A 56,828-nucleotide genomic window follows, 5' to 3' on the forward strand; every position below is an offset into this window, starting at 1 on the left:
CTGGCGGGCGCTGTGCGAGGAGTACACCGCCCGGGACGGTCACGACCGGCTCCTGGTGGGCGAGGTTTCGGTGCGCACCCCGATGGAACAGGCCGCGTACGTCCGCCCCGATGAGCTGCACCAGGCGTTCTTCTTCCATCTGTTGACCGCACGGTGGGACGTCGACCTCTTCCGGAAGGTCATCGACGAGGCGTTGACCGACATCGCCGACACCGGGTCGACCGTCACCTGGGTGCTCAACAACCACGACCAGGTGCGCACCGTCACCCGTTACGCGGGCGAACCGGGCACTCCAGAGGCCGCGTTGGGCCCGGCCCGGGCCCGGGCCGCGGCACTGCTGATGCTGGCCCTCCCGGGGGCCGCATACGTCTACCAGGGCGAGGAGTTGGGCCTGCCGGAGGTCGACGACCTGCCGGACGAGGTGCTCACCGACCCGATCTTCCACCGTACGGGCAGCCGGCAGCACATCCGGGACGGCTGTCGGGTGCCGCTGCCCTGGTCTGGAGGGGCGGCTCCGTACGGCTTCAGCCCGACCGAGGGGGCGCGGAGCTGGCTGCCGCAGCCCGCGTCGTTCGCGGCGCACACCGCGGACCGGGCGGTGGCCGACACGAGGTCGTTCTGGCATCTGTACCGCGAGGCGCTCCAGTTGCGCCGGGGCCTGCCGCAGCTCGGTGACGGCACGCTGCGCTGGTTGGAGTCGGAGCCGCAGGTGTTGGCGTTCGTCCGGGGCGAGGGGCTGGTCTGTGCGATCAACTTCGGGACGGAGTCGGTGCCGGCCCCGGTGGCCGGCGCGCCGCTGCTGGCCAGTGGTGACTGCCCGGCGGGGACGCTCCCGGGCGCCACGGCGGCCTGGTGGATGGACCCGGCCCAGCCGTTGCTCCCGTAGGCGGGCGACGGCGCGGAGCAGTAACGGGAAGGGGGACGGGGGCCGGCGGTGAGGTGCCAGCCCCCGTTCCGCTCTGCCGGGACCTGCCCGCGATGTCCGTTTGGCGAATGTCACACGCGGTCGCCCTTCTCAAGGTGGACCGCCGGCCCGCACGCTTGCCAAGTGCCCGCTTCCAGGGCACCGGCGTCGCTTCCTCGCCACTGCTGGTGGGATACCGGGCGGGCTCCCCATGGGGATGCCAGGCGGGCGGCGCACACAGTGGGACAGGACCTACGCCCATGCACGGATCACGCATCACACATCGCTCGCATCGCTCGCGCCGGACACGTTGGGTGCTCAAAGGGCCCTGGTCGCGCCTGACGTGTCGCGCACGTCGCGGACTGGCCACCCTGGTCGCCGCCGTGGCGACGCTCACCGTGCTGGGCACGGCGGGGCCCGCCTCGGCGAGCACCGGCAGCGACACCGTGGGCGGCGCCAAGGTCGTCTGCACCTCCGACCGGCCGGGCCTGGCCGACGCCCTCTCCCGGGACATCGCCGGCGCGCTCCACGGGCGCGGGGGCACCTCGGCGCTGGCCCTCTACGACCGTCCCTCCGGGACCGACTGCGAGTTCCAGGCCGGCACCCACTTCGACTCCGCGAGCGTCATCAAGATCACGATCCTGGGCGCGCTGTTGCGGCAGGCGACGGAGGCGCACCGCGCGTTGACGCCGCATGAGGTCGAGCTGACCACCGCCATGATCACCAAGTCGGACAACGCCTCGACCAACGCCCTGTGGCACCAGATCGGCCGGGCCGGCGTCCAGCACTTCCTGGACCTGGCCGGCATGCGCCACACCGTGCCCGGTGCGGGTGGCGCCTGGGGCCTCACCCAGATCACCGCGAACGATCAACTCGCCCTGATGCGGCTGCTGTCGACGGAGAACGCGGTGCTCGGCCCGGCGTCCCGGGACTACGCCCTCGACCTCATGCACAAGGTCGCTCCGGACCAGCGCTGGGGCGTTCCCGCCGGGGCGCCCACCTCAACGACCACCCATCTCAAGAACGGCTGGCTGCCGCGCCCCCAGGACGGCTGGCGGGTGCACAGCGTCGGCTCGTTCAACGGCAACGGCAGCGACTACGCCATGGCCGTGCTCTCCAGCGGCAACGACACCATGCGTGACGGGGTGGCCACCGTGGAGGCGGCCGCCAAGGTCATCCACCGGGACCTGGCCGGCGGCGGCCGGCAACCGGGGCACGGGACCACACCCCCATCCGTCAACCAACGGTTGACGGGTGCCTGATCGTCAACCTATGGTTGACGCATGACGGAACCCGTACGCATGACGCATCCCGTTCGCCTCGACGATCTGATCGAGGCCATCAAGAAGAACCGCTCGGACGTACTGGAGCAGCTCTCCGACGCCGTGCTCACGGCGGACCACCTCGGCGAGGTGGCGGACCACCTCATCGGGCACTTCGTGGACCAGGCCCGCCGCTCGGGCGCTTCCTGGACCGACATCGGCCAGAGCATGGGCGTCAGCAAGCAGGCCGCGCAGAAGCGCTTCGTCCCCAAGGGGCCGGCCGGCAGCTCGGACTTCGATGTCAGCCAGGGCTTCAACCGGTACACCGCACGGGCCCGGAACGTGGTGGTGGCCGCGCAGAACGAGGCCCACGAGGCCGGCAACGTCGAGATCCGCCCCGAACACCTGGTGTTGGGGCTGCTCCGCGAGCCCGAGGCGCTGGCGTTCCGGGCCCTGATCGCACAGGGCGTGACCGCCGAGACCCTGCGCGAGGCCGCGACCGCGACGCTGCCGCCCGCGGTCGACGAACTGCCCGCCCTCACCCCGTTCGACGCCCAGTCCAAGAAGGCGCTGGAACTCACCTTCCGCGAGGCCCTGCGCCTGGGCCACAACTACGTCGGCACCGAGCATCTGCTGCTGGCACTGCTGGAGTTGGAGAACGGCACCGGTCCGCTGACCGGCCTCGGCGTCGACAAGGCGGCCGCCGAGGCGTTCATCGGCAAGGACCTGGCCGCGATCCTCGCCACCCGGCAGCAGCAGTAGCCGAACCGGGGGCGGGAAAGGCCCAGAAGGGGCACGGGACGGCCCGAGAGGCATGTGGGCCGTCCCGGTAGGCCCTGGGACATCCCTGGGACATGTCCTAGCCCCCTGGGGCCTCGCTCGCCCCCGCCACCGCCCACTGCGAGGGCAGCTCGATCAGGGACCCGTCCGCCCCGTATTCCGTGGTGGTCAGCGGCAATTGGCCGGAGGCGGCGATCCGCAGGCCGTGCGCGCGCAGCAGCGCGGGCAGTTCGGAGTCCGGCATCTCGCCGGGGGCGATGCCGTGCGCGAGGACGGCGCGCACCTTCGCGGGCGGCCCGTCCGGGCCCTGTGCGAGGGTCTGCAGGGCCTCCTTGGCGGCCGCGACCGGTTCGACGGCGAAGAGCCGGCCGCGACGGCCCAGCAGCGCCGCGGTGTTCGCCGCGATCCGGGCCCGTTCGCCGGCGGTGCACTGGTGCAGCAGGCCGCGCATGTAGACGTTGCTGTCGCCGAGTTCGGCGTGGAGTGCGCGGACGGCGGCCTCGTCGGCGGCGTCGAGTCGGCGGAACTCGACCACCGCGTCGGGGCCCTCAGAACGGGCCCGGTCGATGGCCGCGGCGGCGCCGTCGACGCCCAGGACGCGGCCGAAGTGGCCGGCCAGATAGCGGGTCTGGGTGCCGTTGCCACAGCCCAGATCGACCAACGGGAGCGCGGCGTCGGCGTGTCCGGCCAGTATCGGGAGGTGCACCCGGGCGGTCAGTGACGGGTCGGAATCCCAGAAGACCTGGCCCGCGCCGGGCGGTGCGTCGCGCCAGAAGCCCTCCCAGGCCAGCAGGGTGCGGCGGGAATCGCTCATACCCCTTGCTACGCCCGCCGGTGATCACCCCGCAAGGGGCCTGGCGCCACCTTCACGGATTCACCAGAGGGTCTCCCTGGCCACCCGTTCAGCGCGGTGCGCGTCGCGTCGCCCGGGGCAGCGGCTGTTCGAACCAGACCGTCTTGCCGGTCGTGGTGCGGCTCGTTCCCCATTCCCGGGCCAGGTGGCTCACCACCCGTAGGCCGCGCCCGAATGCGCCGTCGGCGTCCGCGTTCAGTAGTTGCGGCAGGGCGTGGTCGTCGTCCGAGACCTCGCACAGCAGGGCGTCGGTGTGTACCAGGCGCAGCACCACCCGCTCGGTGTGCGCGTGTTGGACGGCGTTGGTGACGACCTCGCTGACCAGGAGTTGGGCGGTCTCGACAGCCGACGACAGGCCCCAGGCGGTGAGTTGTTCGGCGACCAGCCGGCGGGCCCGGCCGACCTCCCGCGGATCGAGCCGCAGCCGCCATGCGGCGACCGACTCCGGCGGGATGCCGTTGAGGCGGGCCATCAGCAGTGCCACGTCGTCCTTGCGGTCGTCGGTGACGTTCAGCGCCCGGATGATGGCGTCACACGCGTCGTCCATCGAGGCGGCGGGGTGGGCCGCGGACTCCGCCAGCGCGGCCAGCCCCACCCCGATGTCCTCGCCGCGCACCTCCACCAGCCCGTCGGTGCACAGCACCAGGCGGTCGCCGGGCGCCACCGGGACCGTCACCGCCTCGAAGGGCACCCCGCCGACGCCGATCGGCGCGCCCGTGGGCAGTCGGAGGAGTTCGCTGCGGCCGTCCGCGGCGCGGACCAGGACCGGCGGGACGTGCCCGGCGTTGGCGAGGGTCAGCCGCTGGCCGATCGGGTCGTAGACCGCGTAGAGGCAGGTGGCCAGGTAGGTGTCGCCGAGCCGCTGGGCGAGGTCGTCGAGGCCGCGCAGGAGCTGGGCGGGCGTCATGTCGATGGCGGCCATGGTCTGTACCGCTGTCCTCAACTGGCCCATCATCGCGGCGGAGTTCAGGCCGTGGCCCATGACGTCGCCGACGACCAGTGCGGTGCGGGAGCCGGGCAGCTTGATGGTGTCGAACCAGTCCCCGCCGACCCGGCCGAGGTGGGTGCCGGGCAGGTAACGGGTGGCGGTGTCACAGCCCGGCATACGGGGCGCGATCTGCGGCAGCATGCTGTCCTGGAGCGTCTCGGCGACGTTCTCCTGGAGGGTGTACATCCGGGCGTTGTCCAGTACGAGGCCGGCGCGGGCGGCGAGTTCGGCTCCCGTCACCCGGTCCATGTCGTTGAACTCCGTGCGCGCCGGGTGCCTCAGCAGGATCATGAAGCCGAGCACCACGGTGCGCGCCTTGAGGGGGACCACCAGCAGCGAGCGGCCGTTGATCAGCGGGCTGATGTCGCGCTTCTCGAACTGCGCGGCGATGGCGTTGCCCAACTCCTCCGTGATCCGCGGGATCAGCACCGGCTGCCCGGTGGTCATGCACTGGAAGAACGGGGTGTGGACGGGGAACGGCATCGACTCGCCGACCGGGACGACGTCGTCCCAGCGGCCCGGTTCGTCGTTGTGCTCGACGGCGACGCGGTGCCACAGGGTGGTGGCGTCGGGCGGGCCGTCGGGGAACCCCTCGCCGGCCACGACCTGTTCGCGCAGGTAGGTGCCGGCGACGTCGGTGAAGCGGGGCACGACGGCGCGGCTGACCTCCTCGATGGTGCGGGCCAGGTCGAGCGAGGAGCCGATCCGGCCGCTGACCTCGTTGAGGAATTCCAGGCGTTCGCGGACCGCCGCGTGTTCGAGGTCCGGCTCCAGTTCGGCGGCGGTCGCCGCGGCGGCCCCCGGGTTCCGCTCGGCCTCAGCCGCCGCCCGTTGCAGCCGGGCGCGCCGCTCGTCCCGACGGGGCACGCCCCAGTCCGGCGTCACCGGGACGCGCTCCTGCTGGCTGATCTCCAGTACGGGATAGCCGAGTTCGAGTACCTGGGCCACGATCCGGGCGCTGTCCCGGGGGTTCATGCTCGGCAGGATGTCGGGCAGCCGCCGGGCCAGTTCCCCGGCCCCGGGGAAGTCGGTGTGCAGCGCGAAGCCGGGCGCATGGCGGCGCCGGTCGGGCCCGTCGGCGCCGGACAGCCGGGCGGCGTCCGCGGCGAGGACGAGCAGCCGCTCGGGCCCTGGGCCGGCCAAAGGGTAGGCCCACCACAGCAGGTCCACCGGGCCGGCCGCGGCGGTCATCCGGGCCCGGCCCGCCGTGGGGTACGAGGCGTCGCCCCCGAGGTACGCCGCGAGCCCGTGCGCCTCGGGCAACTCCCCCAACGGGTCGCCGAGTTCGTCCGGATCGGCTCCGGGGCCGTCCCACTCCTTGGTGCCGAGGGCGCCGCTGACCGGGAGCAGATCGACGGCGGGGGCGCCCACCGCGTCCTCCCGGGTGGCGCCGAACAGCCGGCGTGCGCCGCTGCTCCAGTGGGAGATCAGCCCATCGGCGCCCACCACCACGACGGCGAGCGGGATCCGGCCCGGGACCGCCGCCCGTGGCGCGGGCACCCCGGCTACCGGGCCGGAGTGGTCGTCTCGCGCCGGGCCACGCTCCATGGGCGGTTGCTCCTTCGTATGCACCGATCTTGCACCACCTACACCAAGGTACGACCGCGGGCGGATGCGGCGGGTGGCATTCCGCGAAGAGGGCGTGCGCGGGCGCATGCGCGGATGAGGGCGTCGCGTCAGTCCTCGTGCCCCAGTTGGAGGTCCCGTTCCGTCCGACCGCCCCCCGCTACCCGCAGCACGGTGGCGACCGGCGGGTACCCGGCGGCGATCACGGTGTACTCGCCGGCCGAGAGGTCGACGAAGCGGAACAGCCCGTCGGCGCCGGTGGTCGCGGTGTCCACGACGTTGCCGGCGGCGTCGAGGAGGGTGACCCGGGCGTCCTCCACCGGGCGCCCGTCGCCGGCCCGTACGGTGCCGCGCAGCACGGCGCCGCCGGCGAGTTCGACGTCCTGACGGGTTTCGCGGGACGCCTGGACGGTGACCGGGAGCGCGGCCGGCCGGAACGCCGGGGCGCTGGAGGCCAGGGTGTACTCCCCGGCCACCAACTCCCCGATGACATAGCCGCCTTCGCGCCCGCTGCGGGTGGTGGCCACCACCTCACCGCGGACGTCGGTGAGGGTCACCATGGCGTCGCGGACCGGCGTTCCGTCGGCGGTGGTGATGGTGCCGGCGAGCCGCCCGGCGCCGCCGAGCACCACGTCCAGCTCCACCGGGCGCTCGCCGACGGTCACGGTGACGGCCTGCGGCTGGTGCCCGCCGGCGGCCGCGATCAGCACGTAGGCGCCGGCCCCCGGGGTGCTCAGGGCGTACCGGCCGTCCTCCCCGGTGGCGCCGCGGCCGACCTGCCGGCCGGCGACGTCGATGAGGGTGAGCGCGGCGCGCGGCACGATGCTGCCGTCGTGGTGCTGGACGGTGCCGCATACCGGGACGCCGGCCGCGGCGGGCGCGGGCGCCCCGGCGTACGCCGGGCGGCCGGTCGGGTAACCGTCCCCGTTTGCCGCGGGGTTGACCGGGGAGTCGGCCGCGGAGCGGGCCGGTGGGACGGCGGCGGGGTCCGCGGGGTCGCCGTACGGCGGGTATGTGGTCGGTGAGGTCTGTGGGGCGTGCGACACCAGGGGGTTCTCTTTCCGGAAGAGGGCGAGCAGGATGCCCAGGACGAGGGCCGGGGCGAGGAAGAGGAGGCTGCCGGGCACGGCCGCGGCGTAGGCGGTGAGGGCGCCGTAGCCGTCCCGCAGCGCGGCGGGCAGGGCGTCCGGCAAGTGCGGGTCCACGAGCGGGCCGGGGAGCGGCAGTCGGGCGGCCAGGCGGTCGACGAGCAGCGCGACGGCGAGGGCCGCACCGATGCCGCCGCCGAGCCGCCGGAGGCAGGCGATGGGGCCGGCCGGGTCGGGGGCGGGCACGCGGGCGCGGACGGCGCGCACCAACACCGGCAGCACCAGCCCGAGACCGAGCCCCAGGATGCCGGCCCACAGGCCGAGGACCATACGGGAGGCGCCCGGGCGCGGGTGGCTCAGGAGCCAACTGCCCGCCGCGGCCACCGCGCAGCCCAGGATCGGGAAGGCCATGACATGGCCGGTGCGGCGGATGATCCGGTCGGCGGTGAACCAGGCCAGCAGCAGCGCGCCCGGCAGCGGCAGCATCGCCAGCGCGGACGCCGTGGCGGCAGGGCCGCCGGCCGGCGGCAGCACGGCCGGGAGGTGGCGAAGCGCCCCGTAGAGGGCGATGCCGAGGGCCGCGGCAACCAGGCCGGTGCGCCCGAAGAACACCTCCCGAAGCAGCCGGGGCGGGATGAGCGGTGCGGTGACGAGGCGTTCGACGACGGGGAAGAGTGCCGCGGCGGCCAGTGCGCCGCCCCCCAGGCCGAGGGTCAGCGGCGCGTCCCAGGGGTAGCGGGTGCCGCCCCAACTGGCCAGCAGGGCCAGGCAGATGACGAGGGCGACGAGCAGCAGTGCGCCGACGAGGTCGGGGCGGGGGCGGCGGCCGGCCGGCCGAGGCAGCCGCAGCGCGGCCGCGGCAACGGGGAGGAGCAGCAGGCCGAGCGGCACGTTGAGGGTCAGGCTCCAGCGCCAGGCACCGTGGTCGGCGCAGTATCCGCCGACCAACGGGCCGGCGAGCAGCGCCACGGCGTAGCTGACGGCGGTGGCCGTGCGGCGGCGCCGGCCGCGCCCCGGGTGCGGCGTGGTCTCGGCGAGGATGGCGTGCACCCCGCTCAGCAGGCCGCCGGTGCCGAGGCCCTGGAGCGCCCGGAACGCGAGCAGTTGGGGCGGCGCGTGTGTCGCCCCGGCCAGCCCCGCACCGGCGGTGAGGATCAGCAGCGCGAGGAGGAGGGCGGCCTTCTTGCCGAGGAGGTCGCCCAGCTTGCCTCCCAAGGGCAGGCCGACGGCCGTGGCCAGGAGGTGGGTGGTGACCACCCAGAACGCCGTTGGGTGGCCGGGCAGTTCGGCGGTGAGGGCCGGGAGCGCGGGGACGACGGCGGTCTGGCCGAGGGCCGCGGGCAGCACCAGCGCCAGTAGCACCAAAAGGGGTGCCCTTGGTGGCCGGGGACCGGAAAGGGCCTCCGGTGCCTCGGCGTTCGCCGGTTCGGCCGGTTGCGGAGCCGGGTCCGCGGTCGCCTCGTCGGCGGTCGGCCCGGCCTCGCTCAGGGTGGTCCCGCCCACGTCCTGCTCCCCTCGTCGCGCTGCTGCGGGCGCCCATTTCTCGCACCGGCGACAACAACGATCAAGCGAGGAGAATCGGAACAGGAGGGGCGGGAACGGACGTCAAGTGCCGCCCATGGGACGCCTCTTGGGCTCCCATCTGGGGTTTCCGCCGGCGGGCCGACCGAAAGTACGGACGACACCGCCCGGGGGAAACCACCCGAACCGGTGAGCATGACCGCTCCCCGAACGGGTTACGACGGGACGCGCCCTCACTTCTCCATGTGGGCCGCGAGGTTGGCGAGGATCGCGTCGTAGATCCGGCCAAGTCCCTTGGGGGCGAAGGTCCGCTCGAAGAAGCCGCCGATGCCGGTGGCCCCCTGCCAGGTGGTGGTGACGACGACCTTGGCGCGGTTCTCGCCGGCCGGGGTGACGACCCAGGTGGTCACCATCGAGGAGTTGCGGTCCTTCTCCACCAACTGACCGTCGGTCGGCTCGTCGACCTCCAGCAGGCAGTCGCGCACCCGCTTGCTGGTGGCCTGGAGCTTCCAGTGGACGAGGGTGCCCTTGCCGTCGCCGCCCTCACGGACCTCGTACTCGCTGAACTGCTCGGGCAGCAGCTGCCGGCGCGTGCCGCTGTAGTCGGCGAGCGCGTCGAACACATCCTCCGGATCCGCCGCGATCTCGCGCTGCGTGGTGGCCTCTACCTGCCCCATGTGTGCCTTCCTCCAGTAGTCGGCTGCCGGACCTGCGTGCGCCGCCAACCTGCGGTGCGCGGCCAAGCCAACCACCACTGGGCACCGGGCCCAAATCCGGGTTGACACCCCGGAAGCGAACGTGTGTTCTATTATCGACTCGGGGGCTCGGCAGGATCGCAACAGGAGGCCCGATGCGCTGGGACAATCTGGGCGAAAGCCCATCCGCGCTGTTCGGCACGGATGTCGTCACCCGAACGGTGGACACCCCCGAATTCCGCGGCATCACCTTCCACGAGGTGCGTGCCCGCTCCCTGGTGAACCGCGTCCCGGGCGCCTCCCGGATGCCGTTCGAATGGACCGTCAACCCGTACCGCGGGTGCAGCCACGCCTGCGTCTACTGCTTCGCCCGCAGCACCCACGGCTACCTCGACCTGGACACCGGCCTCGGCTTCGACTCCCAGATCGTGGTCAAGGTCAACGCCCCCGAACTGCTGCGCCGGGAGTTGGCCGCGCCCCGTTGGCGCGGCGACCACATCGCGATGGGCACCAACGTCGACTGCTACCAACGGGCCGAGGGCCGCTACGCCCTGATGCCCGGCATCATCGCGGCGCTACGGGACCGCGCCAACCCGTTCTCGATCCTCACCAAGGGCACCCTGATCCTGCGCGATCTGGAACTGTTGCGGCAGGCCGCCGACGTCACCGACGTGGGCATCTCGGTCTCCGTCGGCTTCCTCGACGGCGAGTTGTGGCGCACCGTCGAACCGGGCACGCCCGCCCCCGGGCGCCGCCTGGACGTGGTGCGCACCCTCACCGCCCACGGCATCCCCTGTGGGGTGCTGATGGCCCCGGTGATCCCGTTCCTGTCCGACACCCCTGAGCAACTGCGGGCCACGGTCCGGGCCATCGCCGAGGCGGGCGCCGACTCGGTCACGCCGCTGGTGCTGCATCTGCGGCCGGGCGCCCGCGAATGGTTCCTGTCCTGGTTGGGCCGCCACCATCCACACCTGGTGCGCCGCTACGAGGCGCTCTACGCCGGCGGCGCGTACGCGCCCACCTGGTACCAGCGCCGGATCACCCGGCAGGTGCACGAGTTGGCGGCCGAGTGCGGCCTGGGTCCGTTCCGGCCGGGCCAGGCGCGACGGATCCCGCCCGAGCCCGCCCGGCCGGCCGAGACGGCTGAGACGGCCGAACCGACGCCGGGGGCCACGCAGTTGACGCTGCTGTGAGGCGCTCGGCGGGCCCCTGCGCGCCCGGGCGGGCCCGGCACGGCTCAGGGGCCGGCGGCGTCCAGGGCGCGCGCCAGGCGGTCCCTGGCGGCGGTCTGGGAGGCGATCCGCCGGTCGATGACGGCCAGCCGCGCGCGAGCGATCCGCAGGCCCTCCGGCGACGGCGGTGCGGCGGACAGGTCGCCGTCCAGGCAGTCCCGGAAGCAGGCGACGTCGGCGAGGGTGAGGCCGGCTTCGAGGAGGTGGCGGATGTTGCGGACCCGGGTAGCGGCGCGGTCGTCGTAGACCCGGTAGCCGTTCGCCGCCCGCTGCGAGTCGATCAGGCCCGCGTCCTCGTACTTGCGCAGCGCCCGCGGCGACGCCCCGGTGGCGTCCGCCAGTTCACCGATCCGCACCGGATCGCCTCCCCTCGTGCGGGCCGACCCGGCGCGGGGGTCCGGCCGCTCTGTCCCGGCCCGCCCCCACGCTATCGGCCCCGTTCAGCCGACCACCGCGCCGCCGTCCACCGGGAGCACCACCCCGGTCACGAACGCCGCGGCCGGGGCGGCGAGTCGGGTGACGGCCCAGGCGACCTCTTCCGGGCGGCCGATGCGGCCCATCGGGGTGTGGTCGATCTGCCAGTCGCGCAGTGCCTCACGGCGTTCCGGGGGCAGGCCCTGGTGGTCCGCGATGGGGGTGTCGATCGCCCCGGGCGCCACGGCCACCACCCGGACGCCGCGCGGCGCCAGCTCCACCGCCCAGCTACGGGTGAGGAGTTCGAGGCCGGTCTTGGTGGCGGCGTAGACGGCGTTGCCCGGCCAGCCCCGTTGGCCGACCGAGGTACTGATGTTCACCACCACTCCACCGGTGCGCTCCAGTTGGGGCACCGCTTCCTGGGTGAGCAGGACCGGTGCGACCAGGTTGGTGGCCAACTGCGGTGCCATGGACGCCTTGGTGTGGCTGCCGAGGGACCCGCTGCCGACCACCGCGGCGTTGTTGACCAGGACGTCCAGCCGACCGTGGGTCTCGACGGCGTGCCGCACGACGGCGGCCGGGACGCCGTCCGCGGTGATGTCGGCGGGGTAGGGGGAGATCGCGCCGTCGGTGCCGGCGGCCAGGGCGGCGGTCTCCGCCAGCGGCCCGGGGCGGCGGCCGACGGCCACCACGTCCGCGCCCTCCGCCGCGAACGCCACCGCGGTGGCCCGGCCGATGCCGGTGCCGGCCCCGGTGATGACGACGACCCGGCGCCCGGTACGCGGCGCCCCGGCGGTCTCCAGAAGTGTGAGTGCCATGCCGGAAGCCTCGGACCCTGACCCCAGGGACAGGGTCAAGTGCGGTGTCCAGGAGGCGTTCCCCGGGCGTGGCCGGGCGGACCGAAATCGGATGGACCGGTGTCCATGACGGACCGGACCCTCGATGGAATGTGCCGGACGGTTGGGCGGACGTCGGGGAGGCCGCGATGCGGGGGACGGATGGGGCTGGTGAGGGGATGACGGTGCGGCCGTCGCAGGGGTTGTGGGTACGTGAGATGACGGAGGCCGATGTCGACGCGGTCGCGGAAGTACGGGTCCGCGGTTGGCAGTCGGCGTACCGGGGGCTGATGCCGCCGGCGTACCTGGAGGCGCTGAGCGTGGCCCAGGACGCCGACCGGCGGCGGGAGGGGTTCGCGCGCCGCCGGCCCAAGGCGTGGGAGCTGGTGGCCGAGCGGTCCGGCGAGGTCGTCGGCTGGCTGGCCGCCGGCCCGGCCCGGGACGCCGATCTCGCGCCGGGCGGCGGGGAGTTGCCGTCCGGTCGCTCGCCGGCGGCCGAGCTGCTGGCCCTCTACGTGGCGCCGCCGCTCGTCGGGACGGGCGTCGGCCGGGCGCTGCTGGACGCCGGGGCGGCCCGGGCGCGGGCCCGCGGCTTCGGCACGCTGTCGCTGTGGGTGGTGCGCGGCAACGCCCGTGCCCAACGCTTCTACGAGCGGGCCGGGTTCGCGCCGGACGGGGCGGAGCGGTCCGATGACGTGGCCGGTTGGCGCGTCCCTGAGCTGCGCTACCGGCGCCCGCTCCCATGAGGCGGCGCCCCCTTCCGGCCCCGCCCCACCGGAGTGGCCCTAGGCGACCGGGCCGGCCCGTCCGGCCTCTCCTGCCGCCTCCTCGGCGGCCCGTCCGCTGGCCACCCCCGGTGGGTCCTCGTGGACGCCGAGGCGGGCCAGGGACGCCGAGGCGGCCGCGGCCAGCCGGGCATGCGCGGCGGCCGCCCGCAGCGCCGGTACGGCCCGTTTGTCGCCGAGCGCGCCCAGCCCCTCCACACAGGCCAACGCCACCCGCCAGTACGGGTTGTGCGGGGTCAACAGCCGTTCCAGGGTGGCGATCAGCGCCGGGACGGACTGCGGGGCGCGGAGCTCGGCGAGCAGGCGGACGGGGTGCAGGGCGTAGGCGGTGCGCAGCGGGTTGGTGGCCAGGGCGGCCGCGGCCCGGGCGGTGCGCGGGTCGCCCAGCTTGCCCAGGGCGTGGGCGGCGGTGGCGCAGCGGACCGGTTCGCGGTAGTTGAGCAGCAGGACCAGGGTCTCGAAGGCGCGCTTGTCGCCGGCGCAGCCCAGGATGAAGGCGGCGATCTCCCGCGCCCACAGGGGGCGTTCCACCGAGGTCAGTATCCGGGCGAGTTCCTCGCGGCCGGCCGGGGTGTTCTTGCGGGCCAGTCCGAGCAGCCGCTCGTAGGCGACCAGATCCTGCGGGGAGCGGAGTTCGGCTCGCACCCGGTCCGTCAACTCGTGGAATTCGTCTTCCATTTGCCGCTCCCCTCCCGCTGGCCGGGCCGGTTCTCCCGGCGTGGCCCGCACCACAACCTCATGCCCCGCATTACCCCTGGCGCTTCGGTTACCCACCGGTTAACCTGCTTCAACGAGCAGCACCCCTGCTCGGGCGGCCTGGTGACGCAGCCGCCGGAGTGTGACGTCGGTTCGGCACACCACAACAGCACCACGCGTGCGCGGGCACGACAGCCCCGCGCGCGGCATCCACACAGCACGCCCCTCAGGGGGAAGCGACGCGGCCTCGGGACAGGGCCCGCCGCGCTCCTCCACAGTAGGCGCCGCCCGCGGTGTCGTGGCTTCCGCGGCCCAACCGCCGCCGGTAGACCACGCGTTGCCGCAGTATTCCGCGCCGTGCGCCAGCCCCTTCAGTCGTCACGTCCTCCCCTTGCCCTTACAAGGGGAACACCCTCAGGAGTCTCGTGATGGGCCCTCAGTCCACCCCTGATCTCTCCACCGTCCCCTCCGCGCTGTCCCTCTCCACCGTCGCCGTCGTGGGCCTGGGCACCATGGGCACCGGCATCGCCCAGGTGTTGACCCGCGCCGGCCGCACGGTCATCGGCATCGACACCGACGAGTCCGCGATCCGGCGAGCCCGGGTCGCCCTCGAAACCGCCACCGCCCGCGCCGTGCAGCGGGAGCGGATCACCGAACGCGAGCGGCAGGACGCGCTGTCCCGCTTCCGCGCCTCCGGCGATCTGCGGGCCGCCGCCGACGCCGATCTCGTCATCGAGGTGGTGCCGGAGGACTACGAACTCAAGCGGGAGGTCTTCGCCGCGCTGGACGGCATCGTCCGCCCGGACACCATCCTGGCCACCGGCACCAACGCGCTGTCGGTGACCCGGCTCGCCGCCGATTCCCAGCGCCCCGAGCGGGTGCTCGGCGTCCACTTCTTCAACCCGGCGCCGGCCATGAAGCTGGTCGAGGTGGTCTCCTCGGTGCTGACCGCGCCGACCGCGGTCGCCGCCGTCACCGACCTCGCCCGCGCGTTGGGCAAGGACCCGATCGCGGTCGGCGACCGCCCCGGATTCGTCGCCGACGGGCTGCTGTTCGGCTACCTCAACCAGGCCGCCGCGATGTACGAGTCGCGGTACGCCACCCGCGAAGACATCGACGCCGCGATGCGGCTCGGGTGCGGCCTGCCGATGGGGCCGCTGGCCCTGCTCGACCTGATCGGCGTGGACACCGCCCGGACGGTCCTGGAGGCGATGTACGCCGAGTCCCACGACCGACTCCACGCGCCCGCGCCGATCCTCGGCCAGCTCGCGGACGCCGGGCTGACCGGCCGCAAGGCGGGCCGCGGCTTCTACACCTATGAGGCGCCCGGTTCCGCCACCGTCGTGCCGGACGACCTCACGCCGGCGGCCGCCAACGGCGGGCAGGCGGCCGGCCGCCCGGTCCGCAGCGTCGGCGTCGCCGGCTCCGGCACCATGGCCAGCGGCATCGCCGAGGTCTTCGCCAAGGCGGGCTTCGCGGTGGTGTTGGCCGCCCGCAGCCAGGAGAAGGCGGAGCGGGCCAAGGCCCGGATCGCCACGTCGCTGGGCCGCTCGGTGGACAAGGGCCGGCTGACCGCCGAGGCGCGCGACGCGGCGCTGGCGGCGATCACCCCGTCCGGGTCGCTGGACGCGTTCGCCGACGTCGACCTGGCGGTGGAGGCGGTGGCCGAGGAACTGGCCGTCAAACAGCAGCTGTTCCGCACCCTGGACAAGGTCTGCAAGCCGGGCGCCGTACTGGCCACCACCACCTCCTCGCTGCCGGTCGTCGCCTGCGCCCGCGCCACCTCGCGCCCCCAGGACGTCATCGGGATGCACTTCTTCAACCCGGCGCCGGCCATGAAGCTGGTCGAGGTGGTCCGCACCGTCCTCACCGCCGACGACGTGCACGCCACGGTGCGCGCGGTCTGCGCGAAGGTCCGCAAGCACCCGGTGGACTGCGGCGACCGGGCCGGATTCATCGTCAACGCGCTGCTGTTCCCGTACTTGAACAACGCGGTCAAGATGGTCCAGGAGCACTACGCGTCGCCGGACGACATCGACGCGGCGATGAAGCTGGGCGGCGGCTACCCGATGGGCCCGTTCGAGCTGTTGGACGTGGTCGGTCTGGATGTCTCCCTCGCCATCGAGAAGGTGCTGCACGCCGCGTTCCGCGATCCGGGACTGGCGCCGGCACCGCTGCTGGAGCACCTGGTCGCGGCGGGCTGCCTCGGCCGGAAGACCGGCCGCGGCTTCCGTGAGTACGCCCGGCGCTGACCCGCGGCGGCGCCCCCGGAGCGGGGGCGGGTGGGGCGGACTGCTGGAGCCCTCGGCCGGCGGTCCGCCCCAGGTCACGGGGGTCGGCGCGGCACCTCGTGCCGCAGGTCGCAGGAATATGCAGTACCTTCCCCACATGTCCCAGCCCGCTCGCCCGCAGTCCGTAGGCGCCTCCGACTCCCCCACCCCCGGCACCCGCCGGGCGGCCGCCCAACGCCTGAAAATGCGCCGGGAGCTCTCGACCGCCGCCATGGAGCTGTTCGCGACGAAGGGCTACGAGGCGACCACGGTCGACGAGATCGCGGCCGCCGCGGGCGTCGCCCGGCGCACCTTCTTCCGCCACTTCCGTTCCAAGGAAGAGGCGATCTTCCCCGACCACGACGACACCCTGGTGCGCGCCGAGGCCGTCCTGGACGCCGCCCCGCCGCACGAGAACCCCCTCGACACGGTCTGCCGCGGCATCAAGGAGGTCATGCGGATGTACGCGTCCGCGCCGGCGGTGTCGGTGGCCCGTTACCGCCTCACCCGCGAGGTACCCACTCTCCGGGAGGCCGAGATCGCCTCGGTGGCCCGCTACGAGCGGCTGTTCACCCGTTATCTCCTGGGCCACTTCGACGAGGGCGCGCACCGCGAGGGCGACGACGACCCGTTGCTCGCCGAGGTCGCCGCCTCCGCCGTGGTCACCGCGCACAACCACGTGCTGCGCCGCTGGCTGCGGGCGGGCGCGCAGGGCGACGTGGAGGCCCAGTTGGACCACGCCTTCGAGATCGTCCGGGAGACGTTCGGCGCGGGCATCGGCGCGGGCCGGGCCACCTCCACGGAGGCGCCGCCGGCCACCGTCTCCCGGGAGGGCGAGGTGCTGGTCACGGTCGCCCGCACCGACGCCCCTCTGGACGAGGTCATGCGCACCATCCGCAAGGCCCTCAAGGAACGGCACTGACCCGAGCCGGCAGCTCCGGGCACGCTCCGTCACGCATCCCACCACCCGCCCCGTTCGCGTCCGCCACCTTCCCGTGGCGGACGCGGGCGGGGCGGTCCGCGTTCCGGCCGCGGGCGCTCCCATCTGCGCTGCCGCGGGCGGCAGTTGAACGATCATCGCTCATCTGAAGCCCAACCCACTCAACCGAGAAAATCATGGCACTCAGTGTCTTGCGACCTGGCACGCGGTGTCATACGTTGTGGGTGTCCGGGCGGCCGGCACACCGATCAACCCCGGTGCGCCGACTGTCCCCGCAAGCACTTCGCGCGCCCGGACGCCTGCGTCACAGGCACCCCAGTCACCGCTGGAACCGCGCCACCCGCGCCATGCCGAGCACCACCGGCCGAACCGACGGCACCGCCCCGCACCACCCCCGACGTTCCCTCAAGCCGTTCCACACGCTTCCCCAAGCTCTCAGCTGCGTTCGAGCAGGGGAGGCCCCAGCGCCGGAGGCATACCGTGAACCAGATACTTGACGCGATCCTCGCGCCGGACAGTACCCGCGAGGACTTCGCCGCCCTTCCCCTCCCCGAGTCGTACCGCGCGGTCACCGTGCACAAGGACGAGGCCGAGATGTTCGCCGGCCTCTCCACCCGCGAGAAGGACCCCCGCAAGTCCCTGCACGTCGAGGACGTGCCGGTGCCCGAACTCGGCCCGGGCGAGGCGCTGGTGGCCGTGATGGCCTCCTCGGTGAACTACAACTCGGTGTGGACCTCGATCTTCGAGCCGCTGTCGACGTTCGGGTTCCTGGAGCGCTACGGGCGACTCTCGCCGCTGGCCAAGCGGCACGACCTGCCCTACCACGTCATCGGGTCGGACCTGGCCGGCGTGGTGCTACGCACCGGCCCCGGCGTCAACTCCTGGCACCCCGGCGACGAGGTCGTCGCGCACTGCCTGTCCGTGGAGTTGGAGTCCTCCGACGGCCACAACGACACCATGCTCGACCCCGAGCAGCGGATCTGGGGCTTCGAGACCAACTTCGGCGGCCTGGCGGAGATCGCGCTGGTCAAGTCCAACCAGTTGATGCCCAAGCCGCAGCACCTGAGCTGGGAGGAGGCGGCCGCGCCGGGGCTGGTCAACTCCACCGCCTACCGGCAGTTGGTCTCGCAGAACGGCGCGGCGATGAAGCAGGGCGACAACGTCCTGATCTGGGGCGCCAGCGGCGGCCTCGGCTCGTATGCCACGCAGTTCGCGCTGGCCGGCGGCGCCAACCCGATCTGCGTGGTCTCCAGCGACCAAAAGGCGGAGGTCTGCCGGAAGATGGGCGCCGAGGCGATCATCGACCGGAACGCCGAGGGGTACAAGTTCTGGAAGGACGAGCAGAACCAGGACCCCAGGGAGTGGAAGCGGTTCGGCAAGCGGATCCGCGAACTGACCGGTGGCGAGGACGTGGACATCGTCTTCGAGCACCCGGGCCGGGAGACCTTCGGCGCCTCGGTCTACGTCACCCGCAAGGGCGGCACCATCGTCACCTGCGCCTCGACCTCCGGCTACCAACACGAGTACGACAACCGCTACTTGTGGATGTCGCTGAAGCGGATCGTCGGCTCGCACTTCGCCAACTACCGTGAGGCGTGGGAGGCCAACCGCCTGATCGCCAAGGGCAAGATCCACCCCACGCTCTCCAAGACCTACCGCCTGGACGAGACCGGCCAGGCAGCGCACGATGTCCACCGCAACGTCCACCAGGGCAAGGTCGGCGTTCTCTGCCTGGCCCCCGAGGAGGGCATGGGCGTGCGCGACCCCGAGATGCGCGCCAAGCACATCGACGCCATCAACCGCTTCCGGAACGTCTGAGAGAGACGGGCGCATGACTGAGCGTCAGAAGGATCGTCCGTGGCTGATGCGGACGTACGCCGGGCACTCCACCGCCGAGGCGTCCAACGAGCTGTACCGGCGTAACCTCGCCAAGGGCCAGACCGGCCTGTCGGTCGCGTTCGACCTCCCGACGCAGACCGGATACGACCCCGACCACGTGCTGGCCCGCGGCGAGGTCGGCCGGGTCGGGGTCCCGGTGTCCCATCTGGGCGACATGCGGCGGCTGTTCCAGGACATCCCGCTGGAGCAGATGAACACCTCCATGACCATCAACGCCACCGCCATGTGGCTGCTGGCGCTCTACGAAGTGGTCGCCGAGGAACAGGGCGCCGACACCGGCAAGTTGGCGGGCACCACGCAGAACGACATCGTCAAGGAGTACCTCTCGCGCGGGACGCACGTCTTCCCGCCGGGCCCGTCGCTGCGGCTGACCACCGACATGATCGCGTACACGGTCAACAACATCCCGAAGTGGAACCCGATCAACATCTGCAGCTACCACCTGCAGGAGGCGGGGGCCACTCCGGTCCAGGAGATCTCGTACGCGATGTCCACCGCGATCGCCGTGCTGGACGCGGTGTTCGCGTCCGGGCAGGTCCCCGAGGACCGCAAGGGCGATGTGGTCGCGCGTATCTCGTTCTTCGTCAACGCGGGCGTCCGGTTCGTCGAAGAGATGTGCAAGATGCGGGCGTTCTCGCAGATCTGGGACAAGATCACGCACGAGCGCTACGGCATCGAGAACCCCAAGCAGCGCCGCTTCCGCTACGGCGTCCAGGTCAACTCCCTGGGGCTGACCGAGGCGCAGCCGGAGAACAACGTCCAGCGGATCGTCCTGGAGATGCTGGCCGTCACGCTCTCCAAGGACGCCCGCGCCCGCGCCGTCCAACTGCCGGCCTGGAACGAGGCGTTGGGCCTGCCCCGCCCCTGGGACCAGCAGTGGTCGCTGCGCATCCAACAGGTGCTGGCGCACGAGTCGGACCTGTTGGAGTACGAGGACATCTTCGCCGGGTCGCACGTCGTCGAGGCCAAGGTGGGTGCCCTGGTGGCCGACTGCCTGGCCGAGATCGACCGGATCCAGGAGATGGGCGGCGCGATGGCGGCCGTGGAATCCGGCTATCTGAAGTCGCAGTTGGTCTCGGCGCATGCCGAGCGGCGGGCCAGGATCGAGTCCGGCGAGGAGAAGATCGTCGGCGTCAACTGCTTCGAGTCGACCGAACCCAACCCGCTCACCGCCGATCTGGACACCGCGATCATGACGGTGGACCCGGCCAACGAGGAGCGCGTCGTACGGGCCCTGCACGAGTGGCGGGACAACCGGGACGAAGGGCGGGCGCAGGAGGCCCTCTCGGCGCTGAAGAAGGCCGCGGCGGGCACCACCAACCTCTTCCCGGCGACGCTGGAGTGCGCACGGGCCGGCGTGACGACCGGCGAGTGGGCCTGGGCGCTGCGGGACGTCTTCGGCGAGTTCCGGGCCCCCACGGGCGTCTCGGGCGCGCCGGTGGCGGTCACCGCGGAGGCCGGCACGCCGCTGGCGACGGTCCGCGAGAAGGTCGCGAAGACCGCGGCCGAGCTCGGCGGCGGGCGGCTGCGGCTGCTGGTCGGCAAGCCCGGCCTGGACGGGCACAGCAACGGCGCCGAGCAGATCGCCGTGCGGGCCAGGGACGCCGGTTTCGAGGTGGTGTACCAAGGCATCCGGCTGACCCCGGAGCAGATCGTGGCGGCGGCGGTCGCCGAGGACGTGCACTGCGTGGGGCTGTCGATCCTGTCGGGGTCGCACGCCGCGCTGGTGCCGGACGTGTTGGCGCGGCTGCGCCGGGCCGGAGCGCCCGAACTCCCGGTCATCGTGGGCGGCATCATCCCGTCCGCGGACGCCGAGGCGCTGCGCGAGGCGGGCGTCGCCGCCGTCTTCACCCCGAAGGACTTCGGGATCACGGAGATCATCGGCCGTATCGTCGACGAGATCCGCACCGCGAACCAACTCGACCCCCTGGAGGTCCTCGCATGAGTGCCCGCCCGGCGCCCGCTGCTGTGCAGCGCCTGCGTCCGCGCCGTTCCTGCCTGGCGGTGCCCGGCAGCAACCCCCGTTTCCTGGAGAAGGCCCAGGGCCTGCCGGCGGACCAGGTCTTCTTGGACCTGGAGGACGCCTGCGCACCGCTGGCCAAGCCGGAGGCCCGACACACCATCGTCACGTTCCTCAACGAGGGCGACTGGACGGGCAAGACCCGGGTGGTGCGGGTCAACGACTGGACCACCGAGTGGACTTACCGGGACGTCGTCACGGTCGTCGAGGGCGCCGGGGCGAACCTCGACTGCGTCATGCTGCCGAAGGTGCAGGACGCCGCGCAGGTGACGGCCCTGGACCTGCTGCTGACGCAGATCGAGAAGGCGATGGGCCTGGAGGTCGGCCGGATCGGCATCGAGGCGCAGATCGAGAACGCCAGGGGCCTGGTGAACGTCGACGCGATCGCCGCCGCCTCGCCCCGTCTGGAGACCATCATCTTCGGCCCGGCGGACTTCATGGCGTCCATCAACATGAAGTCCCTGGTGGTCGGCGAACAGCCGCCCGGCTACCCGGCGGACGCCTACCACTACATCCTGATGCGCATCCTGATGGCGGCCCGCACGCACAACCTCCAGGCCATCGACGGCCCTTACCTCCAGATCAAGAACGTCGACGGCTACCGCGAGGTCGCCGGCCGCGCCGCCGCCCTCGGCTTCGACGGCAAGTGGGTGCTGCACCCGGGCCAGGTGGAGGCGGCCAACGAGGTCTTCTCGCCGTCCCAGGAGGACTACGACCACGCCGAGCTGATCCTGGACGCGTACGAGTGGTGCACGTCCGAGGCGGGCGGGAAGAAGGGCTCGGCGATGCTCGGCGACGAGATGATCGACGAGGCGAGCCGCAAAATGGCGCTGGTGATCGCCGGAAAGGGCCGGGCCGCCGGCATGACCCGCAACAGCACTTTCGAAGCCCCGGAGGCATGAGCGCGATGCAATTCGGCCGCACTTACGAAGAGTTCACCGTCGGCGACGTCTACAAGCACTGGCCGGGCAAGACGGTGACCGAATACGACGACCACCTGTTCTGCCTGCTGACCATGAACCACCACCCGCTGCACATGGACAGCAACTACGCGGAGCAGACCACCGACTTCGGAAAGAACGTCGTCGTCGGCAATTACATCTACTCCCTCCTGCTGGGCATGTCGGTGCCGGACGTCTCCGGAAAGGCCATCGCCAATCTGGAGATCGAGTCGCTGAAGCACGTGGCGCCGACGTTCCACGGAGACACGCTCTACGGCGAGACGACGGTGCTCGACAAGACCCCGTCGAAGTCCAAGTCCGACCGCGGCATCGTGCACGTCGAGACCAAGGGCTACAAGCAGGACGGCACCCTGGTCTGCGTCTTCAGGCGCAAGGTGATGGTCCCCACGGCCACCTACATCAAGGAGCGCGGCGGCGAGCAGCCCGGCCGCCCCGAGCTGGCGGCCCCCGCGGCCCGTAAGGAGAAGTGACCCCATGGCGCGTCTCGCACAGACCGAGGGCCTGACCGATATCCAGCGGGAAATCCTCTCCACCGTCCGGGACTTCGTGGACAAGGAGATCATCCCGGTCGCCACGGAGCTGGAGCACCGCGACGAATACCCCACGCAGATCGTCGAGGGCCTGAAGGAACTCGGCGTGTTCGGGCTGATGATTCCGGAGGAATACGGCGGCCTCGGCGAGTCGTTGCTCACCTACGCGTTGACGGTCGAGGAGATCGCCCGCGGCTGGATGAGCGTGTCGGGCATCATCAACACCCACTTCATCGTGGCGTACATGCTCAAGCAGCACGGCACACAGGAACAGAAGGACTATTTCCTGCCGAAGATGGCGGCCGGCGAGATCCGGGGCGCCTTCTCGATGTCGGAGCCGGCGCTGGGTTCCGACGTCTCGGCCATTTCCTCCAAGGGCGTGCGGGACGGCGACGATTACGTCCTCAACGGCCAGAAGATGTGGCTCACCAACGGCGGTTCGTCGACGCTCGTGGCGGTGTTGTGTCGGACCGACGAGGGCCACCCGGAGGGCACCGCCGCGCACAAGTCGATGACGACCTTCCTGGTGGAGAAGGAGGCCGGCTTCGGCGAGGTCCGCCCGGGCCTGACCATCCCCGGCAAGATCGAGAAGATGGGCTACAAGGGCGTCGACACCACCGAGTTGATCATGGACGGTCTGCGCGTACCGGCGGACCGGGTCCTCGGCGGCGAGACCGGGCGTGGCTTCTATCACATGATGGACGGCGTCGAGGTGGGCCGGGTCAATGTGGCCGCGCGCGGCTGCGGCGTCGCCCAGCGCGCCTTCGAACTCGGTGTGTCCTACGCGCAGCAGCGGCAGACGTTCGGCAAGCCGATCGCCCAGCACCAGGCCATCCAGTTCAAGCTGGCGGAAATGGCGACAAAGGTAGAAGCCGCGCATGCCATGATGGTTAATGCCGCACGCAAAAAGGACTCCGGGCAACGAAACGACCTTGAAGCGGGCATGGCGAAGTACCTGGCCTCCGAGTACTGCAAGGAGGTGGTCGAGGACGCCTTCCGCATCCACGGCGGCTACGGCTTCTCCAAGGAGTACGAGATCGAGCGCCTCTACCGGGAGGCCCCGATGCTCCTGATCGGCGAGGGCACGGCCGAGATCCAGAAAATGATCATCGGTCGCCGGCTACTTGAGGAGTACCGAATCCAGGGGTGAACGTCCCCTTTGGACCGTTTTCCGGTAGATAAAGATCACACCGTGTCATCGTTCTTCGGCCATGGATTGGCTCTGGCTCTTGGCCAGTTGCCGCTCGCAACCGATAGCATCCCAGGAAAGCCGCCGTCCCCCGTATCCATATGCGGCATCCTCCGCTACGAAGGTCATTCATGCCCCACAGCCAATCCTCTGCACCTCGCGGTCGCGTCCGCCTCGCGCGCGGAGCGTCGCCGTGGCTCCTCCCGACCGTGGCAACGGCAGCGGTCAGCCTGGCCCGCTCCCGCCGGTCGGGACGCTGGGCCGCCGTCGCCGTGCCCACCACCGCACTCGCGGCGGGCATGCTGTGGTTCTTCCGCGACCCCGAGCGAGAGATCGCGTCGGGACGCGTCATCTCTCCGGCCGACGGCGTGGTGCAGAGCATCATGCCGTGGAAGGACGGGCGCACCCGCGTCGCGATCTTCATGAGCCCGTTGAACGTCCACGTCAACCGCGCGCCGCTGGCCGGCACGGTGACGTCCGTGGAGCACATCCCCGGCGGCTTCGTCCCGGCGTTCAACAAGGAGAGCGAGAACAACGAGCGGGTCGTCTGGCACTTCGACACCGAGCTGGGCGACGTCGAGATGGTGCAGATCGCCGGCGCGGTCGCCCGCCGCATCGTGCCGTACGTGCCCCAGGGCACCAAGGTCGAGCAGGGCGAGCGCGTCGGGCTGATCCGCTTCGGCTCGCGGGTGGACGTCTACCTCCCGGAGGGCGTCGAGCCGGCGGTCGAGGTCGGCCAGGCCACTACCGCGGGGGTGACTCGCCTTGACCGTGGTTGATCCCGAGACACAGGCGAGCTGGGCGCCGGAGAACGACGACGAGGTCGACGACATGCCGCTGTCGACGCGGCTGTCAATAGCGGACACCCTGACGCTCGGCAACGCCATCTGCGGCTTCATGGCCGTGTACTTCACCACCACCGGCGTGCTCATCCCGCACCTCACGGGGACCGAGGACGGCGGGATGGCGCGGCACAGCGCGGCGATGGCCGTGATCCTGATGCTGCTGGCATCGGTCTTCGACCTCTTCGACGGGCTGGTGGCACGCAAGCTGCGGGCCTCGGCGATGGGGGCCGAGCTCGACAACCTCTCCGACCTGATCAGCTTCGGGCTGGCGCCCGCGTACTTCGTGGTGACCTGGGGCATGGTCGCCCAGGACGCGCACCAGAAGGTGTCGGTGGTCGCGGCGGTCGTGGTCCTCCTGGCGGTGGTGCTCCGGCTTGCCCGCTTCTCCTGCGTCACGATCCGCGACGGCATCTTCCAGGGCATGCCGAGCCCGTTCGGCGCCCTGACCGTCGTCGCCATCGTCCTGCTGGAACTGCCGTTCCTGCCGACGCTGCTGGCGATCATCGGGGTGGCCTGGCTGATGGTGAGCCGGGTCGAGTACCCCAAGCCGCGGGGTCGGCTCGCGGTGGCGATGCTGAGCTGGATCGTGCTCAGCATGGGCATGCTCGCCGCCTGGGCCCTGGACGCGCCCAACGGCCAGCTGCTGCTCCAGACCGGCTGCGCCCTGCAGATCGTCCTGGGCGCGATGATCCCGGTCTTCGCGACGGCCCGGAGGGTCAACACCTTCCGCGACAACCGCCGCGAGTCGCGCGCCGATTCGCACGCCGCGCACCAGCCCTGACGGGCCCGGGGCGGCGGCGCCCCACCGAGCACGGGAAGAGGCCCCGAGCGGAACCATCCGCTCGGGGCCTCTTCGTGTGCCGCGGGTGCCGGGGCCGCCCCGGCTCAGGCCAGGAAGTCCCGGACTCAGGCCAGGAAGTCCCGCGCCAACCGCTCGGCCGCGCGTTCCAGCAGCGGGCCCGCCTCGGCCATGCAGCGGGCCGGGTCGGGCTCCAGGTCCGTCAGCGCGTACGCCCGCCGGATGCCGGCCGCGACGAGCGCCTCCTGGGACAGCTGCAACCGTCCGCAGACCGCGGCCACGTCCAGGCCCGCCGCCCGCGCCGCAGCGGCGACCCCGGCCGGCGCCTTGCCGTGCAGGGTCTGTGCGTCGAGCGACCCCTCACCCGTGATCACGAACGTGGCCCGGGCCAGCGCCGGGGCGAAGCCCAGCACCTCCAGCATCACGTCGATGCCGGGCCGGAACGCGGCGTCCAGGCCGACCAGCGCGCCGTAGCCGATCCCGCCGGCGGCGCCGGCCCCCGGCGCCAGCGCGTGCTCCGCGGCCTTCGGGCCGACGGCCCGCTCCAGCACCTCGGCGTAGTGCGCCAGGGCCGCGTCCAGGACGGCGACGTCCTCCTCGGTCGCGCCCTTCTGCGGCCCGTAGACCGCCGGCGCGCCCTTGGGGCCGGTCAGTGGGTTGTCGACGTCGCTGGCGAGCACGATGTCGGTGGCCGTCAGCCGCGGGTCGAGCCCCGAGAGATCGGCCGTGGCCAGCTCCCGCAGGCCCCCGCCGCCCGGCCCGACCGGCGTCCCGTCGGCGGCCAGGAAGCGCGCGCCCAGGGCCGCCAACATGCCCGCGCCGCCGTCCGTGGTGGCGCTGCCCCCGACGCCGAACACGATCGAGGTCGCCCCCGCGTCCAGCGCCGCCAGCAGCAGCTCGCCGGTGCCGTAGGTGGTGGCCGTGAGCGGCGCGAAGACGCCGTGCGGGAGGTGCTGGAGGCCGGATGCCTCGGCCATCTCCACCACGGCCATGCCGTCCTCGCGCAACGCGAAGATGGCCGTCACCGGCTCGCCCGTCGGGCCGGTGACCTGCGCCTCGTGCCGGGTGAAACCCGCCGCCAGCGCCGCCGCGGTCGTCCCGTCGCCGCCGTCCGCGACCGGAACCGCCGCCACGTCCAGACCGGGGACCACGCGCCGCAGACCGGCCGTGACGTGCTCGGCGACCTGCACGGCCGTGAGCGAGCCCTTGAACTTGTCCGCGGCGATCAGCACATGTGCTGTGTTTGTCCTTGCTGCGTCCGCCACCGTGTTTCCCCTTGCTTTCGAACTGGCAGTCGCGCCGCTGCGACCTTATCCGCCCAACGCCCCCGCGAACAGAGCCGAAGAAGATCACCGCGCAGCAACCGCCCGCCCCCCTCATCGCCCCTCACCTGCATCCCCGGTCTCGCCTTCCCCCTACTTCCCCAGTCTCCGCTGCCCCCCTCTCTCCCCCGCTTCCCCCTGTCTCCCCGCACATCTCAGGCCCGCGCTTCTCCATCCCGCAGGCCAGCCCATAGGCTCGCGCCGTGACGATCACGGACGACGACTACGCCTCCTACATCGCCGGCCTGCCACGCGTCCTCGCGGGCGCGGGCGTCATCTTCCGCGACGCGGAAGGGCGCCTCCTACTGGTCGAGCCCAACTACCGCGACACCTGGGTCCTGCCGGGCGGCACCATCGAGTCGGACACCGGCGAGAGCCCGCGCGAGGCCGCCCACCGGGAAACCGTCGAAGAGATCGGCCTGGACGTCGAGTTGGGTCCGCTGCTCGCGGTCGACTGGGTCCGCAGCGCGGCGCGACCACCGGTGGTGTCGTATCTCTTCGACGGCGGGGTGCTGACCCCGGAGCAGTTCGCGACGATCCGGGTGCAGGAGGAGGAGTTGCTGTCCTGGCGCCTGGTCCACTGGGCCGAGGCCGAGCCACTGCTCGCCAAGGACCTGCGCCTGCGCATCCGAGCTGCCCTGGACGCCTTGGAACACGGCCGGGGCCCGGCAGAACTGGAGGACGGGGTCGCGCCTCGTAGTACCCCAGCATGAGAACCGTGGGTTGATTCCCCCTCCCCCACCCGCGCCGTAGCCTCATTCCCATGAAAGAGATCACGGCACGCATCGCACAGGTGCCGGGAGTCGTCGGGGTAATGCTCGGCGGCAGCCGCGCACGAGGAACCAACCGCCCCGATTCCGACTGGGACTTGGGGATCTACTACCGAGGCACGCTGGACCTGCCCGCGCTGGAGGAGCTGGCCGCGGAGGTGACCGGCGGCCCCGTCGAGATACACCCGCCGGGCGCCTGGGGGGCCTGGGTCAACGGCGGGGCGTGGCTGGTCCTGCCCGACGGCAGCCATGTCGACTGGATCTTCCGGGATCTCGACCGGGTGCGGAGGGTGTGGGAGGACTGCCGCGCCGGCCGCTTCGAGACCGGCATACAGGCAGGGCACCCACTGGGCTTCTGGTCTCCCGCCTACCCCGGCGAAGTGGCCCTGGGCCGCGTCCTGGCCGACGACTCCGGGGAGTTGAGCCGCCTCAAGGAGGAGACCGGGACCTACCCGGAGCCCCTGCGCAAGGCGCTGACGAGCGCCGCCGTCTGGGACGCGGGGTTCTCGGTGGCGATGGCGGCCAAGTCGTCAGCGACCGCGGACGTCCTGCACGCCTCCCTGTGCCTCTCCCGTGCGGTGGGTGCGCTCGTTCAGGCCCTGCACGCCCACCACGGCGTGTGGTGCCTCAACGAAAAGGGCGCACTGGCCACGGTGGCCGCCCTCCCCCACACACTGCCGGACTTCGCCTCGCACGCCACCACGCTCCTCGGCGAACTCGGCCGCACCAGCGACCAGTTGCACCACTCCATCACCCTGGCCGAACGCCTGGTAACCGAGGTACGGGAGGTGGTCGTAGCGGGGGCGTGATGGCACGGCGGGTGCGTGACTGTGCTGCGGGTGCGTGACTGTACTGCGGGCGGTGACGGGTGTGCGGGTGTGTGCTGGCGCTTCGGGCGCGTGACGGCGGTGCGGGCCTGTGACGCCACAGCCGGCATAGCTGGCATAGCGGGTAACAGCGGGCATGGCCATTCCTGTCGGCGTATCCGTCCGATAGGGCCGATGCACGTTGCGCGACTAGGCAGAGGCGGAGGTGGGTGGCGGGTGGGGGGCAAGGGGAGGGGGCGGGGCCGAGGTGGGCTCATATCAGGCGGCGGGCCCACACAGATCAACTGCCCCGCCGAGATGGGCAGACCGGTCCAGGTTGGTGCATCGGTCCGGCTCAGGAGATTCGTCCAAATCCGTGCGTCGGTCCCGGTCGGCAGACCCATCCAAAACCGTGCACGGGTCCCGGTCGGCAGACCCGTCCAGACCGGTGCATCGGTCCCGGTCGGCAGGCCCCCGTCCAGCCGGTGCGCCGGGGCCGGATCGGCAGACCGGTCCAGCCCGGTGGGTCGGGCCGGGCCGGTCGACCCGGCCGGATCGATGGATCGCGCCAGACCGGTGGGCCAGACCGGGCCCGTGGATCGCGCCAGACCGGTGGACCAGGCCGGGCCCGTGGACCACGCCGGAGCCGTGGGCCGGGCCGGATCGGCAGTCCGGTCCAGACCGGTGGGCCAGACCGGAGCGGTCGACCCGGCCACACCGGTAGGCCAGGCCGGACGGGTAGACCAGGCCGGGCCGATAGGCCGGAGTGGTGGGCCGGACCGGGCCCGGTGGGGCGGGTCGGTGGAGGGGTCAGGTGAGGGGCTGCGGGGGGAAGAGGCTGTCGGGGGTGCTTTCGAAGGTGAGGAGGCGGCGTTTGCGGTCGAGGCCGCCGCCGTAGCCGGTGAGGCTGCCGTTGGCGCCGACGACGCGGTGGCAGGGGACGACGATGCCGATCGGGTTGCGGCCGTTGGCGAGGCCGACGGCGCGGGACGCGGTCGGGTTGCCGAGCCGTTCGGCGAGTTGGCCGTAGGAGACGGTCCGGCCGTACGGGATGGTGCACAGGGCTTCCCAGACGCGGCGTTGGAACGGGGTGCCGTGCAGGGCGAGCGGCAGGTCGAAGGTGGTCAACTCGCCCCGGAAGTAGGCGCGGAGTTGGGCGATGGCCTCGGCGAAGGGCGGTTCGGTGGGGTCGGCCTGGGTGCCGAAGGTCTCTTGGGGCGGGCGGTGGCGCTGGTCGGTCATGTAGAGGCCGCTGAGGGCGGTGCCGTCGGCGACGAGGGTGAGCGGGCCGACGGGGGTGTCGTCGAGGACGGTGTGGGTGATGGGGCCAGTGGGTTTTGTAGGGCTGGTAGGTGTTGTGGGGTTGGTGGTGGGTGAGGGCATGGTGGGGCTCAATTCGTGGGGAGGTAGTTGATGGGGTGGTCGCCGGTGGCCCAGAGGTACTGGACGGCGTAGGCGCGCCAGGGGCGCCAGCGGGCGGAGTGGCGGATCAGGGCGGCGGGCGTGGCGGGCATGCCGAGGTGGGCGGCGGCGCGTCGGAGGCCGAGGTCGGTGGGGGTGAAGGCGTCGGGGTCGCCCAGGGCGCGCATGGCGATGGATTCGACGGTCCAGGGGCCGATGCCGGGGAGTTGGGTGAGTCGGGCGCGGGCCTCGTCCCGGTCGCTGCCGACGCCGAGTTGGAGGGTTCCGTCGGCGAGGGCGGCGACGAGGCCGGTGAGGGTGGTGCGCCGGGTGCGGGGCATGGCGAGGGTTTCGGGGTCGAGTTGGGCGAGGGCGGTGGCGCCGGGGAAGAGGTGGGTGAGGCCGCCGCCGGGGTCGTCGATGGGTTCGCCGTGGGCGAGGACGAGGCGGCCGGCGTGAGTGCGGGCGGCGGCGGTGGAGACCTGTTGGCCGAGGACGGCGCGGACCGCGAACTCGTCGGCGTCGGCGGTGCGTGGGACGCGGCGGCCGGGGGCCTTGTCGACCAGCGGCGCGAGTTGGGGGTCGGTGCGGAGGAGTCCGTCGACGGCTTCGGGGTCGGCGTCGAGGTCGAGCATGCGGCGGCAGCGGGCGATGGCGCCGGCGAGGTCGCGGAGGTCGGTGAGGGAGAGGCGGCAGTCGATGTGGTCGGGGCGGGGGGTGAGGGCGACGATGCCGTGGCCGTAGGGGAGGTCGAGGGTGCGGCGGTAGGCGCCGTTCCGCCATTCCTCGACGCCGGGGACGGCGGTGGCGGCGAGGTGCCCGAAGAGGTTGTCGGGGTTGAGGGGTTGGCGGAAGGGGAGTCGTAGGGCGAGGGTTCCGGGGGCGGTGGTGTGCGGGCCGGGGCCGGTGCGGGTGCGGAGTGCGGTCGGGGAGAGGCCGAAGACCTCGCGGACGGTGTCGTTGAAGGTGCGGATGCTGGCGAATCCGGCGGCGAAGGCGATCTCGGCCATGGGCAGTGTGGTGGTCTCGATCAGGAGCCGGGCGGTCTGGGCGCGTTGGGCGCGGGCCAGGGCGAGGGGGCCGGCGCCGAGTTCGGCGAGGAGTTGGCGTTCGATCTGCCGTGGGCTGTAACCGAGTTGGGCGGCCAGGCCGGGGACGCCCGCGCGGTCGACGATGCCGTCGGCGATCAGTCGCATGGCGCGGGCGACCAGGTCGGCCCGCTCGTCCCATTGCGGGGAGCCGGGGCTGGCGTCGGGGCGGCAGCGTTTGCAGGCGCGGTAGCCGGCTTGCTGGGCGGCGGCCGCGCTGGGGTAGAACGTCATGTTCTCGGGCTTGGGGGGCACGACCGGGCAGCTGGGCCGGCAGTAGATGCCGGTGGTGCGGACGGCGGTGTAGAACCAGCCGTCGAAGCGGGCGTCCTTGGACTGCACGGCGCGGAGGCAGCGCTCGGTGTCGGTGTGCATGTCTTCAGGATTGCTCAGTCACGGGGGTCACGCTGGCGGAAATCCGACATCGACCTTGGCTCATCAGGACGGACGCCAGTTCCCCTCGTCACCTCGCCCTTGGTTGGTGCCTGGTCAGGTGCCCGGTCTGTTGTCTGTCGGGGCGCTGTCTGTGCGTCCCGTACGCCGCCGCGGTCTGGGCCGAACAGCCGGCGTCCTCCCCCGTCGTTGCCCCGCTCCCCTGTCTGCGGGGCTGATCGGCCGCGGTGGTGTCCCGGAGCGGGAAGTCAGCCGGCGGCGTAGGGGTGTTCAGTCCTCGGCGAGGGCGGCCTCGTAGGCGGTGCGGGCGCGGTCGTCGAAGACCACGAAGCGGATCTCGTCGAAGGCGTCGGGGGTGGCGGTGAGCGCGGCGCGGACGGTGGCGACGGCGGTGCGGGCGGCGTCGGCGAGCGGCCAGCGGTAGATGCCGGTGGAGATGGCGGGGAACGCGACGGTGCGGGCGCCGAGTTGGGCGGCGGCGCGCAGCGACTGGGTGTAGCAGGAGGCCAGTAGGGCGCTGCGGTCCTCGGTGGTGGAGTGGACCGGGCCGACGGTGTGGATCACCCAGCGGGCGGGGAGTCGGCCGGCGGTGGTGGCGACGGCCTGGCCGGTGGGCAGGCCGCGGCCGTAGTGGCCGGCGCGCAGGGCGCGGCAGGCGTCGAGGATGTCGGGGCCGCCGTGGCGGTGGATGGCGCCGTCCACGCCTCCGCCGCCGAGGAGGGAGGAGTTGGCGGCGTTGACGATGGCGTCGACGGCCTGTTCGGTGATGTCGCCCTGGACGAGGGTGAGGGTGGTGCTCATGGGGTGAGCGTAGGGGCTGGCAGCGGTCAGTGGCCGGTGGTGCGGAGGCGGCGCCAGACGGCCTTGGCGGCGTGGTGGCCGGACATGCCGTGGACGCCGGGGCCGGGTGGGGTGGCCTGGGAGCAGAGGTAGACGGCGGGGTGGGCGGTCTCGTAGGGGACGCGGGTGAGTTTGGGGCGGATGAGGAGGCGGAGGCCGGCGGCGGAGCCGGTGGCGGTGTCGCCGCCGACGTAGTTGGCGTTGCGGGCGGCGAGTTGTGGGGGGCCGGCGACGGCGCGGGCCAGGATCAGGTCGCGGAAGCCGGGGGCGAAGCGTTCGATCTGTCGCTCGACGACGTCGGTGGCGTCGCCCTCCCAGCCGTTGGGGACGTGGCCGTAGGCCCAGAAGGTGTGCTTGCCCTCGGGGGCGCGGGTGGGGTCGATGAGGCTGGGTTGGGCGGTGATGAGGAAGGGGACGGAGGGGTCGCGGCCTTGGACGGCGGCGTCCAGGGCGGCGGAGATTTCGCCGCTGGTGGGGCCGATGTGGACGGTGCCAGCGCGGTGGGCGTCGTCGGCGGTCCAGGGGACGGGGCCGGAGAGCGCGTAGTCGATCTTGAAGACGCTGGGGCCGTAGACGACGTTGCGGTAGGCGTTGCCCAGGCCGGCGATGCGGGCGAGCGCGGTCGGGGAGGTGTCGAAGACGTAGGCGCGGGCGGGCGGGAGGTCGTCCAGGCGCTTGACCTCGAAGTCGGTGTGCAGGATGCCGCCGTGGGCGCGGAGCAGGCCGGCCAGGGCGTCGGAGATGGCCTGGGAGCCGCCGCGGGGCACCGGCCAGCCGTTGGCGTGGGCGGCGAGGGCGAACATCAGGGCCAGGCCGCTGGTGCCGAGGCCGCGGAGCGGGGCGATGGCGTGCGCGGCGAGGCCGGCCAGCAGGCCGCGGGCCTTCTCGTTCCGGAAGCGGCGGTTGAGGAGGGTGACGGGCTGCATGGCGACCAGGCCGAAGCGGGCGTAGGTGACCGGGTCTTGGGGCAGGCCGAGCCATTGGGTGCGCAGGAAGTCGTGGGCCATGGCGTCCCACTTGCCGATGAACGGCGCGATGAGGCGGCGGTAGGTGCCGGCGTCGTGTGGCCCGAAGGACATCGCGGTCTCGCCGACGGAGTGCGCGAGGACGGCAGCGGTGCCGTCGGGGAAGGGGTGCGCCATCGGGAGGTCGGGGTGCAGCCATTTCAGGCCGTGCCGTTCCAGGGGCATGGCGCGGAAGGCGGGTGAGCCGACGGCGAGCGGGTGGACCGCGGAGCAGGGGTCGTGGCGGAAGCCGGGGAGGGTGAGTTCTTCGGTGCGGGCGCCGCCGCCGATTCCGTCGCGGGCCTCGAAGACCTCCACGGACATGCCGCGGCGGGCGAGTTCGACCGCTGCTGTCAGGCCGTTGGGCCCCGATCCGATCACCACGGCGTCGAGCATCGTCGGCACCTGCGCCACTCCCCTCGTGTCCGACCCTCGTCGGTGAGGGTCAGTTGGCGGCTGCCAGCAGTCCGAGGATACGCCGCGCCGTTGCGGCGTCCCGTGCCGCGGTGAAGGGGAGCGCGTTGCCGCCCTCGATGCGGAAGGGGTGGCCGGCGACCGTGCCGCTGGCGCCGCCGGCTTCGTGGACGAGGAGGAGTCCGGCGGCGTGGTCCCAGGAGTTCTCCCAGCTGAAGGCGGTGGCGTCGAGCCGGCCCTGGGCTATGTGGAGGTATTCCAGGCCGGCCGAGCCGCAGGGGCGGGGGGCGACGCCGGGGGCGTTGAGGGTGGCCAGGACGCGCTTTTGGTCGTCGTTGGTGAAGTCGGGGTGGGAGGTGGCGACTTCGAGGGGGGCGTCGGGCGCGGGGTGGCCGGCGGTGAGGGGCGCGCCGTTGAGGTGGGCGCCGGCGCCGAGGCGGGCGGTGGCCATCTGGTCGAGGGCGGGCGCGTACGTCCAGGAGGCGAGGGTTTCGCCGCGGTGGGCGAGGGCGACGAGGGTGGCGAAGCCGGGGTCGCCGTGGACGAATTGGCGGGTGCCGTCGACCGGGTCGACGATCCAGACGGGGGCGTCGCCGTGGAGGGCGTCGAGGACGGTGGGGTCGGCGTGCACGGCTTCCTCGCCGACGACGAGGGAGCCGGGCAGGAGCGCGGTGAGGGCGGCGGTGAGGTGCTCCTCGGCGCGCCGGTCGGCGATGGTGACGAGGTCGTGCGGGCCGTTCTTCTCGACGATGTCCTCGGCGGCGAGCTGCCGGAAGCGGGGCATGATCTCGTCGGCGGCGGCCTGCCGGATGGCGGCCTCGACGGCGACGAGGTCCAGCCCGGAGAGGTCCAGGGTGACCGGGGTGGTGGCCGTGGGTGTGGCGGGGGTGGTGCTGAGGGTGACGGCGTCGGTGAGCTCCGTGGTGTCTCCCGCGTTGTGGGTCTGCAGTGCTTCGATCATGCATCCATCGAACCACGCGCCACTGACACTCCGGACGGCGTCCCGGTGAACTCCGGGTGCTGTGCGGGCTACGGGAGGGTGCGGCGGGGCCGGGGCGGGGGCGTTCGCCGGCCCCCACCTGCGGGTGTCACCACGGGTGGGGGCCGGACAACGGAGCGGTACGAAGTGGTACGGGGCGGGGCGGGCCGGGTCGTGGTGGGTCAGCGGCCGACGGCGTATCCCTGCATGCCGCGGGGGTTGGCGGCGGCCGACAGCACTCCGGTGCGGGGGTCGCGGGCGACGGCGCACAGCCGCCCCTCGGTCCAGGCGCCGCCGATCGTCACGTCATGGCCGCGGCTGCGCAGTCCGTCGATGACGGGCTGGCCGATCCGGGATTCCACGGTGACGCTGCCGGGGCGCATGGCGCGCGGGTAGAAGGAGCTGGGGAAGGAGTCGGTGTGCCAGTTGGGGGCGTCGATGGCGCCCTGGAGGTCGAGCCCGCCGCGGATCTGTGGGCGCAGTGCCACGGACAGGAAGAAGTGGAGCTGCCATTGGTCCTGTTGGTCGCCGCCGGGGGTGCCGAACGCCATGACGGGGATGCCGTCGCGCAGGGCGAGGGAGGGGGTGAGGGTGGTGCGGGGGCGGCGGCCGGGGGTGAGGGAGTTGGGCAGGCCGGTTTCGAGCCAGGTCATCTGGAGGCGGGTGCCGAGGGGGAAGCCGAGTTCGGGGATCACGGGGTTGGATTGGAGCCAGCCGCCGGAGGGGGTGGCGGAGACGAGGTTGCCCCAGCGGTCGACGATGTCGATGTGGCAGGTGTCGCCGCGGGTGGCGCCGTCGCGGGCCACGGTCGGTTCGCCGGCGCCGGTGGCGGGGGTGGCCAACGGGTCGAAGCCGCGGGCGCCGGTGGCCACCGCGAGGGCGTGTTTGCTCAGGCGCGGGGTGCGGCCGTCGGGGCTGCCGGGGCGTAGGGCGTGGGAGGCGCGGTCGCCGATGAGGGCGCGGCGGGCGGTGTTGTAGTCGGCGCTGAGGAGGGTGGTGAGCGGGGTGTCGTCGGTGGCGTCGCCGTACCAGGCTTCGCGGTCGGCCATGGCGAGTTTGCAGCCCTCGATGAGCAGGTGGACGTAGTCGGGGCTGGCGCGGTCGGGCAACTCTTCGGGGAGTAGGGCGAGTTGTTGGAGGAAGGCGGGGCCCTGGGTCCAGGCGGCGGCCTTGGCGACGGTCCAGCCGTGCCAGTCGTGGGTGATCGGTTGCTCGTAGGTGGCGGTGTAGGCGGTGAGGTCGTCGCCGGTGAGGGTGCCGGTGTGGCGTTCGCCGGAGGTGTCCATGGTGGGGCGGGCGGCGAAGGCGGCGAGCGCCTCGCCGATGAAGCCCTCGCGCCAGATGCGGCGGGCGGCCTCGATCTGTGTGTCGCGGTCGGTGGCGGCGGCCTCGGCCTCGGTCAGGAGGCGGCGCCAAGTGGCGGCCAGGGGGCGGTTGGTGAGGAGTTCGCCGGGGCGGACGGGGTGGCCGCCGTGGAGGTAGAGCTCGGCGGAGGTGGTCCACTCGGTAGTGAAGAGTTCCCGGACGGTGGCGATGGACTGGCTTATGCCTTCGACGGCGGGGTGGCCGTGTTCGGCGTAGCCGATGGCGTAACGGAGCACGTCGGCCAGGGACTTGGTGCCGTGGTCGCGCAGCAGCAGCATCCAGGCGTCGAAGGCGCCGGGGACGGCGGCGGCGAGCGGTCCGGTGCCGGGCACCAGGTCGAGGCCGAGGGAGGTGTAGTGGGCGACGGTCGCGCCGGCGGGGGCCGGGCCCTGGCCGCAGAGCACCTGCACCGGCCCGTCGGCGGGGGCCAGGATGAGGGGGACCTCGCCGGCCGGTCCGTTGAGGTGCGGTTCGACGACGTGCAGGACGAAGCCGGCGGCGACGGCGGCGTCGAAGGCGTTGCCGCCGTCCTCCAGGACGGCCATGGCGGACTGGGAGGCCAGCCAGTGGGTGGTGGCGGCCATGCCGAAGGTGCCTTGGAGGGTGGGGCGGGTGGTGAACACGGGCGGCTCCTCGGGGTCGTGGGTCGTTCCGCCGGTTGCGTGGGCGGTGGCGGCGTTCCGATCAGTCGTAGCCTCCCCGCGTCGCCCGGAATCTCACCCGGGATTCCCGCTCGCCCGGCTCCGTCGCGTTCCGTAGGCTCGCGCCATGAGCAGTGCCGAGGCGCCGAGCGGTGGGGGCGGCGGGTCCGTGCGCCGTCCTTTGGTGGCGATCCTGAGTGGTGCCGGGATCTCCACGGACTCCGGGATTCCCGACTACCGCGGTCCGCAAGGGTTGTGGCGGCGCGATCCGGAGGCCGAGAAGCTGGTCACCTACGACACGTATATGGCGGATCCGGAGATTCGGCGGCGGTCGTGGCGGATGCGGCGGGAGAGTCCGGCGTTGCGGGCGCGGCCGAATGTGGCGCATGAGGCGGTGGCCCGGTTGGAGCGGTCGGGGACGCCGGTGCGGGTGATCACGCAGAACGTGGACGGTCTGCACCAGCTCGCCGGGGTGCCGGCCCGCAAGGTGTTGGAACTGCACGGCACCGCGCGGGAGGTGGCGTGCACGCGGTGTCATGCCCGGTCGTCGATGGCCGAGGCGCTGGAGCGGGTGGCGGCGGGTGAGGCGGATCCGGCGTGCCTGGTGTGCGGGGGGATCCTGAAGTCGGCGACGGTGATGTTCGGGGAGCGGTTGGATCCGCGGGTGTTGGGCGAGGCGGTGGGGGTGGCGAAGGCGGCGGAGGTGTTCTTCGCGGTGGGCAGCACGCTCCAGGTGCAGCCGGCGGCGTCGTTGGTGGGGGTGGCGGTGGAGCACGGTGCGCGGCTGGTGATCGTCAATGCCGAGCCGACGCCGTACGACGGGCTGGCCGCGGAGGTGGTGCGGGAGCCTATCGGGACGGCGTTGCCGCGGTTGTTGGGGGCGCTGGGCTGACGCGGGGGCGATCCGGTCCCTTTTGCCGGGAATGCTGGCGGTCGCGTTACGGTTGACGCCGCTGCCGGCCGCGCGCCGTGCGGGGGAACGGGCAGCCGGTTGTGGAAGGACGGTAGGGCCGTGCAGGGCAAGCACCACGGTGAGTACAAGGTGCCGGGCGGCAAGCTGGTGGTCGTCGACCTCGATGTGGTGGACGGGGCGTTGCGGGACGTGCGGGTGGCCGGGGACTTCTTCCTGGAGCCGGACGAGGCGCTGGACGCCATCAACGGCGCGTTGGAGGGCACGCCGGCGGAGACTGACGCGCGGGGGTTGGCCGCCCGGATCGATGCGGCGTTGCCGACGGGTGCGGTGTTGTTCGGGTTTAGCAGCGAGGCGGTGGGCGTCGCGGTGCGGCGGGCGGTCGCGGGCGCCCGGGAGTGGACGGACTTCGACTGGCAGATCATCCACGAGGGGCCGCAGCCGCCGGCGTTGCACATGGCGTTGGACGAGGTGCTGACGGCCGAGGTCGCGGCGGGGCGGCGGCCGCCGACGCTGCGGGTGTGGGAGTGGGACCGCCCGGCGGTGATCATCGGCAGCTTCCAGTCGTTGCGCAACGAGGTCGATGCACAGGGCGCGGAGCGGCACGGCGTCACGGTGGTCCGGCGGATCTCCGGCGGCGGGGCGATGTTCGTGGAGCCGGGCAACACCATCACCTACTCGCTGTGCGTGCCCAACTCCCTGGTGCAGGGCCTGACGTTCGCGGAGAGCTATGCCTATCTGGACGACTGGGTGCTGGGGGCGCTCGGCGACATGGGCATCAAGGCGTGGTACAAGCCGCTCAACGACATCGCGACGGAGGCCGGGAAGATCGCCGGGGCGGCGCAGAAGCGGATGGTCGCGGGCACCGGCGCGGTGTTGCACCACGTGACGATGTCCTACGACATCGATGCGGAGAAGATGGTGCAGGTGCTGCGGATCGGCAAGGAGAAGCTGTCGGACAAGGGCACCACCAGCGCGAAGAAGCGGGTGGATCCGCTGCGTCGGCAGACGGGGTTGCCGCGGGACGAGGTCATCGCGCGGATGATCGCGTCGTTCCGGGCCCGGTACGGCGGGGCGATGGGGGCGGTGTCGGCCCAGGAGCTGGCGCGGGCCGAGGAGTTGGCGGCGGGGAAGTTCAGTTCCCGGGAGTGGCTGACGCGGGTGCCGTAGGGCGTTCCGCGGCCGGCGGGGCCGGCCGCGGGCCGGGTGGTCAGGGGCGGGGCAGCCAGGCGGGACGGTCGGCGCCGCGGTGGCTGAGGACGGTGCGGTAGCGGCCGGGGGTTGCGGACATCACGACCTGGTCCGTGACGCCCTGGTAGTGGCCCATGGGGGTGTCGGCGGTGAAGGTCTCCAGCGGGTGGTTCTCGTGCGGGCCGGGCGTGCCGGCGGTCTTGCGGGCGTAGTCCTTGTCGAAGACGCCCATGCTCACCGCCCACAGGGCGACCCGGGTCAGGGAGATGTGAACGCGGTAGCTGCCGCCCTCGACGGCGCGGCGCTGCAGGGCGCGGCCGATGCCGGCGGCCAGCAGCCAGCCGCAGATGTTGTCGTTGATGACGCCGACCGGCGGGAGCGCGGGCCGACCCTCGTCGCCCTCGAACATCAGCATCCCGGAGACGGCGCCGGCCACTTGGTCGAAGCCGATCCGGCCCGCCCACGGTCCGGTGCGGCCGTGCAGGGACACCGTGGCGTGCACGATGCCGGGGCGCAGGGCGGCCGCCTCTTCGGCGGTCAAGCCGATCTTGGTGAGGTAGCCGGGGCGGCGGTTGGCGAAGAACACGTCGGCGCCGCGCAGCAACTCCCGGACGGCGGCGGCGCCTTCGGTCCCGTAGGGGTCGAGGGTGGCCTGGCGCATGCCGACGTTGGCGGTGCAGTAGAGGGTGTCGTGCTCAAGCTCGAAGGGGCGCCAGAGGTTGAGGACGTCTGCGCCGTGCAGGGCGAGGGCGCGGCCGGCGCTGGCGCCGGCGATGACGTGGGCCATGCCGAGGGCGCGGATGCCGTGCAGGGGTTGGGTGGCGCCCGCGGGGAAGGGCTCGGGGTCGCTGTCGCCGATCTTCTCGATCTCGATGAGCGGCAACTCAGCGAGCACGTCCCGGTATTGGGGTTCGGCCATCAGCTCGGCGGTGGTGCGGACCATGGGCAGCACGGTGCCGGCCTCCTCGGCGGCCGCTTCGAGGTCGGCGCCGCGCCAGGTGGCGATGGCCGCCGCGGCGGCGGACGCGTCGTCGGGGATGCCGAGGAGTTTCGTGGCGGCCAGGCTGAGCTTGGGGTAGAAGTTGGCCGGCATGATCCAGCGGTCGTCGGCGGTGCGGTAGAAGCCGATGGTGACGCCGTCGCCGACGATCGCGGGGGTGGCGGGCGGGTAGCCGTTGAGGCGTTCCCAGCGGCCGGGTTCGGAGATGGGGGCGAGGCGGCGGGGGCCGCGGCGCAGGTCCATGGCGATGTCCTGGCCGGCGCCGCCGCGGTCGCGCCAGATCGCCGCCGCCACCGCGGACTTGGTGACGAGGGCGAGCGCCGAGGCGGCGCCCAGGCGCAGTGCGCTGGGGACGATCGGGTCGGCGCCGTGGAAGGTGATGGCGCCGCCGGTCTCCTCGGGGGTCATGCCGATTCCGGCGAGGACGTCGGCGAGTTCACGGTGCGGGTCGAAGGCGTCGTCGACGGCCGGGGCCGCCAGCGCGGCGGTGAGGCGTTCGGTCAGGCGCGGCGCGGACGGCACGGGCACGGGGCGCTCCTCGGTTTCTTCAATTGTGGATCGGATCAGGGTAGTTGGCGCGGGCGGCGCAGGGCCGCGCCCGGGGTCAGGGGCCCGGGCGCGGCACCAGGGTCGGCCCCGGGCGGGGTGCACGCCGCTGTCGGGGACCGTCGGGTAACCGGGGGCGGTGGCTCACCATTCGCTGAACAGGTACTCCTCGCGGTTGGGTTGGGCCTGGCGGCGCAGGTCCGCCTCCACCATCAGCTCGATCAGTTCCCGGAAGTTGACCTTGGGCTTCCAGCCGAGTTCCGCCTCGGCCTTGGCGGGGTTGGCACACAGGGTGTCGACCTCGGCCGGGCGGACCAGCGCCGGGTCCAGGTAGACGTAGTCGTTCCAGTCCAACCCGACGGCGTCGAAGGCGATGTGGAGCACATCGCGGACCGAGTGCATCACGCCGGTGCCGATGACGTAGTCCTGCGGTTCGTCCCGTTGCAGCATCAGGTGCATGGCCTCGACGTAGTCCGCGGCGTAGCCCCAGTCACGTCGGGCGTCGAGGTTGCCGAGCGGCAGCTTGGACTGGAGACCCAGCTTGATCCGGGCCGCCGCGAGGGTGATCTTGCGGGTCACGAACTCGGTGCCGCGGCGGGGCGATTCGTGGTTGAACAGGATGCCGGAGACGCCGAACATGCCGAACGACTCGCGGTAGTTCTTGGTGATGAAGTGGCCGTAGGTCTTGGCGACGCCGTAGGGGCTGCGGGGGTGGAAGTGGGTCGTCTCGTGCTGCGGGGTCTCGGTGACCTTGCCGAACATCTCGGAGGACGACGCCTGGTAGAAGCGGATCTGTTGGCCGCTGGGTGCCGAGGTGGAGCCGTTGAAGCCGCTGAACATGCGGATCGCCTCCAGCATGCGCAGCACGCCCAGGCCGGTGACGCCGCCGGTGAGTTCGGTCTGCTGCCAGGACAGCGGGACGTAGGAGATGGCGCCGAGGTTGTAGACCTCGTCGGGCTGGGCGAAGTCGAGGGCCTTGACCAGGCTGCTCTGGTCGAGCAGGTCGCCGTCGACGAGCTTCACGTCGGGCAGCAGCCGGTTGATGCGGGGCCGGTGCGGGTTTGCCTGACCGCGTATCAGGCCCCAGACCTCGTACCCCTCGTTGAGCAGGTGCTCGGAGAGGTAGGAGCCGTCCTGCCCGGTGATTCCGGTGATGAGTGCGTGTTTGGCCATGTGCTTTCCCCCAGATGCCTGGTGACTGTGTTGTGGACGGTTATGCGCTCGCCATGCACCTTGAGGCGATCCATGCGTCGACTGCCCGCGCCGCTTCCTCCGCGTGCTCACGCATCATCGTGAAGTGGTTGCCCGGTACGTCGATCGCGGTGTGCGGGAATTCCAAGGTGGCCTGCCAGTCGTCTTCTCCGGACCACGTGCCCAAGGGTTCGGTGGCCCGCAGCAGCAGGGTGGGTGCGGCGGTCGGTTGCGGCCGCCAGTCGGCGAACAGTTTCGAGTGGGCGGCCGATGCGGTGATCCGGGTGTCGTCGAGGGCGACGACCGCACCGTCGCGGTCGAGCACCCCCTCGGTGAGCTCCTTCTCCCAGGTCAGGAGGCGGTCCATGATCCGTGGCTCGTACATGTCGCTGAGCACGACGGCGCCCGGGCCGCTCCCCTGCTCCTCCAGACGGCCGGCCAGTGCCTGGGCGATCAGTGCGCCTCCGGAGTGGCCCATGAGGACGAACGGCCGGCCGTCGGCGAGTCGTTGGACGGCTGCCGCCTGGACCGCGAGCAGCGCGTCGAGGTCGGCGGCCACCGGTTCGCCGGCGCGGTAGCCGGGCACCGGGAGCGCCCAGAGGTCCCGGCGGCCCCGCAGGGGCGCGGCGAACCGCACGAACTCGTGCGGGCCCGACGTGGCGACGAATCCGCAACAGCCGATCAGCAGCGGCCCCGCCTCGCCCCGGGCCAGGTGGACGGGGGGCGGCAACTCGCCCGCCCCGTCCGGGCCCTGGTACGCCGGGCGGTACGCGGACAGGCCGGCCATGGCCAGCATGAACTCCCGTACCCGGTCGGTGCGCACCGCCTCGCGGTACATCTCCCCCAGCGCGCCGGGGCCGCTGGCCCGGGCCGAGCCTGGCGCGGTGGACCCGCCCAGTTCGCCGTGGAGGTGCGCCGCGAGCTCCCGGGGTGTCTGGTGGTCGAAGACCACGCCGACGGGGAGCGGGAGGCCGGTGGCGTCGCCGAGGCGGTTGCGCAGCTCGGTGGCGGTCAGCGAGTCGACGCCGCATTCGGTGAACAGCGCACCGGTGTCGATGAGTTCGGGACCGTCGTAGCCGAGGACCTCGGCGGTGAGCGCGCGCACCAGCTCCAGCACGGCGTCCTCGCTGTCCAGCGGGACGGGGTGGGGCCGGGGCTCGGGGCGCGACTCGGGTGCGGTGGCATCCGGGGCGGCCGCGGCGGCTTCCGACGCGCCTCGGGCGCGGGGACGCGGCCAGTAGCGTCGGTGCTGGAAGGCATAGGTGGGCAGGTCGACCGTCTGGGCGCCGGCGAGCAGCGGGGCCCAAGTGGTGTCCATCCCTAGGGCGTTGAGCCGGCCGACGGCGGTGAGCAGCGCGTGCGCCGGGTCGCGGTCGGCGCGCTGGGTGGCGACGCAGACGGCGTCGGAACCGTCGAGGGTGGCGGCGGCCGGGGCGGTGAGGACGCTGTCCGGCCCGACCTCCACGAAGCGGGTCACGCCGGCGTCGACTGCCGTACGCACCGCAGCAGTAAAACGGACCGCCTCGCGCACCTGCCGCACCCAGTACGCGGGCAAGCACAGCTCGTCCCCGGACGCGGCCGCGCCGGTGAGCGTCGAGACCACCGGGATGCGCGGCGCCTGGTACGTCAACTTGCCGGCTACGGCGGCGAATGCGTCGAGCATGGCGTCCATGCGGTGCGAGTGAAAGGCGTGCGAGACGCGCAGCCGGGTGGTCTTCCGGCCGTTCGCCTGGGCCCACTCGCGCAGGGCCTCGACGGCGTCGGCATCACCGGAGACCACGACCGCCTGCGGGCCGTTGACCGCGGCGAGCGACACCAACTCGCCCAGGTGGTCGGCGATTTCGTCCTCGCTGGCCTGGACGGCGAGCATCGCGCCACCCTCAGGCAACGCCTGCATCAGCCGCCCGCGGGCGGCGACCAACGCGCACGCGTCCTCCAGCGACAACACACCAGACACATGCGCCGCCGCCAACTCACCGATGGAATGGCCGATCAGCACGTCCGGGGCGACCCCAAAGGATTCCAGAAGCCTGAACAGCGCCACCTCGAAGGCGAAGAGTCCCGTCTGGGCGTGGACGGTCTGGTGGAGACGGGACTCGTCCTCGCCCCACAGCACCTCGCGCAGGGGCGAGCCCAGTGCCCGCTCCAGCTCCTCGATCGCCGCGTCGAAAGCCTCGGCGAAGACGGGGAACTGGGCGGACAACTCCCGTCCCATGCCGAGCCGTTGGGCTCCCTGACCGGAGAAGAGGAAGCCGACCCGGCCACCGCCCACCGCGGTGGCCTGGCCCCGCACCACGTCGGGGGAGGGTGTGGCGTCGGCCAGGGCCGTCAGGCCGGCAAGGAGTTGGGCGCGGTCGGCGCCCACGACGGTCGCGCGGTGCGGGAAGGCGGTGCGGGTCGTCGCGAGGGAGTGGGCCACGTCCAGGGGGGAGAGTTCCGGTCGCTGGTGGACCGCGGCGGCCAGTCGGCCGGCCTGGGCGCGTAGCGCCTCCTCGGAGCGGGCGGAGAGTGTCCAGGGCAGCAGGGCGGGGCGGGCCGTCGGCAACTCGCTTGCAGGGGCGGCCTGTTCCGGGGCCGGGTCCGGGGCCTGTTCCAGGATGACGTGGGCGTTGGTACCGCTGATGCCGAAGGAGGAGACCGCCGCGCGGCGCGGGTGGCCGGTCTCCGGCCAGGGGCGCGCCTCGGTGAGCAGTTCGACGGCGCCGGCGGACCAGTCGACGTGGACGGTCGGTTCGTCCACGTGCAGGGTCTGGGGCAGTAGTCCGTGCTGCATGGCGGCGACCATCTTGATGATGCCGGCGGCGCCGGCGGCGGCCTGGGTGTGGCCGATGTTGGACTTGATGGAGCCGAGCCAGAGCGGGCGGTCTTCGGGGCGGCCCTGGCCGTAGGTGGCGAGGAGTGCCTGGGCCTCGATCGGGTCGCCGAGGGTGGTGCCGGTGCCGTGCGCCTCCACCGCGTCGATGTCGGCGGCGGACAGGCCGGCGTTGGCAAGTGCCTGGCGGATCACCCGGCGTTGGGAGGGGCCGTTTGGGGCGGTCAGGCCGTTGGAGGCGCCGTCCTGGTTGACGGCCGAGCCGCGGACCACGGCCAGGATGCGGTGGCCGTTGCGGCGGGCGTCGGAGAGTCGTTCGAGGACGAGCATGCCCATGCCCTCGGCGAACGCGGTGCCGTCGGCGGCGGTGGCGAAGGAGCGGCAGCGGCCGCCGGCGGACAGTCCGCGCTGGCGGGAGAACTCCAGCAGCGCCATCGGGGTGCACATCAGCGTCACGCCGCCGGCAAGGGCCAGTGCGCACTCCCCCGCGCGCAGTGCCTGGGCCGCGAGGTGCAGGCTGACGAGGGAGGAGGCGCAGGCGGCGTCCACGGTGACCGCGGGGCCCTCGAAGCCGAGGGCGTAGGCGATCCGGCCGGAGACCAGGCTGGTGGCGTTGCCGGTGTTGATGTGGCCGGCGGTCGGTTCGTCGGAGCCCAGCAGGATGGTGGTGTAGTCGCCGCCGCTGCATCCCATGTAGACGCCGACCGGCTTCTTGCGGAGGGCGGTGGGGTCGAGGCGGGCGTGTTCCAGTGCCGTCCAGGCGCCTTCGAGGAGGAGGCGTTGTTGGGGGTCCATGGACATCGCCTCGCGCGGGGATATCCGGAAGAAGCCGGCGTCGAAGTCGGCGGCGTCGTAGAGGAATCCGGCCTCGCGGGCGTAGCTGGTGCCGGGGTTCTCCGGGTCCGGGTGGTAGAGGGCGTCCAGGTCCCAGCCGCGGTCGGTGGGGAGTCCTGCGATGCCGTCCCGGCCGGCGGCGACCAGGTGCCACAGGCCGTCGGGGTCGGTGACCTCGCCGGGGTAGCGGCAGCTCATCCCGACGATGGCCACCGGTTCCTGGTGGCGGGCGCGCAGTTCGGTGTTCTCCTGGCGTGCCTGTTGCAGCTCTCCGATGACGCGTTTGAGGTAGTCGCGCAGCTTGTCTTCGTTGTTCATGGGTTTCCCTCCCCTCGCCGGTCCGCTCAGTGCCGGGTGTCGTCGGGCCGGTCGGCCAGCCCGAGGTCGTTGTCGACGAGCGCGAACAGTTCGTCGTCGGTCGCCGCGGCCAGGTTGTCGGTGCCGGGCGCGGTGGTGTCGCCGCTGGTGGTGAGCTTGGAGAGCAACGTCGTCAGGCGCTGGGCGAGTTCGTCGCGGGTGTCGTCTTCCAGGTCGGTGGCGAGGGCGGCCTCCAGGCGGTCGAGGTCGCCGAGCACGGTGGGGGTGCCGTCGGTGGTGCGGGTGAGTTCGTCGAGGACGAAGTCGGCCAGTTCGGCGGGGGTGGGGTGGTCGAAGACCAGGGTGGTGGGCAGGCGCAGTCCGGTGGCGGCGCTGATCTGGTGGTGCAGTTCGACGGCGGTGAGCGAGTCGATGCCCAGTTCACGGAAGGGGCGGTCGGGGTCGAGGGCGTCGGCGGAGGGGTAGCCGAGGACGGCGGCGAGGTGGCTGTTGGTGAGTTCGGTGAGGGTGCGGCGGCGTTCGGGTGCGGGCAAGTCGGCGAGGGTGGCGCGGAGTTGGGCCGTGGTGTCGGCGGCTTCCTCGGGGGTGTTGGGGGTCGCCAGGGCGGTGTGGACCTCGGGGACGTCGTCGAGCAGGGGGCGGCGTCGGGCCAGGGTGAAGCTGGGGGCGAAGGTCGGCCAGTCGACGTCGGCGAGGGTGAGGGTGGTCTCGTCGTGCCGCAGGGCCTGGGCCAGTCCGGCGATCGCGACGGGCGGGGGCATCAGCGGCAGTCCGGCGCGGCGGGCGGCCTCCACGTTGCCGGCGAGGTTGATCATGCCGATGTCGCTCCAGGCGCCCCAGGCCACCGAGGTGGCGGTGCGGCCCCGGGCGCGGCGCCAGGCGGCGAAGGCGTCCAGGAAGGCGTTGGCGGCGCCGTAGCCGGCCTGGGCTCCGCTGCCCCAGGTGCTGGAGACGGAGGAGAACAGCACGAAGGCGTCGAGTTCGTGGTCGCCGAGCAGGGCGTCGAGATTGCGGGCGCCGGCGACCTTCGCGGTGGCGACGGCGGCGAGTTCGGCCGGGTCGGTGGCGGCGAGGGTGTTGTTGAGGCTGATGCCGGCGGTGTGTACGACGGTGCGCAGCGGCGGGTGGGGGTCGGTTTCCAGGTCGGCGAGCAGGGCGGCCAGGGCGTCCCGGTCGGCGACGTCGCAGGCGGCGAGGGTGACCTCGGCGCCAAGTGCGCGCAGTTCGTCGGCGAGTTCGGGGGCGCCGGGTGCCTGGGGGCCGCGGCGGCTGGTCAGTACCAGGTGTGCGGTGCCGGTGCGGGCCAGCCAGCGGGCGACCTCGGCGCCCAGGCCGCCGGTGCCGCCGGTGATCAGGGCGGTGCCGCGGGTGCGTGCTGCCTCGGGCCGGTCGCCGGTGGGCGGTTCGGCGTCGAGGGGCGCGCGGCGCAGCCGGCGTACGTAGGTGCCGTCGGGGCGGACGGCGAGTTGGTCCTCGTCGCCGGCGCCGGTCAGGGCCGCGGCGATGCGTTCGGCGACGGTGTCGGTGCCGGTCGTGGGGAGGTCGAGCAATCCGCCCCAGCGGCCGGGGTGTTCCAGGCCGAGGGCGCGGCCCAGGCCCCAGATCATGGCCTGGGCGGGGTGGGTGACCGGGTCGTCCGGGCCGGTGGTCACCGCGCCCTGGGTGGCCAGCCACAGCGGCGCGTGGGTGCCGGCGTCGCCGAGGGCCTGGATGAGGGTCTGGGTGGCGGTCACGCCGGCGGGGACGACCGGGTCGGGGCGTTCGTCGAGGGCGAGGAGGGAGAGGACGCCGTGGACGGGGTCGGTGGCGGTCTCCTCGGTGAGGCGCTTGGCGAGCTGTTCGCGGTCCGGGGCGGCGGCGACGGTGAGTTCGGTGGTGTCGGGGCCCAGGATGCGGCGGACGGCGTCCACCGCCTGGTGTCGGAGCGCGGCGCCGTGGTCGTCGGCGGGCAGGACCAGCAGCCAGCGGCCCGGCACCGGCAGGGGGCCGGTGGTGTCGGGTGCGGTGGTGCGGCGCCAGGCGATGCGGTAGCGCAGCCGGTTGAGGGTGGTGTGTTCCTGTTGCCGGCGGTGGTGGGCGGCCATCGCGGGGAGGACCGCTTCCAACGCCTCGGGGCTGTCCAGGCCGAGGAGGTCGGCGACGGCGGCCGGGTCCTGCTGTTCCACGGCGGTCCAGAAGCCGGCGTCGGTGGCGCCCTGGGCCGGTGTGGCGGCGGGGGTGGCGGCGGGTTCGGGCCAGTACGTGCGGTGTTGGAAGGCGTAGGTGGGCAGCGGGACGCGGCGCGGGTGGGTGGGGGCGAAGTGGGCGGCCCAGTCCACCGGGTGGCCGTGGGCGTGGAGGTGGCCGACGGCCTGGAGGAGGGTGTCGGGCTCCGGTCGGTCGGCGCGCTGGGCGGCGACGATCAGCGGGGCGCGGACCGGCTCCTCGCGCTCGGCACCGTGGTCGGTGTCCGCGAGGGTTTCCCGGGCGGGCACGGTGAGCACGGCGTCGGGGCCGAGTTCGAGGAAGGCGGCGGCGCCGGCCCGGGCGGCGGCCCGGACCCCGTCGGCGAACCGCACGGCGCCGCGGACCTGCCGCACCCAGTAGTCGGGGGTGAGCAGTTCGTCCGGGCCGGCGAGTTCCCCGGTGACGTTGGAGACGACCGGGATGCGCGGTGGGTGGTAGGTGACCGCGGCGGCGGCCGCGGCGAACTCGGTGAGCATGCCGTCCATGTGGGCGGAGTGGAAGGCGTGCGAGACCCGCAGTCGGCGAGTCTTGCGGCCGCGGTCGCGCCACAGTCGGTCGAACGCGTCGACGGCGGGGGCGGCGCCGGAGACGACCACGGAGGTGGGGCCGTTGACCGCGGCGATCTCCAACTCCGGCAGGAGCGCGGCGGTTACCTCGTCGGCGGTGGCCTGCACCGCGAGCATGGCACCGCCGGCCGGCAGGGCCTGCATGAGTCGGCCGCGGGCGGCGACGAGGGCGGCGGCGTCGTCGAGGGTCAGCACGCCGGCGAGGTGGGCGGCGGTGAGTTCGCCGATGGAGTGGCCGAGCAGCAGGTCGGCAGTGATGCCCCAGGACTCCACCAGCCGGTACTGGGCGACCTCGACGGCGAACAGGGCGGCCTGGGCGTAGCCGGTCTGGTGGAGTGCGTCGGCGGTGCCGTGCCACATCACGTCGCGCAGCGGCCGGTCGAGGTGTGCGTCGAGCCGGGCGCACACCGCGTCCAGCTCGTCGGCGAACAGCGGGTGGGCGGCGGCGAGTTCGCGGCCCATGCCGGGGCGTTGGGCGCCCTGGCCGGAGAACAGCACCGCGAGCCGGCCGCGGTCGGCGGCGGTGCCGGTGACGACGTCGGCGGCCGGTCGGCCGGCGGCGAGCGCGGCGAGGCCGTCGAGCAGTCGGGCGCGGCCTTGGCCGGTGACGACGGCGCGGTGGGTGAGGGCGGCGCGGGTGGTGGCCAGGGAGAAGCCGATGTCGGACGGAGTGGTGTCGGGGTGGTCGGTGAGGTGGGTGTGGAGTCGGGCGGCCTGGTCGCGCAGGGCGGCGGCGGTGTCGCCGGAGAGCACCCAGGGCGTCACCGGCGGCTCCACCTTCCGGGCCGGTTCGGGCGCCAAGTCCGTCAACTCCGGCTCCATGGCGGCCTGTTGAACGGGCGCCTCTTCGAGGACGGCGTGGGCGTTGGTGCCGCCGATACCGAAGGCGGACACTCCGGCGCGGCGCGGGCGGTCGGCCGCGGGCCAGGCGCGAGCCTCGGTCAGCAGGCGGACGTTGCCGTCGGCCCAGTCGACGTGCGGGGTGGGCTCGTCGATGTGCAGGGTCTTGGGCAGGGCCTCGTGGCGCAGCGCGAGGACCATCTTGAGGACTCCGGCGATGCCGGCGGCGGCCTGGGTGTGGCCGATGTTGGACTTGATGGAGCCCAGCCACAGGGGTCGGTCGTCGGGGCGGTCCTGCCCGTAGGCGGCCAGGAGTGCCTGGGCCTCGATGGGGTCGCCGAGGGTGGTGGCGGTGCCGTGGGCCTCGACCGCGTCGACGTCGGCGGCCGTCAGTTGGGCGTTGTCCAACGCCTGGCGGATGACGCGCTGTTGGGCGGGGCCGTTGGGGGCGCTGATGCCGTTGGAGGCGCCGTCCTGGTTGACGGCGGAGCCGCGGACGACGGCGAGGACCGGGTGGCCGTTGCGCTGGGCGTCGGAGAGGCGTTCCAGCAGGATCACGCCGGCGCCCTCGCCCCAGCCGGTGCCGTCGGCGGCGGCGGCGAAGGTCTTGCAGCGGCCGTTGGGGGCCAGGCCGCCCTGCCGGCTGAAGCCGACGAAGAGCGTCGGGGTGGACATCACGGTCGCGCCGCCCGCCAACGCGAGGGTGCAGTCGCCCTGTCGGAGTGCCTGGCAGGCCAGGTGCAGCGCCACCAGGGACGCGGAGCAGGCGGTGTCGACGGTGACGGCCGGGCCTTCGAGGCCGAAGGTGTAGGACAGCCGGCCGGAGATGACGCTGGCCGCGCTGCTGGTGATCATGAAGCCCTCGTCGGCGCCGCCGGCCTGGTGCAACAGGCCGGGGTAGTCCTGGTAGTTGGTGCCGACGTAGACGCCGGTGGCGCTGCCGCGCAGGGATTGCGGGTCGATGCCGGCGCGTTCGAAGGTCTCCCAGGAGGTCTCCAGCAGCAGCCGCTGCTGGGGGTCCATCGACAGGGCCTCGCGGGGCGAGATCCGGAACAGTGCGGGGTCGAACGCGCCGGGGTCGTCGAGGAATCCGCCCTCGCGGACGTAGCTGGTGCCGGGCCTGCTGCCGTCCGGGGAGTAGAGCCGCTCCAGGTCCCAGCCGCGGTCGGCGGGGAACGGGCCGATGGCGTCGGTGCCGCCGGCCAGCAGTTCCCACAGGTCCTCGGGGGTGCGGACGCCGCCGGGGAAGCGGCAGCCCATGGCGACGACGGCGATCGGCTCGTCGGTGCCCGCGGCGCCGGTGGCGGCGGGTGCCTGGCCGGCCGGCGTCGGTTCCTCGCCGCCGACCTGGCGCACCAGGTGGGCGGCGAGCGCCTGCGGCGTCGGGTGGTCGAAGACCAGGGTGACCGGCAACCGCAGGCCGGTGGCGGTGCCGAGCAGGCCGCGGAACTCCACGGAGGTCAGCGAGTCGAAGCCGAGCTCGCGGAACGGGCGGTCGGCGGGGACCGCGTCCGCGGAGCCGTGCCCGAGGACGGCGGCGGCCTGCGCCCGGACCAGGTCGAGGACGGTCCCTGCGCGTTCCGAGGCGGGCAGTTGGGCCAGGCGGCGGGCCAGGTCGGGCCCGGTCGTGGCGTCGGGGGCGGCGGCCGTCCGGTCCTGGCGGGCCTCCGGCAGGTCGGCGAGGAACGCGGGGGCGCCGGCGGCGGCCAGGCCGGACCAGTCGAGGTCGGCGAGGGCGATGCGGGTGTCGTCGTGGTCGAGGGCGTGCCGCAGTGCGGTGACGGCGAGTTCGGGGGACATCGCCCGGGCCATGCCGCGGCGCGTCCGGTGGTGGTCGGCGGTGCCCTCGGTGGCACGGCTGCCGGCCCAGGCGCCCCAGGCGATGGAGGTGGCGGTCAGGCCGTCGGCGCGGCGCTGCTCGGCCAGCGCGTCCAAGTAGGCGTTGGCGGCGGCGTAGTTGGCCTGGCCGGCGTTGCCGAGCGGGTCGGCGAGCGAGGAGAACAGCACGAACGCCGACAGGTCGCGGTCCTTGGTGAGCTCGTGCAGGTTGCGGGCGGCCCGGGCCTTGGGGCGGAGCACGGTCTCGAACCGTTCGGGGGTCAGGCCGTCGATGATGCCGTCGTCGAGGACGGCGGCGGCGTGGAAGACGGCGGTCAGCGGCCGGTCCTCGGGGAGGTGGGCGAGGACGGCGGCGAGCGCGTCGCGGTCGGCGGCGTCGCAGGCGGCGAGGGTGACCTCGGCGCCAAGTGCCCTGAGTTCGTCGGCGAGTTCGGGGGCGCCGGGTGCCTGGGGGCCGCGGCGGCTGAGCAGCAGCAGGTGGGCGGCGCCCTCCCGGGCCAGTCGGCGGGCGACATGGGCGCCGACCGCGCCGGTGGCGCCGGTGAGCAGCACCGTGCCCTCGGGGGTCCACTGCCGGGCGGGCGCGCGGTCGCCGAGCGGGTCGCGACGCAGCCGGTGGCCGAAGAGTCCGGTGGCGCGCACCGCCACCTGGTCGTCGTCGCCGGCGAGCGCGGCCGCCAGTCGGTCGCCGGCGCGCTCGTCGAGCGTCTCGGGCAGGTCGAGCAACCCGCCCCAGGACGGGGCGAGTTCGTGGGCGGCGACTCGGCCCAGGCCCCACAGGGGGGCCTGGTCGGGGTGGGTGAGACGGTCGGCGCGGCCGGTGGAGACGGCGCCTCGGGTGGCGACCCACAGGGGCGCGTCGAGGGAGGCGTCGGCGAGTGCCTGGATGAGGGCGGTGGTGGCGATCAGTCCGGTGGTCGCCGACGGGGCGTCGGCCGCCGGGCGTCCGTCCAGCCCGAGGAGGGAGAGCACGCCGGCGATCTGCCGGCCGTCGGCGGCCGCGGCGAGCCGGGCGGCCAGCGGTGCGCGCCCGTGCTCCGCGTCGACGATCTCCAGCGCTACGGCGTGCGCGCCGTGTCGGGCCAGGGCGCGGGCGCAGGCGTCGGCGAGTGCGCCGTCGGCGCCGGCCGGGGTGACCAGCAGCCAGGTGCCGTGCAGCGCGGGGCGGGCGTCGGTGCGCAGCGGCTGCCAGCGGGTGCGGTAGCGCCAACCGTCGACGGTGGACTCGGCGCGGTGCCGGGCCCGCCATGTGGAGAGCGCGGGGACGACGGTGCGCAGCGCTTCGGCGTCGTCGAGGGCGAGGGTGCCGGCGAGGGCGTCCAGGTCCGCGTCGTCGACGGCCGCCCAGAACCGGGCCTCGGCCGCGTCCCGTTGACCGTCGGCCGGGGCGCCGCGGTCCTGGGCGCCGGGCCAGAAGCGCTCCCGTTGGAAGGCGTAGGTCGGCAGCGGCACGGTGGCGGTGTCGGGCCCGAACCAGCGGGCCCAGTCGACGGGCAGGCCCTGGGTGTGGCCCTCGGCGAGCGAGGTGAGGAACCGGCGCGGGCCACCGTCGTTGCGGCGCAGCGAACCGACGGTGACCACGGGCGTGCCGGCGGTCTGGGCGGTTTCCTGGATGGCGGAGACCAGCAGCGGGTGCGGGCTCAGCTCGATGAAGGTGGTGTGGCCGTCGGCGATCAGCGCGCGGGTGGCCGGCTCGAAGAGGACCGGCTCGCGCACGTTGCGGTACCAGTAGGCGGCGTCGGCGGGCGCGTCGAGGAGGGCGCCGGTGACCGTGGAGTAGAGCGGCAGCGCGCCGGGGCTCGGGGTGAGGGGGGCGAGCTCGCGCAGGAGTGGGTCGCGCAGTCCCTCGACGGCGGGCGAGTGGGCGGCGAGGTTGACCCCGCGGACCTTGCGGGCGCGGACGCCGTCGGCCTCGCACGCGGCGATCAGCTCGTCCAGGGGCCCGGACGGGCCGCAGACCACCACGGAGGACGGGCCGTTGACGACGGCGACGGACAGGGCGTCGCCCCAGTGCGCCAGCCGCGCGCGGACCTCGTCGTGCGGCAGGGCCAGGGAGACCATCTCGCCCTGCCCGTTGACGGCGGTCATGGCGCGGCTGCGGAGCGCGATGACGCGGGCCGCGTCGGCGAGGGTCAGGTGTCCGCTGAGGTGGGCGGCGGCGACCTCGCCCTGGCTGTGGCCGACGACGGCGTCCGGTTCGACGCCGTAGGACTGCCACAGCCGCGCCAGCGCCACCATCACGCTGAACAGCACCGGCTGCACCACGTCGACCCGTTCGAGGCCGGGCGCACCCTCTTCGCCGGTGAGCACGTCGAGGACGGACCAGTCGGTGAAGCGGCGCAGTTCCCGGTCGCAGTCGGTCAGCGCGGTGCGGAACGGCTCGGAGGCGGCGAGGAGTTCGGCGGCCATGCCGGGCCACTGGGAGCCCTGGCCGGGCAGCACGAAGACGACCTTGCCGTCGGCGAGCCCGGGGGCCGCGGTGCCGGTGACCACGTTGGCGGCGGGGGTTCCGGCGGCCAACGCGGCGAGTCCGGCGCGCAGCGCCGCGGGGCCGTCGTCCACCACGGCGGCCCGGTGCTCGAAGGCAGTGCGGGTGCCGGCCAGCGACCAGCCGAGGCGGTGCGGGTCGGCGTCCGCGCCGTCGCCGTCGAGGTGGGCGCGGAGCCGGTCGGCCTGGGCGCGCAGCGCGGCCGGCGTCCGGCCGGAGAGCACCCAGGGCACGGGGCCGGCCTCCGGGGAGCCGGCTTCAACGGCCAACGGCGGCTCGGCGGCGGGCCGTTCGGCCTCCTCGGGCGCCGGCGCGGCCTCCAGGATCAGGTGGACGTTGGTGCCGCTGATGCCGAAGGACGACACCCCGGCGCGGCGGGGCCGCTCGGCGTCCTCGGGCCAGGGGCGGGCCTCGGTCAACAGCCGGATGGTGCCGGCCGACCAGTCGACGTGGTCGGAGGGCCGGTCGGCGTGCAGGGTCCTGGGCAGCATGCCGTGCCGCAGGGCCAGCACCATCTTGATGATGCCGGCGGCGCCGGCGGCGGCCTGGGTGTGCCCGAGGTTGGACTTCACCGACCCCAACCACAGCGGCCGGTCGGCGTCCCGCTCCTTGCCGTACGTCGCCAGCAGCGCCTGGGCCTCGATCGGGTCGCCCAGCGACGTGCCGGTGCCGTGACCCTCGACCACGTCCACCTCGGCCGCCGACAGGCCCGCGTTCGCCAACGCCTGCCGGATCACCCGCTGTTGGGACGGGCCGTTGGGTGCGGTCAGGCCGTTGGAGGCGCCGTCCTGGTTGACCGCCGAGCCCCGCAGCACGGCCAGCACCTGGTGCCCGTTGCGCCGCGCGTCCGACAGCCGCTCCAGCAGCACCATCCCGACGCCCTCGGAGAAGCCGGCGCCGTCGGCGCCGTCGCCGAACGCCTTGCAGCGGCCGTCGGAGGCGATGCCGCCCTGCGCGGCGAACTCGCCGAAGAGGGTGGGCGCCGCCATCACCGTGACGCCGCCGGCCAGCGCCAGCGCGCACTCGCCGTTGCGCAGCGCCTGGGCGGCCAGGTGCACGGCGACCAGCGACGAGGAGCAGGCCGTGTCGATGGTCACCGCCGGGCCCTCCAGCCCGAGGGCGTAGGAGATCCGGCCGGACACCACGCTGCCGGTGTTGCCGGTGCCGATGTAGCCGGCCACCTCGGGCGGCGCGGCGGACAGCAGCGACCCGTAGTCCAGTCCGTTGGTGCCCGCGAACACGCCGGTGGCGCTGGACCGCAGCGTCTGAGGGTCGAGGCCGGCCCGCTCCAGGACCTCCCAGGAGGTCTCCAGCAGCAGCCGCTGCTGCGGGTCCATCGCCAACGCCTCGCGCGGCGAGATCCCGAAGAAGCCGGCGTCGAAGTCGGCCGCGTCGTACAGGAATCCGCCCAGGACGCCAGTGGGCGACAGGCTCTCCAGCCGCTCCACGTCCCAGCCGCGGTCGGTGGGGAACGCGCCGATGCCCTCGCCACCGGACTCCAGCATCCGCCAGAGGTCCTCCGGGGAGGTGACCCCGCCCGGGAAGCGGCAGGACATCGAGACCACCGCGATCGGGTCGTCGGCACCCGCGCCCGGCGCCGCGGTCAGCGCGGCCGTCGGCAGCGCCCGGGCGTCGGTGACGCCCTCGGTGCCGGCGAGTTCGTCGCGCAGGTGGCGGGCGAGCGCGCCGGGGGTCGGGTAGTCGAAGACGAGGGTGGCGGGCAGCGGCAGCCCGACCGCCTCCTTGATGCGGTTGCGCAGCTCGACCGCGGTCACCGAGTCGAAGCCCACGTCGCTGAACGCCTGGTTCTCCCGCACCGCCTCCGGCGTGGCGTAGCCCAGCACCGTCGCGACCTGTCCGCGCACCACCTCCAGCAGCACCCGCAGTTGGCCCGCGGCGTCCTGGCCCGCCAGCTTGCCGGCCAGCGCCGGGGCCGCCGGCTCCGCCTGCCGGCCGCCGGCCTGCGCGGCGGCGATCCGCCGCACCTCCGGCAGCTCGTCGAAGAACCGGGTGGGGGACGTGGCGGTGTAGGCGACGTAGTAGCGGTCCCAGTCGATGTCCAGCACGCCGAGGACCGACTCGCCGTCGTCGACGGCCTGTTGGAGCGCGCTCAGCGCGCGCTCCGGCGCCATCTCCGGGATGCCGTGCCGGCGGGCGATCTCCCCGATGCCGGAGGCGGCCATGCCGTCGCCGGCCCACGGCCCCCACGCCACCGACGTGGCCGGCACGCCCGCGTCCCGCAACTGCTGCGCGTAGGCGTCCAGCACGGCGTTGCCCGGCGCGTAGTTGCCCTGCCCGGTCGCGCCGAAGGTGCCGGCCATCGAGGAGAACAGCACGAACGCCGACAGCCGCTCGCCGGCGGTCAGTTCGTACAGGTTGACCGCGCCCTGCACCTTCGGCCGGAGCACCCGGTCCACCTGGCCGACGGTGAGCCGGTCCAGGACGGCGTCCTCCAGGGCGGCGGCGGTGTGGAAGACGGTCGAGACCGGGCCGACCTCGTCGACGACGGCGCGCAGCGCCTCCCGGTCGGCGACGTCACAGGCCCGCACCGACACCCGTGCGCCCAACTCCTCCAATTCGTCCCGCAGTTCACCGGCCCCGGGAGCATCGGACCCCCGCCGGCTGAGCAGCACCACGTGTTCGGCGCCGCGCGCGGCAACCCAGCGCGCGACATGGGCACCCAGCGGCCCGGTGCCACCACTGATCAGCACGCACCCCGACGGGACCCAGGTCGCGGCGTCCGGCCGCCGGTCCCGCGCGGCCCGCACCAGCCTGCGCACCTGCACGCCGCTCGGCCGCACCGCGATCTGCGACTCCCCGTCCGGGTCAGTCAGCACGGCGGCCAGCGCCCGGAACGTCCGCTCCCCCAGGTTCTCCGGAAGGTCCACCAACCCGCCCCAGCGGTCCGGGTGTTCCAGGCCCGCCACGCGACCCAGGCCCCACACGGCCGCCTGCTCGGGACTGCGTACCCCGTCCCCGGGACCGGTGGACACCGCGCCCCGCGTCAGACACCACAGCGGTGCGCCGACCCCCGCGTCGCCCAGGCCCTGCACCACCGCGAGGGTGTCGGTGAGCGCCCGCGGCGCCACCGTGCAGCCCGCCCCGCGACCCGCGCCGAACGCCACCAACGACACCACGCCCACGGGCGCGACAACGACTCCCGCCTCATCGGTCAGCGCCTCGGTGACCGCGGCCGCAATCTCGCCGCGCCCGTCGCCGTCCCGCACCGTGACCCGTACGACGGCGGCGCCGTCCCGCCGCCAGCCCGCGGCCAGTTGGTCCACCGGATCGGCGTCCGGCACACCGTCGGAGTCGATCAGCAGCCAGGTGCCGGACAGCCGCCCGGAGCCGGTGCGGCCGCGCTTCCACTCGACGCGATACCGCCACCGGTCCACCAATGACGCCTCGCGGTGCCGCCGGTACCACGCGGAGAGCGCCGGCACCACGGCCCCCAACTCCCGCTCGCCGTCCAGCGCCAGCGTCTGTGCCAGGCTCTCCAGGTCCTCCCGCTCGACGGCAGCCCAGAACCGGTTCTCGGCCGGGTCCGCGGCCCGGTCCGCCCCCGCACCGCCGTCACCGGGGGCCGGCGCCTCGACGGCGGTCGGCAGCCAGTAGCGCTCCCGCTGGAAGGCGTAGGTGGGCAGGTCGATGCGCCGGGGGTGGTACGGCGCGAGGACCTTCTCCCAGGCAACGGGCAGGCCGTGCAGGTGCGCCTGGCCGAGGGAGGTGAGGAGTTGGGCGGTGCCGCCGTGGTCCCGTCGCAGGGTGCCGAAGGCCGCGCCGGTGGCGTCGGCCGCGTCGAGGGTCTGCTCGATGCCGACGGTCAGCACGGGGTGCGCGGAGGCTTCCACGAAGACGGTGTGGCCGGCGGCTATCGCGGCCCGGACGGCGTCCTCGAAGCGGACGGTCTGGCGCAGGTTGCGGTACCAGTAGTCGGCGTCGAGGCCGGCGGTGTCGGTCAGTTCACCCG

At 73.3% G+C, this 56,828-nt stretch carries 36 protein-coding genes and 1 pseudogene (1 of these 37 cut by a window edge); 18 read left to right on the forward strand and 19 right to left on the reverse strand.

Features of this window, described 5'->3' with window-relative positions:
- The 3 genes from ACFVFQ_RS19380 to ACFVFQ_RS19390 form a co-directional block, all read left to right on the forward strand.
- Nucleotides 1-886, forward strand: the 3' portion of a protein-coding gene (locus tag ACFVFQ_RS19380; protein ID WP_383417274.1) for a glycoside hydrolase family 13 protein. 797 nt of this gene lie to the left of the window's left edge; the window shows 886 of its 1,683 coding nt (coding positions 798-1,683); its start codon lies off the left edge, out of view; the stop codon is at nucleotides 884-886.
- Nucleotides 887-1,287: 401 nt separating this feature from the next.
- A complete protein-coding gene (locus tag ACFVFQ_RS19385) occupies nucleotides 1,288-2,166 on the forward strand; it encodes a serine hydrolase (protein ID WP_383417277.1) in 879 nt (292 codons plus the stop codon).
- A 21-nt stretch (nucleotides 2,167-2,187) separates the two neighbouring features.
- Nucleotides 2,188-2,928, forward strand: coding sequence for a Clp protease N-terminal domain-containing protein (locus ACFVFQ_RS19390; protein WP_383417280.1), 741 nt, complete (start codon nucleotides 2,188-2,190; stop codon nucleotides 2,926-2,928).
- A 97-nt stretch (nucleotides 2,929-3,025) separates the two neighbouring features.
- On the opposite strand, the gene ACFVFQ_RS19395 is transcribed toward ACFVFQ_RS19390, so the two are convergent.
- From ACFVFQ_RS19395 to ACFVFQ_RS19410, 4 genes are all read right to left on the reverse strand, one after another.
- Nucleotides 3,026-3,760, reverse strand: coding sequence for a class I SAM-dependent methyltransferase (locus ACFVFQ_RS19395; protein ID WP_383417282.1), 735 nt, complete (start codon nucleotides 3,758-3,760; stop codon nucleotides 3,026-3,028).
- An 88-nt stretch (nucleotides 3,761-3,848) separates the two neighbouring features.
- Nucleotides 3,849-6,335, reverse strand: a complete 2,487-nt coding sequence (locus ACFVFQ_RS19400; RefSeq protein ID WP_383417284.1) for a SpoIIE family protein phosphatase — start codon at nucleotides 6,333-6,335, stop codon at nucleotides 3,849-3,851.
- Between the two features lie 128 nt (nucleotides 6,336-6,463).
- Nucleotides 6,464-8,944, reverse strand: coding sequence for a collagen binding domain-containing protein (locus tag ACFVFQ_RS19405; RefSeq protein ID WP_383417287.1), 2,481 nt, complete (start codon nucleotides 8,942-8,944; stop codon nucleotides 6,464-6,466).
- Between the two features lie 251 nt (nucleotides 8,945-9,195).
- Nucleotides 9,196-9,639, reverse strand: a complete 444-nt coding sequence (locus ACFVFQ_RS19410) for an SRPBCC family protein (RefSeq protein WP_274912434.1) — start codon at nucleotides 9,637-9,639, stop codon at nucleotides 9,196-9,198.
- 173 nt (nucleotides 9,640-9,812) lie between these two features.
- Between ACFVFQ_RS19410 and ACFVFQ_RS19415 the strand changes: the two genes are divergently transcribed.
- On the forward strand, nucleotides 9,813-10,850 hold the full coding sequence (locus ACFVFQ_RS19415; protein ID WP_383417291.1) for an Rv2578c family radical SAM protein: 1,038 nt from the start codon (nucleotides 9,813-9,815) through the stop codon (nucleotides 10,848-10,850).
- A gap of 44 nt (nucleotides 10,851-10,894) precedes the next feature.
- Here the strand turns inward: ACFVFQ_RS19415 and ACFVFQ_RS19420 are convergent, their stop codons facing one another.
- A complete protein-coding gene (locus tag ACFVFQ_RS19420) occupies nucleotides 10,895-11,245 on the reverse strand; it encodes a MerR family transcriptional regulator (protein WP_383417294.1) in 351 nt (116 codons plus the stop codon).
- 84 nt (nucleotides 11,246-11,329) lie between these two features.
- The gene (locus ACFVFQ_RS19425; protein ID WP_383417297.1) at nucleotides 11,330-12,121 is read right to left on the reverse strand and encodes an SDR family NAD(P)-dependent oxidoreductase; all 792 of its coding nucleotides are present in this window, start codon (nucleotides 12,119-12,121) and stop codon (nucleotides 11,330-11,332) included.
- A 236-nt stretch (nucleotides 12,122-12,357) separates the two neighbouring features.
- Between ACFVFQ_RS19425 and ACFVFQ_RS19430 the strand changes: the two genes are divergently transcribed.
- The gene (locus ACFVFQ_RS19430) at nucleotides 12,358-12,885 is read left to right on the forward strand and encodes a GNAT family N-acetyltransferase (protein WP_383417300.1); all 528 of its coding nucleotides are present in this window, start codon (nucleotides 12,358-12,360) and stop codon (nucleotides 12,883-12,885) included.
- A gap of 39 nt (nucleotides 12,886-12,924) precedes the next feature.
- On the opposite strand, the gene ACFVFQ_RS19435 is transcribed toward ACFVFQ_RS19430, so the two are convergent.
- On the reverse strand, nucleotides 12,925-13,602 hold the full coding sequence (locus ACFVFQ_RS19435) for a HEAT repeat domain-containing protein (RefSeq protein ID WP_383417303.1): 678 nt from the start codon (nucleotides 13,600-13,602) through the stop codon (nucleotides 12,925-12,927).
- Between the two features lie 446 nt (nucleotides 13,603-14,048).
- On the opposite strand from ACFVFQ_RS19435, the gene ACFVFQ_RS19440 reads away from it, so the two are divergent.
- The 9 genes from ACFVFQ_RS19440 (at nucleotide 14,049) to pssA (ending at nucleotide 25,056) form a co-directional block, all read left to right on the forward strand.
- Nucleotides 14,049-15,872, forward strand: a complete 1,824-nt coding sequence (locus tag ACFVFQ_RS19440; protein WP_383417306.1) for a 3-hydroxyacyl-CoA dehydrogenase family protein — start codon at nucleotides 14,049-14,051, stop codon at nucleotides 15,870-15,872.
- A gap of 136 nt (nucleotides 15,873-16,008) precedes the next feature.
- Nucleotides 16,009-16,812: a TetR family transcriptional regulator gene (locus tag ACFVFQ_RS19445; RefSeq protein WP_383417310.1), complete on the forward strand. Its 804-nt coding sequence runs from the start codon at nucleotides 16,009-16,011 to the stop codon at nucleotides 16,810-16,812.
- Between the two features lie 498 nt (nucleotides 16,813-17,310).
- Complete coding sequence (gene ccrA, locus ACFVFQ_RS19450; protein ID WP_383417314.1) at nucleotides 17,311-18,648, forward strand: crotonyl-CoA carboxylase/reductase; 1,338 nt, start codon at nucleotides 17,311-17,313, stop codon at nucleotides 18,646-18,648.
- A 13-nt stretch (nucleotides 18,649-18,661) separates the two neighbouring features.
- Nucleotides 18,662-20,674 (forward strand): protein meaA, encoded by a 2,013-nt coding sequence (locus ACFVFQ_RS19455; RefSeq protein ID WP_383417317.1) that lies wholly within the window; start codon nucleotides 18,662-18,664, stop codon nucleotides 20,672-20,674.
- Complete coding sequence (locus tag ACFVFQ_RS19460; RefSeq protein ID WP_383417320.1) at nucleotides 20,671-21,651, forward strand: HpcH/HpaI aldolase/citrate lyase family protein; 981 nt, start codon at nucleotides 20,671-20,673, stop codon at nucleotides 21,649-21,651. Before ACFVFQ_RS19455 ends, ACFVFQ_RS19460 begins: the two co-directional genes overlap by 4 nt.
- 5 nt (nucleotides 21,652-21,656) lie before the next feature.
- Nucleotides 21,657-22,181, forward strand: a complete 525-nt coding sequence (locus ACFVFQ_RS19465) for a MaoC family dehydratase (RefSeq protein ID WP_383417398.1) — start codon at nucleotides 21,657-21,659, stop codon at nucleotides 22,179-22,181.
- A 4-nt stretch (nucleotides 22,182-22,185) separates the two neighbouring features.
- Nucleotides 22,186-23,391, forward strand: coding sequence for an acyl-CoA dehydrogenase family protein (locus tag ACFVFQ_RS19470; protein WP_383417323.1), 1,206 nt, complete (start codon nucleotides 22,186-22,188; stop codon nucleotides 23,389-23,391).
- A gap of 170 nt (nucleotides 23,392-23,561) precedes the next feature.
- Nucleotides 23,562-24,209: a phosphatidylserine decarboxylase gene (locus ACFVFQ_RS19475; RefSeq protein ID WP_383417326.1), complete on the forward strand. Its 648-nt coding sequence runs from the start codon at nucleotides 23,562-23,564 to the stop codon at nucleotides 24,207-24,209.
- Nucleotides 24,196-25,056: a CDP-diacylglycerol--serine O-phosphatidyltransferase gene (gene pssA, locus ACFVFQ_RS19480; protein WP_383417329.1), complete on the forward strand. Its 861-nt coding sequence runs from the start codon at nucleotides 24,196-24,198 to the stop codon at nucleotides 25,054-25,056. Before ACFVFQ_RS19475 ends, pssA begins: the two co-directional genes overlap by 14 nt.
- Nucleotides 25,057-25,181: 125 nt before the next feature.
- On the opposite strand, the gene ACFVFQ_RS19485 is transcribed toward pssA, so the two are convergent.
- The gene (locus tag ACFVFQ_RS19485; RefSeq protein WP_383417332.1) at nucleotides 25,182-26,306 is read right to left on the reverse strand and encodes a glycerate kinase; all 1,125 of its coding nucleotides are present in this window, start codon (nucleotides 26,304-26,306) and stop codon (nucleotides 25,182-25,184) included.
- 293 nt (nucleotides 26,307-26,599) lie between these two features.
- Here ACFVFQ_RS19485 and ACFVFQ_RS19490 point away from each other — a divergent pair, with 293 nt between their 5' ends.
- A complete protein-coding gene (locus ACFVFQ_RS19490) occupies nucleotides 26,600-27,109 on the forward strand; it encodes an NUDIX domain-containing protein (RefSeq protein ID WP_383417335.1) in 510 nt (169 codons plus the stop codon).
- A gap of 50 nt (nucleotides 27,110-27,159) precedes the next feature.
- A complete protein-coding gene (locus ACFVFQ_RS19495) occupies nucleotides 27,160-27,975 on the forward strand; it encodes a nucleotidyltransferase domain-containing protein (protein WP_383417338.1) in 816 nt (271 codons plus the stop codon).
- An 807-nt stretch (nucleotides 27,976-28,782) separates the two neighbouring features.
- Here the strand turns inward: ACFVFQ_RS19495 and ACFVFQ_RS19500 are convergent.
- The 6 genes from ACFVFQ_RS19500 to ACFVFQ_RS19525 all read right to left on the reverse strand — a co-directional run bounded on the left by ACFVFQ_RS19500 (nucleotide 28,783) and on the right by ACFVFQ_RS19525 (nucleotide 36,079).
- Nucleotides 28,783-29,355, reverse strand: coding sequence for a methylated-DNA--[protein]-cysteine S-methyltransferase (locus ACFVFQ_RS19500; RefSeq protein WP_383417341.1), 573 nt, complete (start codon nucleotides 29,353-29,355; stop codon nucleotides 28,783-28,785).
- An 8-nt stretch (nucleotides 29,356-29,363) separates the two neighbouring features.
- The gene (locus tag ACFVFQ_RS19505; RefSeq protein WP_383417344.1) at nucleotides 29,364-30,836 is read right to left on the reverse strand and encodes an AlkA N-terminal domain-containing protein; all 1,473 of its coding nucleotides are present in this window, start codon (nucleotides 30,834-30,836) and stop codon (nucleotides 29,364-29,366) included.
- Between the two features lie 288 nt (nucleotides 30,837-31,124).
- Nucleotides 31,125-31,655, reverse strand: a complete 531-nt coding sequence (locus ACFVFQ_RS19510; protein WP_383417350.1) for an O-acetyl-ADP-ribose deacetylase — start codon at nucleotides 31,653-31,655, stop codon at nucleotides 31,125-31,127.
- 26 nt (nucleotides 31,656-31,681) lie between these two features.
- Entirely contained in the window at nucleotides 31,682-33,103 is a 1,422-nt protein-coding gene (locus ACFVFQ_RS19515; protein WP_383417354.1) for a phytoene desaturase family protein, read from the reverse strand.
- 40 nt (nucleotides 33,104-33,143) lie between these two features.
- Nucleotides 33,144-34,073 (reverse strand): inositol monophosphatase family protein, encoded by a 930-nt coding sequence (locus ACFVFQ_RS19520; RefSeq protein ID WP_383417359.1) that lies wholly within the window; start codon nucleotides 34,071-34,073, stop codon nucleotides 33,144-33,146.
- 200 nt (nucleotides 34,074-34,273) lie between these two features.
- Nucleotides 34,274-36,079: a gamma-glutamyltransferase family protein gene (locus ACFVFQ_RS19525; RefSeq protein ID WP_383417361.1), complete on the reverse strand. Its 1,806-nt coding sequence runs from the start codon at nucleotides 36,077-36,079 to the stop codon at nucleotides 34,274-34,276.
- 145 nt (nucleotides 36,080-36,224) lie between these two features.
- On the opposite strand from ACFVFQ_RS19525, the gene ACFVFQ_RS19530 reads away from it, so the two are divergent.
- Both ACFVFQ_RS19530 and ACFVFQ_RS19535 read left to right on the forward strand, forming a co-directional pair.
- Entirely contained in the window at nucleotides 36,225-36,989 is a 765-nt protein-coding gene (locus tag ACFVFQ_RS19530) for an NAD-dependent deacetylase (protein ID WP_383417364.1), read from the forward strand.
- 120 nt (nucleotides 36,990-37,109) lie between these two features.
- Entirely contained in the window at nucleotides 37,110-38,177 is a 1,068-nt protein-coding gene (locus tag ACFVFQ_RS19535) for a biotin/lipoate A/B protein ligase family protein (RefSeq protein WP_383417367.1), read from the forward strand.
- A gap of 40 nt (nucleotides 38,178-38,217) precedes the next feature.
- Here ACFVFQ_RS19535 and ACFVFQ_RS19540 read toward each other — a convergent pair whose 3' ends face one another.
- The 5 genes and pseudogenes from ACFVFQ_RS19540 to ACFVFQ_RS19560 form a co-directional block, all read right to left on the reverse strand.
- Nucleotides 38,218-39,726 carry a CoA transferase gene (locus ACFVFQ_RS19540; protein WP_383417372.1) on the reverse strand — a complete coding sequence of 503 codons (1,509 nt, stop codon included), beginning with the start codon at nucleotides 39,724-39,726 and terminating at the stop codon, nucleotides 38,218-38,220.
- A 162-nt stretch (nucleotides 39,727-39,888) separates the two neighbouring features.
- Complete coding sequence (locus tag ACFVFQ_RS19545) at nucleotides 39,889-40,917, reverse strand: GDP-mannose 4,6-dehydratase (RefSeq protein WP_383417377.1); 1,029 nt, start codon at nucleotides 40,915-40,917, stop codon at nucleotides 39,889-39,891.
- Between the two features lie 40 nt (nucleotides 40,918-40,957).
- On the reverse strand, nucleotides 40,958-44,929 hold the full coding sequence (locus tag ACFVFQ_RS19550) for a type I polyketide synthase (protein WP_383417401.1): 3,972 nt from the start codon (nucleotides 44,927-44,929) through the stop codon (nucleotides 40,958-40,960).
- Nucleotides 44,926-49,791, reverse strand: a complete 4,866-nt coding sequence (locus tag ACFVFQ_RS19555; RefSeq protein WP_383417403.1) for a type I polyketide synthase — start codon at nucleotides 49,789-49,791, stop codon at nucleotides 44,926-44,928. Before ACFVFQ_RS19555 ends, ACFVFQ_RS19550 begins: the two co-directional genes overlap by 4 nt.
- A 144-nt stretch (nucleotides 49,792-49,935) precedes the next feature.
- Nucleotides 49,936-56,820 (reverse strand): annotated as a pseudogene (locus tag ACFVFQ_RS19560) (type I polyketide synthase); the annotation flags it as partial.
- Nucleotides 56,821-56,828: the final 8 nt, after the last annotated feature.

Source organism: Streptomyces sp. NPDC057743 (assembly GCF_042798755.1).
GTDB lineage: Bacteria > Actinomycetota > Actinomycetes > Streptomycetales > Streptomycetaceae > Streptomyces.

Bases quoted from the DNA above. Each gene is read 5' to 3' on its own strand.
- ACFVFQ_RS19435 (WP_383417303.1), bottom strand. From the start codon at position 13,602: ATGGAAGACGAATTCCACGAGTTGACGGACCGGGTGCGAGCCGAACTC.
- ACFVFQ_RS19530 (WP_383417364.1), top strand. From the start codon at position 36,225: ATGAGCAGTGCCGAGGCGCCGAGCGGTGGGGGCGGCGGGTCCGTGCGC.
- ACFVFQ_RS19520 (WP_383417359.1), bottom strand. From the start codon at position 34,073: ATGATCGAAGCACTGCAGACCCACAACGCGGGAGACACCACGGAGCTC.
- ACFVFQ_RS19460 (WP_383417320.1), top strand. From the start codon at position 20,671: ATGAGTGCCCGCCCGGCGCCCGCTGCTGTGCAGCGCCTGCGTCCGCGC.
- ACFVFQ_RS19395 (WP_383417282.1), bottom strand. From the start codon at position 3,760: ATGAGCGATTCCCGCCGCACCCTGCTGGCCTGGGAGGGCTTCTGGCGC.
- ACFVFQ_RS19505 (WP_383417344.1), bottom strand. From the start codon at position 30,836: ATGCACACCGACACCGAGCGCTGCCTCCGCGCCGTGCAGTCCAAGGAC.
- ACFVFQ_RS19465 (WP_383417398.1), top strand. From the start codon at position 21,657: ATGCAATTCGGCCGCACTTACGAAGAGTTCACCGTCGGCGACGTCTAC.
- ACFVFQ_RS19510 (WP_383417350.1), bottom strand. From the start codon at position 31,655: ATGAGCACCACCCTCACCCTCGTCCAGGGCGACATCACCGAACAGGCC.
- ACFVFQ_RS19390 (WP_383417280.1), top strand. From the start codon at position 2,188: ATGACGGAACCCGTACGCATGACGCATCCCGTTCGCCTCGACGATCTG.
- ACFVFQ_RS19425 (WP_383417297.1), bottom strand. From the start codon at position 12,121: ATGGCACTCACACTTCTGGAGACCGCCGGGGCGCCGCGTACCGGGCGC.
- ACFVFQ_RS19430 (WP_383417300.1), top strand. From the start codon at position 12,358: ATGACGGAGGCCGATGTCGACGCGGTCGCGGAAGTACGGGTCCGCGGT.
- ACFVFQ_RS19440 (WP_383417306.1), top strand. From the start codon at position 14,049: ATGGGCCCTCAGTCCACCCCTGATCTCTCCACCGTCCCCTCCGCGCTG.
- ACFVFQ_RS19545 (WP_383417377.1), bottom strand. From the start codon at position 40,917: ATGGCCAAACACGCACTCATCACCGGAATCACCGGGCAGGACGGCTCC.
- ACFVFQ_RS19455 (WP_383417317.1), top strand. From the start codon at position 18,662: ATGACTGAGCGTCAGAAGGATCGTCCGTGGCTGATGCGGACGTACGCC.
- ACFVFQ_RS19470 (WP_383417323.1), top strand. From the start codon at position 22,186: ATGGCGCGTCTCGCACAGACCGAGGGCCTGACCGATATCCAGCGGGAA.
- ACFVFQ_RS19495 (WP_383417338.1), top strand. From the start codon at position 27,160: ATGAAAGAGATCACGGCACGCATCGCACAGGTGCCGGGAGTCGTCGGG.
- ACFVFQ_RS19410 (WP_274912434.1), bottom strand. From the start codon at position 9,639: ATGGGGCAGGTAGAGGCCACCACGCAGCGCGAGATCGCGGCGGATCCG.
- ACFVFQ_RS19555 (WP_383417403.1), bottom strand. From the start codon at position 49,791: ATGGGCTGCCGCTTCCCCGGCGGCGTCCGCACCCCCGAGGACCTGTGG.
- ACFVFQ_RS19500 (WP_383417341.1), bottom strand. From the start codon at position 29,355: ATGCCCTCACCCACCACCAACCCCACAACACCTACCAGCCCTACAAAA.
- ACFVFQ_RS19415 (WP_383417291.1), top strand. From the start codon at position 9,813: ATGCGCTGGGACAATCTGGGCGAAAGCCCATCCGCGCTGTTCGGCACG.
- ACFVFQ_RS19445 (WP_383417310.1), top strand. From the start codon at position 16,009: ATGTCCCAGCCCGCTCGCCCGCAGTCCGTAGGCGCCTCCGACTCCCCC.
- ACFVFQ_RS19475 (WP_383417326.1), top strand. From the start codon at position 23,562: ATGCCCCACAGCCAATCCTCTGCACCTCGCGGTCGCGTCCGCCTCGCG.
- ACFVFQ_RS19400 (WP_383417284.1), bottom strand. From the start codon at position 6,335: ATGGAGCGTGGCCCGGCGCGAGACGACCACTCCGGCCCGGTAGCCGGG.